General features: G+C 30.3%; 64 protein-coding genes and 3 tRNA genes (1 of these 67 running past the window's edge). 3 read left to right on the top strand and 64 right to left on the bottom strand.

The window, feature by feature from the left end; genetic code table 11:
* Positions 1-71 precede the first annotated feature (71 nt).
* From I6E15_RS00655 to I6E15_RS00630, 6 genes are all read right to left on the bottom strand, one after another.
* On the bottom strand, positions 72-1,712 hold the full coding sequence (locus I6E15_RS00655; protein WP_235243423.1) for a DEAD/DEAH box helicase: 1,641 nt from the start codon (positions 1,710-1,712) through the stop codon (positions 72-74).
* A 118-nt stretch (positions 1,713-1,830) separates the two neighbouring features.
* Positions 1,831-2,301, bottom strand: a complete 471-nt coding sequence (moaC, locus tag I6E15_RS00650) for a cyclic pyranopterin monophosphate synthase MoaC (RefSeq protein ID WP_235243422.1) — start codon at positions 2,299-2,301, stop codon at positions 1,831-1,833.
* A gap of 10 nt (positions 2,302-2,311) precedes the next feature.
* Positions 2,312-2,743 carry an MOSC domain-containing protein gene (locus tag I6E15_RS00645; protein WP_235243419.1) on the bottom strand — a complete coding sequence of 144 codons (432 nt, stop codon included), beginning with the start codon at positions 2,741-2,743 and terminating at the stop codon, positions 2,312-2,314.
* Between the two features lies 1 nt (position 2,744).
* Positions 2,745-3,677: a GTP 3',8-cyclase MoaA gene (moaA, locus tag I6E15_RS00640; protein WP_235243416.1), complete on the bottom strand. Its 933-nt coding sequence runs from the start codon at positions 3,675-3,677 to the stop codon at positions 2,745-2,747.
* Positions 3,670-4,305 carry a DedA family protein gene (locus I6E15_RS00635; RefSeq protein WP_235243414.1) on the bottom strand — a complete coding sequence of 212 codons (636 nt, stop codon included), beginning with the start codon at positions 4,303-4,305 and terminating at the stop codon, positions 3,670-3,672. Before I6E15_RS00635 ends, moaA begins: the two co-directional genes overlap by 8 nt.
* Positions 4,306-4,352: 47 nt before the next feature.
* Positions 4,353-4,844: a MogA/MoaB family molybdenum cofactor biosynthesis protein gene (locus tag I6E15_RS00630; RefSeq protein ID WP_235243412.1), complete on the bottom strand. Its 492-nt coding sequence runs from the start codon at positions 4,842-4,844 to the stop codon at positions 4,353-4,355.
* Positions 4,845-4,976: 132 nt separating this feature from the next.
* Here I6E15_RS00630 and modA point away from each other — a divergent pair, with 132 nt between their 5' ends.
* The 3 genes from modA to I6E15_RS00615 are packed head-to-tail and all read left to right on the top strand — an operon-like array spanning position 4,977 to position 7,413.
* Positions 4,977-5,720, top strand: coding sequence for a molybdate ABC transporter substrate-binding protein (gene modA / locus I6E15_RS00625; protein ID WP_235243410.1), 744 nt, complete (start codon positions 4,977-4,979; stop codon positions 5,718-5,720).
* Positions 5,721-5,722: 2 nt separating this feature from the next.
* Positions 5,723-6,397: a molybdate ABC transporter permease subunit gene (gene modB / locus I6E15_RS00620; RefSeq protein WP_235243409.1), complete on the top strand. Its 675-nt coding sequence runs from the start codon at positions 5,723-5,725 to the stop codon at positions 6,395-6,397.
* Positions 6,394-7,413: a molybdopterin-binding protein gene (locus I6E15_RS00615; protein ID WP_235243407.1), complete on the top strand. Its 1,020-nt coding sequence runs from the start codon at positions 6,394-6,396 to the stop codon at positions 7,411-7,413. The genes modB and I6E15_RS00615 overlap by 4 nt, the downstream gene beginning before the upstream one ends.
* A gap of 37 nt (positions 7,414-7,450) precedes the next feature.
* Here the strand turns inward: I6E15_RS00615 and I6E15_RS00610 are convergent, their stop codons facing one another.
* The 58 genes from I6E15_RS00610 to I6E15_RS00325 form a co-directional block, all read right to left on the bottom strand.
* The gene (locus I6E15_RS00610) at positions 7,451-8,536 is read right to left on the bottom strand and encodes a YibE/F family protein (RefSeq protein WP_235243405.1); all 1,086 of its coding nucleotides are present in this window, start codon (positions 8,534-8,536) and stop codon (positions 7,451-7,453) included.
* A 28-nt stretch (positions 8,537-8,564) separates the two neighbouring features.
* Positions 8,565-9,944 (bottom strand): alkaline phosphatase, encoded by a 1,380-nt coding sequence (locus I6E15_RS00605; RefSeq protein WP_235243404.1) that lies wholly within the window; start codon positions 9,942-9,944, stop codon positions 8,565-8,567.
* A 137-nt stretch (positions 9,945-10,081) separates the two neighbouring features.
* Entirely contained in the window at positions 10,082-10,840 is a 759-nt protein-coding gene (pstB, locus tag I6E15_RS00600) for a phosphate ABC transporter ATP-binding protein PstB (RefSeq protein ID WP_235243402.1), read from the bottom strand.
* Complete coding sequence (locus I6E15_RS00595) at positions 10,833-11,657, bottom strand: PstA family ABC transporter permease (RefSeq protein WP_235243400.1); 825 nt, start codon at positions 11,655-11,657, stop codon at positions 10,833-10,835. The genes pstB and I6E15_RS00595 overlap by 8 nt, the downstream gene beginning before the upstream one ends.
* The gene (gene pstC / locus I6E15_RS00590; protein ID WP_235243398.1) at positions 11,654-12,529 is read right to left on the bottom strand and encodes a phosphate ABC transporter permease subunit PstC; all 876 of its coding nucleotides are present in this window, start codon (positions 12,527-12,529) and stop codon (positions 11,654-11,656) included. The genes I6E15_RS00595 and pstC overlap by 4 nt, the downstream gene beginning before the upstream one ends.
* 57 nt (positions 12,530-12,586) lie before the next feature.
* Positions 12,587-13,462 (bottom strand): phosphate ABC transporter substrate-binding protein, encoded by an 876-nt coding sequence (locus tag I6E15_RS00585; protein WP_235243397.1) that lies wholly within the window; start codon positions 13,460-13,462, stop codon positions 12,587-12,589.
* Between the two features lie 105 nt (positions 13,463-13,567).
* A tRNA-Arg gene (locus tag I6E15_RS00580) sits at positions 13,568-13,644 on the bottom strand.
* 42 nt (positions 13,645-13,686) lie between these two features.
* Positions 13,687-13,781: transfer RNA gene (locus tag I6E15_RS00575), tRNA-Ser, on the bottom strand.
* Between the two features lie 2 nt (positions 13,782-13,783).
* Positions 13,784-13,867, bottom strand: a tRNA-Ser gene (locus I6E15_RS00570).
* Positions 13,868-13,969: 102 nt separating this feature from the next.
* Positions 13,970-15,070 carry a 2-aminoethylphosphonate--pyruvate transaminase gene (locus I6E15_RS00565; RefSeq protein WP_235243395.1) on the bottom strand — a complete coding sequence of 367 codons (1,101 nt, stop codon included), beginning with the start codon at positions 15,068-15,070 and terminating at the stop codon, positions 13,970-13,972.
* A 120-nt stretch (positions 15,071-15,190) separates the two neighbouring features.
* Complete coding sequence (gene mnmA / locus I6E15_RS00560; RefSeq protein ID WP_235243393.1) at positions 15,191-16,282, bottom strand: tRNA 2-thiouridine(34) synthase MnmA; 1,092 nt, start codon at positions 16,280-16,282, stop codon at positions 15,191-15,193.
* A 106-nt stretch (positions 16,283-16,388) separates the two neighbouring features.
* Positions 16,389-17,669: a preprotein translocase subunit SecY gene (secY, locus tag I6E15_RS00555; protein ID WP_177160417.1), complete on the bottom strand. Its 1,281-nt coding sequence runs from the start codon at positions 17,667-17,669 to the stop codon at positions 16,389-16,391.
* 29 nt (positions 17,670-17,698) lie between these two features.
* Entirely contained in the window at positions 17,699-18,178 is a 480-nt protein-coding gene (gene rplO / locus I6E15_RS00550; protein ID WP_177160418.1) for a 50S ribosomal protein L15, read from the bottom strand.
* A 3-nt stretch (positions 18,179-18,181) separates the two neighbouring features.
* Positions 18,182-18,364 carry a 50S ribosomal protein L30 gene (rpmD, locus tag I6E15_RS00545; RefSeq protein WP_177160419.1) on the bottom strand — a complete coding sequence of 61 codons (183 nt, stop codon included), beginning with the start codon at positions 18,362-18,364 and terminating at the stop codon, positions 18,182-18,184.
* A 15-nt stretch (positions 18,365-18,379) separates the two neighbouring features.
* Positions 18,380-18,886, bottom strand: coding sequence for a 30S ribosomal protein S5 (rpsE, locus tag I6E15_RS00540; RefSeq protein ID WP_177160420.1), 507 nt, complete (start codon positions 18,884-18,886; stop codon positions 18,380-18,382).
* A gap of 24 nt (positions 18,887-18,910) precedes the next feature.
* Positions 18,911-19,279, bottom strand: a complete 369-nt coding sequence (gene rplR, locus I6E15_RS00535) for a 50S ribosomal protein L18 (RefSeq protein ID WP_177160421.1) — start codon at positions 19,277-19,279, stop codon at positions 18,911-18,913.
* A 28-nt stretch (positions 19,280-19,307) separates the two neighbouring features.
* Positions 19,308-19,841, bottom strand: a complete 534-nt coding sequence (gene rplF, locus I6E15_RS00530) for a 50S ribosomal protein L6 (RefSeq protein WP_177160422.1) — start codon at positions 19,839-19,841, stop codon at positions 19,308-19,310.
* Between the two features lie 22 nt (positions 19,842-19,863).
* Positions 19,864-20,259 (bottom strand): 30S ribosomal protein S8, encoded by a 396-nt coding sequence (rpsH, locus tag I6E15_RS00525; protein WP_177160423.1) that lies wholly within the window; start codon positions 20,257-20,259, stop codon positions 19,864-19,866.
* A gap of 36 nt (positions 20,260-20,295) precedes the next feature.
* Positions 20,296-20,583, bottom strand: a complete 288-nt coding sequence (gene rpsN / locus I6E15_RS00520; protein WP_027128121.1) for a 30S ribosomal protein S14 — start codon at positions 20,581-20,583, stop codon at positions 20,296-20,298.
* A 19-nt stretch (positions 20,584-20,602) separates the two neighbouring features.
* Positions 20,603-21,154 carry a 50S ribosomal protein L5 gene (gene rplE, locus I6E15_RS00515; RefSeq protein ID WP_177160424.1) on the bottom strand — a complete coding sequence of 184 codons (552 nt, stop codon included), beginning with the start codon at positions 21,152-21,154 and terminating at the stop codon, positions 20,603-20,605.
* Positions 21,155-21,172: 18 nt separating this feature from the next.
* Positions 21,173-21,514 (bottom strand): 50S ribosomal protein L24, encoded by a 342-nt coding sequence (gene rplX / locus I6E15_RS00510; protein WP_177160425.1) that lies wholly within the window; start codon positions 21,512-21,514, stop codon positions 21,173-21,175.
* Between the two features lie 16 nt (positions 21,515-21,530).
* Positions 21,531-21,899, bottom strand: coding sequence for a 50S ribosomal protein L14 (gene rplN / locus I6E15_RS00505; protein ID WP_177160426.1), 369 nt, complete (start codon positions 21,897-21,899; stop codon positions 21,531-21,533).
* A gap of 29 nt (positions 21,900-21,928) precedes the next feature.
* On the bottom strand, positions 21,929-22,180 hold the full coding sequence (gene rpsQ, locus I6E15_RS00500) for a 30S ribosomal protein S17 (RefSeq protein ID WP_177160427.1): 252 nt from the start codon (positions 22,178-22,180) through the stop codon (positions 21,929-21,931).
* A gap of 42 nt (positions 22,181-22,222) precedes the next feature.
* On the bottom strand, positions 22,223-22,405 hold the full coding sequence (rpmC, locus tag I6E15_RS00495; RefSeq protein ID WP_177160428.1) for a 50S ribosomal protein L29: 183 nt from the start codon (positions 22,403-22,405) through the stop codon (positions 22,223-22,225).
* The gene (gene rplP, locus I6E15_RS00490; protein ID WP_177160429.1) at positions 22,405-22,827 is read right to left on the bottom strand and encodes a 50S ribosomal protein L16; all 423 of its coding nucleotides are present in this window, start codon (positions 22,825-22,827) and stop codon (positions 22,405-22,407) included. The genes rpmC and rplP overlap by 1 nt, the downstream gene beginning before the upstream one ends.
* A 2-nt stretch (positions 22,828-22,829) precedes the next feature.
* Entirely contained in the window at positions 22,830-23,486 is a 657-nt protein-coding gene (gene rpsC / locus I6E15_RS00485; RefSeq protein WP_177160430.1) for a 30S ribosomal protein S3, read from the bottom strand.
* 21 nt (positions 23,487-23,507) lie between these two features.
* Complete coding sequence (rplV, locus tag I6E15_RS00480) at positions 23,508-23,840, bottom strand: 50S ribosomal protein L22 (protein WP_177160431.1); 333 nt, start codon at positions 23,838-23,840, stop codon at positions 23,508-23,510.
* Between the two features lie 62 nt (positions 23,841-23,902).
* Positions 23,903-24,169 carry a 30S ribosomal protein S19 gene (gene rpsS / locus I6E15_RS00475; RefSeq protein ID WP_177160432.1) on the bottom strand — a complete coding sequence of 89 codons (267 nt, stop codon included), beginning with the start codon at positions 24,167-24,169 and terminating at the stop codon, positions 23,903-23,905.
* Between the two features lie 24 nt (positions 24,170-24,193).
* Complete coding sequence (gene rplB / locus I6E15_RS00470; RefSeq protein ID WP_177160433.1) at positions 24,194-25,024, bottom strand: 50S ribosomal protein L2; 831 nt, start codon at positions 25,022-25,024, stop codon at positions 24,194-24,196.
* A 52-nt stretch (positions 25,025-25,076) separates the two neighbouring features.
* On the bottom strand, positions 25,077-25,361 hold the full coding sequence (rplW, locus tag I6E15_RS00465) for a 50S ribosomal protein L23 (protein WP_027128132.1): 285 nt from the start codon (positions 25,359-25,361) through the stop codon (positions 25,077-25,079).
* Complete coding sequence (gene rplD / locus I6E15_RS00460; RefSeq protein ID WP_177160435.1) at positions 25,362-25,994, bottom strand: 50S ribosomal protein L4; 633 nt, start codon at positions 25,992-25,994, stop codon at positions 25,362-25,364. It lies immediately after the preceding gene.
* 27 nt (positions 25,995-26,021) lie between these two features.
* Complete coding sequence (rplC, locus tag I6E15_RS00455; protein WP_177160468.1) at positions 26,022-26,648, bottom strand: 50S ribosomal protein L3; 627 nt, start codon at positions 26,646-26,648, stop codon at positions 26,022-26,024.
* Positions 26,649-26,815: 167 nt separating this feature from the next.
* A complete protein-coding gene (gene rpsJ / locus I6E15_RS00450) occupies positions 26,816-27,127 on the bottom strand; it encodes a 30S ribosomal protein S10 (protein WP_177160469.1) in 312 nt (103 codons plus the stop codon).
* Between the two features lie 383 nt (positions 27,128-27,510).
* Positions 27,511-28,425 carry an RnfABCDGE type electron transport complex subunit B gene (locus I6E15_RS00445; protein ID WP_235243391.1) on the bottom strand — a complete coding sequence of 305 codons (915 nt, stop codon included), beginning with the start codon at positions 28,423-28,425 and terminating at the stop codon, positions 27,511-27,513.
* Between the two features lie 16 nt (positions 28,426-28,441).
* Entirely contained in the window at positions 28,442-29,026 is a 585-nt protein-coding gene (rsxA, locus tag I6E15_RS00440; protein ID WP_177160437.1) for an electron transport complex subunit RsxA, read from the bottom strand.
* A gap of 3 nt (positions 29,027-29,029) precedes the next feature.
* The gene (gene rsxE / locus I6E15_RS00435; protein WP_177160438.1) at positions 29,030-29,632 is read right to left on the bottom strand and encodes an electron transport complex subunit RsxE; all 603 of its coding nucleotides are present in this window, start codon (positions 29,630-29,632) and stop codon (positions 29,030-29,032) included.
* Positions 29,632-30,165, bottom strand: coding sequence for an RnfABCDGE type electron transport complex subunit G (locus tag I6E15_RS00430; RefSeq protein WP_235243390.1), 534 nt, complete (start codon positions 30,163-30,165; stop codon positions 29,632-29,634). Before I6E15_RS00430 ends, rsxE begins: the two co-directional genes overlap by 1 nt.
* Complete coding sequence (locus I6E15_RS00425) at positions 30,152-31,084, bottom strand: RnfABCDGE type electron transport complex subunit D (RefSeq protein WP_235243425.1); 933 nt, start codon at positions 31,082-31,084, stop codon at positions 30,152-30,154. Before I6E15_RS00425 ends, I6E15_RS00430 begins: the two co-directional genes overlap by 14 nt.
* A 32-nt stretch (positions 31,085-31,116) precedes the next feature.
* Positions 31,117-32,427 carry an electron transport complex subunit RsxC gene (gene rsxC, locus I6E15_RS00420; RefSeq protein ID WP_235243388.1) on the bottom strand — a complete coding sequence of 437 codons (1,311 nt, stop codon included), beginning with the start codon at positions 32,425-32,427 and terminating at the stop codon, positions 31,117-31,119.
* Between the two features lie 119 nt (positions 32,428-32,546).
* Positions 32,547-33,113, bottom strand: coding sequence for an aminoacyl-tRNA hydrolase (gene pth, locus I6E15_RS00415; protein ID WP_177160441.1), 567 nt, complete (start codon positions 33,111-33,113; stop codon positions 32,547-32,549).
* Between the two features lie 103 nt (positions 33,114-33,216).
* On the bottom strand, positions 33,217-34,425 hold the full coding sequence (locus I6E15_RS00410) for an L-serine ammonia-lyase (RefSeq protein ID WP_177160442.1): 1,209 nt from the start codon (positions 34,423-34,425) through the stop codon (positions 33,217-33,219).
* A 25-nt stretch (positions 34,426-34,450) separates the two neighbouring features.
* Positions 34,451-36,835 carry a phenylalanine--tRNA ligase subunit beta gene (gene pheT / locus I6E15_RS00405; RefSeq protein WP_235243385.1) on the bottom strand — a complete coding sequence of 795 codons (2,385 nt, stop codon included), beginning with the start codon at positions 36,833-36,835 and terminating at the stop codon, positions 34,451-34,453.
* 15 nt (positions 36,836-36,850) lie between these two features.
* Positions 36,851-37,870 carry a phenylalanine--tRNA ligase subunit alpha gene (pheS, locus tag I6E15_RS00400; RefSeq protein WP_235243383.1) on the bottom strand — a complete coding sequence of 340 codons (1,020 nt, stop codon included), beginning with the start codon at positions 37,868-37,870 and terminating at the stop codon, positions 36,851-36,853.
* Positions 37,871-37,887: 17 nt separating this feature from the next.
* Positions 37,888-38,349, bottom strand: coding sequence for a YfcE family phosphodiesterase (locus I6E15_RS00395; RefSeq protein ID WP_177160445.1), 462 nt, complete (start codon positions 38,347-38,349; stop codon positions 37,888-37,890).
* 18 nt (positions 38,350-38,367) lie between these two features.
* The gene (locus I6E15_RS00390) at positions 38,368-39,162 is read right to left on the bottom strand and encodes a hypothetical protein (protein ID WP_177160446.1); all 795 of its coding nucleotides are present in this window, start codon (positions 39,160-39,162) and stop codon (positions 38,368-38,370) included.
* A 40-nt stretch (positions 39,163-39,202) separates the two neighbouring features.
* On the bottom strand, positions 39,203-41,761 hold the full coding sequence (gene gyrA, locus I6E15_RS00385; RefSeq protein WP_235243381.1) for a DNA gyrase subunit A: 2,559 nt from the start codon (positions 41,759-41,761) through the stop codon (positions 39,203-39,205).
* 30 nt (positions 41,762-41,791) lie between these two features.
* Positions 41,792-43,699: a DNA topoisomerase (ATP-hydrolyzing) subunit B gene (gyrB, locus tag I6E15_RS00380; RefSeq protein ID WP_177160448.1), complete on the bottom strand. Its 1,908-nt coding sequence runs from the start codon at positions 43,697-43,699 to the stop codon at positions 41,792-41,794.
* Between the two features lie 28 nt (positions 43,700-43,727).
* Complete coding sequence (locus tag I6E15_RS00375) at positions 43,728-44,282, bottom strand: DUF721 domain-containing protein (RefSeq protein ID WP_235243380.1); 555 nt, start codon at positions 44,280-44,282, stop codon at positions 43,728-43,730.
* Positions 44,269-45,357: a DNA replication/repair protein RecF gene (recF, locus tag I6E15_RS00370; RefSeq protein ID WP_235243378.1), complete on the bottom strand. Its 1,089-nt coding sequence runs from the start codon at positions 45,355-45,357 to the stop codon at positions 44,269-44,271. The genes I6E15_RS00375 and recF overlap by 14 nt, the downstream gene beginning before the upstream one ends.
* A 9-nt stretch (positions 45,358-45,366) precedes the next feature.
* Complete coding sequence (gene yaaA / locus I6E15_RS00365) at positions 45,367-45,573, bottom strand: S4 domain-containing protein YaaA (protein WP_235243376.1); 207 nt, start codon at positions 45,571-45,573, stop codon at positions 45,367-45,369.
* 124 nt (positions 45,574-45,697) lie between these two features.
* Entirely contained in the window at positions 45,698-46,408 is a 711-nt protein-coding gene (locus I6E15_RS00360) for a biotin--[acetyl-CoA-carboxylase] ligase (RefSeq protein ID WP_235243374.1), read from the bottom strand.
* Positions 46,389-47,183: a nitroreductase family protein gene (locus I6E15_RS00355; RefSeq protein ID WP_235243373.1), complete on the bottom strand. Its 795-nt coding sequence runs from the start codon at positions 47,181-47,183 to the stop codon at positions 46,389-46,391. The genes I6E15_RS00360 and I6E15_RS00355 overlap by 20 nt, the downstream gene beginning before the upstream one ends.
* 16 nt (positions 47,184-47,199) lie before the next feature.
* A complete protein-coding gene (locus tag I6E15_RS00350) occupies positions 47,200-48,480 on the bottom strand; it encodes an ArsB/NhaD family transporter (protein ID WP_235243372.1) in 1,281 nt (426 codons plus the stop codon).
* Between the two features lie 22 nt (positions 48,481-48,502).
* Complete coding sequence (locus I6E15_RS00345) at positions 48,503-49,432, bottom strand: PTS sugar transporter subunit IIA (protein ID WP_235243370.1); 930 nt, start codon at positions 49,430-49,432, stop codon at positions 48,503-48,505.
* A gap of 12 nt (positions 49,433-49,444) precedes the next feature.
* Positions 49,445-50,722, bottom strand: a complete 1,278-nt coding sequence (locus I6E15_RS00340) for an ArsB/NhaD family transporter (protein WP_235243368.1) — start codon at positions 50,720-50,722, stop codon at positions 49,445-49,447.
* 109 nt (positions 50,723-50,831) lie between these two features.
* Complete coding sequence (locus I6E15_RS00335; protein WP_235243367.1) at positions 50,832-53,348, bottom strand: DegV family EDD domain-containing protein; 2,517 nt, start codon at positions 53,346-53,348, stop codon at positions 50,832-50,834.
* A gap of 29 nt (positions 53,349-53,377) precedes the next feature.
* Positions 53,378-53,923 (bottom strand): helix-turn-helix domain-containing protein, encoded by a 546-nt coding sequence (locus tag I6E15_RS00330; RefSeq protein ID WP_177160458.1) that lies wholly within the window; start codon positions 53,921-53,923, stop codon positions 53,378-53,380.
* Positions 53,923-54,442, bottom strand: the end of a protein-coding gene (locus tag I6E15_RS00325; RefSeq protein WP_235243365.1) for a CinA family nicotinamide mononucleotide deamidase-related protein. The gene runs 686 nt beyond the window's last position; the window shows 520 of its 1,206 coding nt (coding positions 687-1,206); its start codon lies beyond the right edge, outside the window; its stop codon occupies positions 53,923-53,925. The genes I6E15_RS00330 and I6E15_RS00325 overlap by 1 nt, the downstream gene beginning before the upstream one ends.

Raw genomic sequence — 54,442 nt, 5'->3', positions numbered from 1 at the left:
ATTAGACATACATTACCAACTTTCTTATATTTTTTAATTTGTTGATAATATATATGTGTCCTTTATGGGTATCATATCACTTTTTTATTTTTTGCTATTTTTTCCTTTATACGTTCTCTTACTTTTTCTTCTTTTAAAAAATTATAAGAACCTTCTTCTGGTTTAAAATCCTTTATATCAAATAAAATATTATCTTTTCTAACTTCTCCTATATGAATAATATTAGAGTCTAATTTTAAAGAATTTAATATTTCGTGAACAGTATCATTATCTCCACCATAAATAGCTGTTGCTGTTAAAGATAAAATTGGAAACTTATATTTTTTTTGTTGAATTATTTTTTCTACATAATTCCCAATCAGTAAATAGTCTATTCTAAAATTTTTTCCCCATGTACTTACTGTATGTGCTTCATCTATTACTATAAGTCCTATTTCTCTTTCCCCTATTATCGTAGCAATATCAGAATTTATTTGTAATAGTTCAGGAGATAAATAAATTATAGATTTTTCTCCTCTTTTAATTTCTTCTATACGAGCATTTCTTTCTATAAAAGATAAATCAGAATTTAGATAACAAGCACTTTTTATTCCTTTTTCTTTTAAACTTTCTATTTGGTCTTTCATTAATGCCTTTAGAGGAGAAATTATAATTGTAACTAAATTATATTTTTCTTCTAAATATAAAGCAGGTATTTGGAAAAATATTGATTTTCCTGAACCTGTTGAAGCTGTTATAAAAATATTACTAAAATCTTTCATTGATTTTGAGTTTTCTACTTCTTGAATCACTTCCTCTATTATATCTCCTTGAGATATTAAAGACTTATCAAATGAAATATCAGGATTAGTATAAAATTTTAGATTTCTAAACTCATTACTTTTCCAATATCTAGACAAAAGCTTCAAAACTTCTTTCCTATAATAATTTTTAAACTCTTTAATTTTAGAATAAAAATTTATTTTTATAAAACATAAGTCACAAATATACTTTAAACTTCCTAAATCATATTGAAATTTATTACTTTTTATAACTTCTTTATCTATTACTATGTTAATGCTATTTTTTATTTTTTGATTTAATACATCATATTTTAATTCTTCATTTTTTACTGGACCAATAGATGAATATTTATATACTTCTATATTTTCAGTTAAATTTTTTATTTCTTTTTCTAAAGGAATATATTTTTGATAAGAAAAAACTTTTATATTTTCTATTTCTATGTCTTCCATATCTTGATTTTCTTCTATATTTTTATACTTTACATAAATTTTATCGTTACTCAAAATCAAATCTGAATAAAAGTAATCATATTTTATTTTTTCATCTTTTAAAATAATTTCATTATTCCTTATTTTAATATACTCTGAAATTTCATCTTTATCTTCAAAATCATATAAATAATAAGAAAAAAGATTATTTTCTAAAATATAAATTTTTCCTTCATACAAATTCAAATTATTTTTAGCTATTAGTATTTCTTCATAACGAGATATATAAATACCCTCTTCTAAAATTATTAGTTTTTTTTGCAACTTTTTTTTATTTTCTAACAATTCTTTTAAAGAATAAATTTCTTCAAAAAATGCAGGAGTTATTTCTTTAGTTAATTCTCCAAATATTTCTTTGTCAAATCCTTTTAAAACTATTAAACAATTTTCTTCTTTTAATCTTATATCTTCTATCGCATTTTTTAATATTCCTATCATATAAATTTTCCCCCTTAATTTATAATAATATGATAATATTAAAACTTTGAGTAATCTAATTTATGTAATTTTTTAATATCATATTTTTATTTTTTACTTTCATAATATTCTAACTTTATTAAAATTTAAAATCTCCACTTTTTCCACCAGTTTTTGTTAAAAGATGAATATCAGAAATAACCATTCTTTTATCTACACTTTTACACATATCATAAATTGTAAGAGCCGCTGTAGTTACTCCTGTCAAAGCCTCCATCTCTATTCCTGTTTCTCCAACAGTTTTTGCTGTAGAATAAATATGTATCTCTCCTAACTCTTCTTTTATTTCAAAATTTATTTCACAACCACTCATAAAAATAGGGTGACACATTGGAATAATATCACTTGTTTTTTTCATTCCCATTATTCCTGCAACTCTTGCTACCCCTAAAACTTCCCCTTTTTTCATCTGATGATTAGTTAATTTTTCAATAACCTCTTTTGAAACTTTTATCTTTCCAAAAGCCTTTGCCTCTCTCTTAGTTTTATTTTTTTCACTGACATCTACCATATATGCTTTTCCGTCTTTATTAAAATGTGAAAATTCCATTTTTCCTCCATTATTCTACTACTTGAATTATATCTCCCTCTTCTATAAATCCACCAACTAAAACTCTTGCAAAAATTCCCTCTCTTGGCATTATACAATCTCCCACTTTTTTAAATATTTCACAATGAGAGTGACACTCTTTTCCAATCTGTGTAACTTCCAAAACAACATCATTTATTTTTAATTTTGTTCCTATTGGAAGTGTTGTAAGTTCTATCTCTGTAACAATAAGATTTTCTCCAAAAGAGCCATCAACAACATCTCCACCTCTTTTTTTAAACTCCTCAATTTTTTCAAAAGATATAAGGCTTACTTGTCTATGCCAATCTCCTCCGTGAGCATCATTTTTTAGACCAAAACCTTTAATCACTTCACATTTATGTATATTTTTTTTATCAGTTCCTCTTTTTTCACTAATACAAACTGCTTTTATTATTCCCATTTTATCCACCAATCTCATTCATATTTTTTTCTTCTTTATCATCTTTTCTCTCACCAAAAAGATGTTTTTCTGGTTTACTCATTATTTCATTTTTCAATATTTCTTTTATTTCAATTTCATCAACATTTTTTATATTAAATCTTCCTTTTTCGTTTAGACATCTTTTTATTTCACCAGAAGATGTAATTCTTATTTTATTGCAAGTTTCACAGAAACAGTTATGAATAGGACTTATAAATCCAACTCTTCCCTTAAAATTTTTTATTCTGAAATATCTCGTTACACCATTTATTTCAAAATTTTCTTCATTTATTTCAAAAGATTTTTTTAAACTTTCCAAAATTTCTTGATTGTCTATCCCTTGATAATTTTTTCCCTCACCTATTGGCATAAGCTCAATAAATCTTACATCAATATTTTTATTTTCTGTTAATCTTACTAAATCTTCAAATTTTTCATTTATTCCTTTTATTATTACAGAATTTATTTTAACTTTTAATCCAAGCTCTAAAGATTTTTCTATTCCTCTCAAAACTTTTTGGATATCTCCACCTCTAGTTATTTTCCTAAAAATTTCTCCATCTAATGTATCAAGACTTATATTAACTCCACAAAGTCCAACCTCTTTTAGTTCTTCAATTTTTTCTTCCAATAAAATTCCATTTGTTGTAAGATATATTTCATTTATTCCAGTATCTTTTATTTTTGAAATAATTTTATTCAAATCATTTCTAAGGAGAGGCTCGCCACCTGTTAACCTTATTTTTTTTATTCCTAATTCTTTTGCCACTCCAATAATTTTTGAAATATCTTCAAAAGAAAGAATATTATTTTTATGAATCAGATTTGGAGTACAATAAATACATCTTAAATTACAATTATCTGTTAAAGAAATTCTAAGATAGTTTATCTCTCTTCCAAACTGATCATTCATCTTTTCCCTCTTCTGATTTTTTTCTTTTTTTCAAAAATCTCTTTACTAAAAATTTTATAACAAAAGCCAAAATTATTAAACCTAAAATTCTATTTGAATATCTTTCTAAAATTAAAAGTCCCTCTTTCCATTTATCTTGAGTAACCCTACCTATATATATTAAAAGGGTATTCCAAATTCCACTTCCAATTGTTGTATAGATTAAAAATTTTCTTAAACTCATATTTTGCATTCCTGCAGGAATAGAGATAAGACTTCTGACAACAGGAATACATCTTCCAAAAAATACTGCAAAGGTACTATATTTCTCAAAATATTTCAAACTTTTCTTTATATCTCCTGGTTTAAATCCAAGTCTTTTTACCCATTTTTTCTCAAGAAAACTCTCCATTTTTTCAAGAGGAATTTTTTTCCCAGCATAGTATAGAATTATTGCCCCTGTACTAGATCCTAAAGTTGCAAAAATTACCAATAATAAAAAATTCAAATTCAAACTTTTTGAAATAAATCCTCCAAAAACTAAAATAAGTTCTGATGGAATTGGTGGAAATACATTTTCTATAAATATTAAGAAAAATATCCCAAGATAACTAAATTTTGATAAAACATTTAATATATAATCTTCCATTTTACTTCCTTATAAAATTATTTTCATTCATATTATTATATCACATTTTACTTTCTAGCACAATCAAAAGCCTTGCCTGTTAAAATCTCCAATCCGTGCCAAAGTTCAGTGATAATATATTCTAAAGATTCTCTTACAGCTTTTGGACTTCCCGGAAGATTTATTATTAAAGTTTCTTTTCTTATTCCTGAAACTCCCCTTGATAGCATAGCTCTTTTTGTAATTGTCATGGAATAATTTCTTATTGCCTCAGAAATTCCCGGAACTTTTCTTTCAATTACTGACTCAGTTGCCTCTGGAGTTATATCTCTTTTTGCAAATCCTGTTCCTCCAGTTGTAATTATTAAGTCTGCTTGATTGTTATCACAGATTTCTATTAAATTTTTTTGAATTTCTTCATATTCATCTGGGATAAGAATTTTTTTTACAACTTCATAGCCATTTTTTATTACTATTTCTTCTATAACTTTTGTTGAAATATCCTCTCTTTCACCTTTTGAACCTTTATCACTCATACAAATTATAGCCACTCTAAACATTTTTCACCTCGTTATTTTTCTTTCAATAAATTATAATATTTTTTTAGCTTTTTTTCAATTAAATACCCTTGATATATTCTGATAAATTTGTTAGAATCAGTAGAAGGCTCATTCATTTGATGGAGGTATTTTATGAAAAATATTTTTAAAATTTTATTAGTTAGTTTAACAATTTTACTTATCGGTTGTGGCAAAGAAAAGGAAAAAGAGATCACTATAAGTGCTGCTGCAAGTCTTAAAGAAGTCATATATAAATTATCTTCAGAATTTCAAAAAGAAAATAAAAATATTAAAATAAATATTAATCTTGGTGGTTCTGGAGCTTTAAAAAATCAAATTATTGGTGGAGCTCCTGTGGATATAGTTTTCTTTGCATCAAAATCTGATTTAGACGATTTAAATAAAAAAGGATTGATTGAAGAAAATAATCATCAAGATATTTTAAAAAATAGAATGGTTATTGCTGGAAAAGAAAAAATTGATGATCTTTCAAAAATTTTAAAACATAAAATCGCTATTGGAACTCCTGAAACTGTTCCTGCCGGTAGATATGCTAAACAAATTTTAGAAAATTCTAATCTTTGGAATGAGATAAAATCCAATATTATTTTTTCAAAAGATGTAAGAAGTGCTATGCAATATGTTGAAATTGGTGAGATAGATTATGCTTTTATCTATAAAACTGATGCTAAACTTATGAAAAATTCAATAATCTCCTATATTATTCCAGAAGATTTACACAAACCAATAATTTATAGTTATGGAATAATAAAAGATAAAAATTCTAAAGAGGTTGTTAAGTTTTATGAATTTTTAAAATCTTCAAAAGCTAAAGATTATTATGAAAAATATAATTTTGAAATGATTGGTAAATAATTATGAACTCTTTAAATTTAGGCATTATAGCACTAACACTAAAAATTTCAATTATTTCAGTTATTGTAGTTACTTTTATTTCAATTTTATTGGTTTATTTCTTAAATAAAACCAGTGAAAAAATAAAAAATATTGTAGAGATGTTTATTAATATCTCTCTTTTTATCTCCCCAACAGTTCTTGGATATATTTTAATTCTGATTCTTGGAAAAAATGGAGTAATTGGAAGTTTCTTATATAAAAATTTCAATATCACTATTATTTTTTCTTGGTGGGCTGGAATAATCACAACTTCTATCGTTTCTCTTCCACTTATGTATAATAGTGTAAAAACTGGAATATCTTCCCTAGACCCAATTTATAGTGAAGTAGCAAAACAATTAGGAGCTACTGATTTTCAAATTTTAAAAAAAATAACTATTCCTCTTATAAAAAGAAATATTTTAGCAGGAATGGTTTTATCTTTTGGAAGAGCTATGGGAGAGTTTGGAGCAACACTAATGCTTGTTGGTAATATTCCCGGAAAAACTCAAACAATTTCAATGGCAATATACTCAGCTGTTGAAAGTGGAGATTCTCAAACTGCTAATTTTTTCTTAGGTGTAATTTTAGTAGTTAGTTTTTTAGTTATGGTATTATATAATTATTTATTCTCAAAGGAGGGAAAAAATAGATGATGAAAAAAATAAAAACAACTGAGGCAGTTGGCCATGTTTTACAACACGATATAACAGAAATTATTCCTGGAGAGTTTAAGGGAAGAGCTTTTAAAAAAGGACATATAATTACTGAAGAAGATATTCCTCATCTTTTAAGACTTGGAAAAGACCATATTTTTGTATTTGAACTTGGAGAAGATAAGATCCACGAAAATGAGGGAGCAATGATTCTTGGAAAACTTGGACAAGGAGAAAATATTTCTTTAGGCGATGAAGTAAAAGAGGGAAAAATAAATTTTAATTCTTCTATTGATGGAGTTTTAAAAGTTAATAGCGAAAAACTTTTTGAACTAAATATGCTTGGAGAAATTTCTTTTGCCACTCTTCCTAATAATATTCCTGTAAAAAAAGGAGAGCTTGTTGGAGGAGCTAGAATTATTCCTTTAGTTATTGAAAAAGAAAAAATGGATAAAGCAAAGAATTTAATAAAAGAGCCTATTCTAAATATCAGACCATATAAAAAATATAAAGTGGGAATTATTACTACTGGAAATGAAGTTTTTTATGGAAGAATCGAAGATAAATTTGGTCCTGTCATTTTAGAAAAACTTAAACCATATAACCCAGAAATAATTGGACAAGCTCTTTGTCCAGACGATAAAGAAGTTATAAAAGAAAAAGCAAGAGAGTTTTTAGATAAGGGAGCCACTATGATTATTTTTACAGGAGGAATGTCTGTTGACCCTGATGATATGACTCCTACATCTATTATTGAACTTGGTGGAGAACTTATAAGTTACGGAGCTCCAGTTTTACCTGGTTCAATGTTTCTTTTATCATATCTTGGAGATATTCCAATGATGGGACTTCCAGGTTGTGTAATGTTTGCTAAAAAAACTGTTTTTGATTTAGTTCTTGGAAGAGTTATGACTGGAGAAAGATTAACAAAAGCTGATATTATGAGATATGCTACTGGTGGACTTTGTCAAAGTTGTGAAGTTTGTCACTATCCAAATTGTACTTTTGGAAAATAATATATAAAAAAATAAGGTAGTGGTCGCTACCTTATTTTTAATTTAAAGAGTATATATAAGAACCTATATAAGTTGTCATTGGTGCCACAACTGTAAGTCCAATACTACCAATTATTATTTTTATAATTTCAGAAGTAACTATTTTCATATTAAGTATCTGAAGTAATGTTGTATCTCTTTCCAAAAATAAAATCATCAAAGTTAAAAATCCACCAGAATATGCAAGAAGTAAAGTTGTTGTCATTGTTCCTATAACTGATCTTCCAACATTAAAACCAGATTTTATAAGTTGTCTTCTAGTTAATGTTAGATTATGATATTTCAGTTCCTCTATTGTAGCTGCCATATCCATTGCAATATCCATCGCTGCCCCACTTGCTCCTATGACAATAGCTGAGTAGAAAATATCTAAAATATTTATTCTCATTGAACTTGCAAACAAAACACTCTGAGCAAAGGGCTGATTCATTCCATCTATTTTAAAAGTTCCACCGAATAAAAAAGTCAAAAGAGCTGTTACAAAAAGTCCCGACATTGTCCCGAGAAAAGCTGTGAAACCTTTTTTAGTAAATCCAGCTACCAAAAATATTATTAATCCCGATAAAAATATCAAAGTCGCCACAGTGATTAAAAATACATTTTCTCCATTTTTTAGAGCTGGTATAAGAAAATTCCAAATTATTGCAACACTTCCAATAAATGATAAAAGTGATTTTAGTCCTATACTTCTAGCATAAACAAGCAAAAGTGAAATAAAAATAAATCCCAGAATTATTATTTTATCCAATCTTAAAAGTGATAAAACTTTTCCAACTAATTTTCCATCATCTTCAAAAGTTGTCATAAGAACTTTATCCCCAGTTTCATAAAATTCATCATACTCCATACTTCCACTTAAAAGATTATTTCTCTCTAAAACTTTTCCTTTTTGCTCTCCAGTCAAAATTTTAACTTCTATTCTTTGACTTCCTATTTTTGATATTCCTTGTACTATTGTATTTTCATTATCTACACTCAAAACTTTTCCTATAACTTCTTTATTAAAAATATGCCCTTTTAATTCTGCATGGCAAACTAAAAGGGCAAGGAAGATAGTTATGAGGATTATTACTATCTTTTTCAAAATTTTTCTCCTAAATCCTATAAAATATCTATTTTATTTTTGCTCCCATACTTTCAGCAATAAGTTTTGCAACTTCTGTATTATCTTTAAATCCTACAAATTTGTCTGCTCCCTCTCCAATAGTTGCTAAAGGTACTTGAACTGCTGTATGAGCATAAGATGTCCATTGCATTCCAGCTCTTTCAGAAATTATATGAGCCACTGCTATAGAAGTTGGGCTATATCCACCAAAGTTTTTACTTGCATCTTTGTCTTTATCTTCTAAATCCATTGCTTGTTCTATTTTTTGTTTTTCATCAGAAGTTAAAGTTGTAAGTCCCATATTTTCAGCTATATATTTAAAGTATTCATCTCTGTTTCCAGTATATGCTTTTTGAAGAGTATCTTCGATAGAAACTTTTACATTTTTTAATTCATCTAATTTTAAGAAATAGTTATTTCCAAATCCAAGTCCCATTCCACCTGTTTCATGGTCAGCTGCTACTACTATTAATGTATCTTGAGGGTGTTTTTCATAAAATTCATAAGCTGTTTTTATAGCATCATCAAAAGCTAATGTATCATAAATAGTTCCAACAGCGTCTTGAGCATGAGATGCGTGGTCTATTCTTCCTCCCTCTACCATCATAAAGAATCCATCTTTATCTTGAGATAATAAATCAATTCCTTTTGCTGTCATTTCTTTTAAAGTAGGTAAAGTTTCTTGAATATCATCTACTGTGTATGGCATATGAGATGCTTTAAATGCTGCAAAAGCTTTTTCTCCAGCTTTTGGAGCCCATTTTTCAAAATCTTGTGTTGATTTTTCTCCTATAAAAGTTTTATATCCTTTATCTTGAAATTCTTTTATTAAATCTCTTCCATCTTTTCTTTTACTAGAAAGTTCTCCACCTTTAGCTGCAAAGTGTCTATATCCTCCACCAGCAAAATAATCTACGTTACTTTTTACATAATCTTCTGCTATTCCATTTTCATCATCTCTGTCTATATTATGAGATGCAAAAACAGCTGGAGTTGCGTGAGTTATTCTTGTAGTTGTTACAAGCCCTGTTGACATTCCTTTATCTTGAGCTATTTCAAGTAAAGTTTTTAAATTATTTCCTTTTGTATCTTTTGCAATATATCCGTTGTTTGTTTTATGTCCTGTTGCTAAAGCTGTACCTGCTGCTGCTGAGTCTGTGATTAATGTATCTGCTGAGTATGTTGTTGTTATTGCTGTTGCTGGTAAAGAGTTTAATAAAAGTTTTCCATCTTTTTTCAAAACATTTTTCTTGTACTCTTCTGAAATTTGTCTTTGACCAGCTCCCATTCCGTCACCTATAAAGTAAAATACATATTTTGCTTGTGCAAAACTTGAAACTGCCATTAATGACATTGCCATTAACATTATTTTTTTTCTGCTTATCATAAATCTCCTCCTTAAACTTTTACTTTCGAGCAAATTATATAAAACAGATGTTAATTTATTATTTATATTCTGTAAAATCTAAGTAAATAAAAAATTGCTACGATTATTTCATTTCAATAATCACAGCAACTTTTATTTTATCCAAATATTCCATTTATATATTTTTTAGTTTTTTCATCTCTAGGATTTGAAAATATTTTTTCTGTATCTTCATATTCTACCAACTCTCCATCAAAGAAAAAAGCTGTCTTATCTGCTATTCTTTTGGCTTGTGCTAGATTGTGAGTTACTATTATAATAGTATAGTTTTTAGATAAATTCTTTAGCATCTCTTCAATCTTTATTGTATTTTGAATATCGAGAGCTGAACAAGGCTCATCTAAAAGTAAAACTTCTGGTTCAACTGTAAGTTCCCTTGCTATACAAAGTCTTTGTTGTTGTCCTCCGCTTAATGAGAGAGCTGATTTATTTATTTCATCTTTTATTTCATCATAAAGTCCAGCAAGTTTTAGTTTTTCTTTTACCAAATTATCCAATTGATTTTTATTTTTTATTCCATAATATATAGGAGCATAAGTCATATTTTTATAAATAGAAAATGGAAATGGTGTAGGAGTTTGAAAAACTAACCCAATATTTTTTCTTAAATTTTCAACTTCAAAATCTTTTATATTTTTTCCCTCAAAAAATATATCTCCAAAAGTTTTAGCTCCTTTTTCTTCGGTTATCATCAGATTCAAACTCTTTAAAAAAGTTGATTTTCCACAACCACTTGGACCTATTATTGCAGTTATTTTATTTCTATCTATATACATATTAATATTTTTAAGAATTTTTTTATCATCATAACTTACTGAAAAATTTTTCACTTCCAAAATTTTATCCATTTTATTCATCTCTCTTCCTTAATAAAATTTGAAATATTATTGTTACTACTACAATCAAAGCTAATAAAATAAAAGCTGTTCCATATGCCATCTTCATAGAAATTCCTTGGGTCATAAGAGTATAAAGATGATATGACAAGGACATTGCAGGTTTTTTTATATCAAAAGCTATTGGAGAATTTATAACAGCCATACAAAACATTATAGGAGCCGTTGCCCCAATAGCATAATTATATCCAAGTAGAATGCTTGCCATTATCTCTTTCAGACAATATGGGATTCCTATTTTATAAATTGTATAAAATTTTGAAACTCCCATTGAATAAGATGCCTTTAAAATATTTTCATCTATCTCCCTTAGAGATTTTTCAATTCTTATCTCCACAACTGGAAATATCATTACTCCCAAAGTTAAGCCTCCAGAAATAATAGATTTCCCAAATCCAAAATAAATAGTAAAAAGAGTATAACCAAATAATCCAAAAACTATTGATGGAATTCCTCCAATACATTTTATAATACTTTGAATAATTTTTATTTTCTTTTGATTTTTTTCATAAAAAACCAGATATATACTTGTAAAAATTCCAAAAAATCCAGCTACTCCACAAGCTATAAAAGTTGATAAAAAACTTCCTATTATTGCAGGGGCAATTCCACCCTCTTGTCCTAAAACCATTCCTTGAGGAACATCTAATAAAAAATTTAGATTTATAACTTTGTAACCTTTGAAAAAAATATATAAAAATAAAAATCCAACAAGAAAAAATACTAAAGCTCCGCTTATATAAGTTAAACCTCTATAAAATGTCTCTTTTTTTCTCATACTTCATCACCTAAATATCTATTTTTAATAAACTCCACTGAAAAATTTATTAAAAGTATCATTATCATAAGACAAAGACCTGATGCAAATAAACCACTGTAATGAACACTTCCTACCTCAGCCATTCCCATTTCAAGAGCTATAAGAGATGAAATTGTCTGAGCCTTACCAAAAAGTTTTGGAAATATTGGAGCATTTCCTATCACCATCATAACAGCCATAGTTTCGCCTAAAGCACGACCAAGCCCTAAAATTATACTTACAATCATCGCTTTTTTAGATGCAGGGACTATCAATTCACTTATCATATACCATCTTGAAATCCCCAAACTTTTTGACGAATTTTCATATTTTTTTCTTATTCTTGTCATAGTTTCTTGACAAACATCTATCATAAAAGGTAAAACCATTATACTCAAAACTATTCCTCCTGATAAAACACTTTCTCCAGAAGGACGTCCCAATATTTCAAAAAATTTAACAACTATAATAAGTCCCAAAAATCCATAAATAACTGACGGTATTCCTGCTAAAATATCTATATAGGGCTTTAAAATATTTTTTGTTTTTTCTTTGAGCACACAAGACAAAAATATACTGCAACCTAAACCTACTGGAAAAGCAATCACTATACTTAAGATTGAAATATAAATTGTTGCTAAAATTATATTAAATATTCCCATAGCTGGATTGCTATATGATGAAGGATACCATCTTTTTCCAAAAATAAAATCAATAACTCCAATCTCTTTAAAAAGTGACAAACTCTCTTTTACTATAAAGATTATTATAAAACTCAAAATAAAAAATGAAAAAAAAGTAACTCCCTTTGTAAAACATTCAAAAAATTTATCTAATTTTTTCCAATCCAAAAATAATCACCTTATCTTAAAAAAGGGCTGATAACTCAGCCCTAAAAAATTATCTAACTATTTAACTGGAATATATCCACTTTTACTTACTGCTTCCATTCCTTTTTCTGAGAATACATAATCAACAAAAGCTTTTTCTTGTGGTGTTAATTCTCCACTCTTCATAAATAAAAGAGGTCTTTGAATTTTATAAGCATTAGATAAAATATTTTCAACAGTTGGTTCTACTCCATCAACTGCAAAAGCTTCTATTTTATCTTTATTTTGATTATACATTCCAAATGAAGCATAACCAATAGCATATTTATTTTCAACTATTTTAGTTGCTAAAGCTCCCATTGATGGTGCTTGAATAGCATCGGCTTTAACATCTGTTTTTCCCATTACAGATTTTTGGAAAACCTCATGAGCTCCTCCACCAAAATCTCTAGTAACTACAACAATTTCTTTTTTATCAAGTCTTGAGTCTACATCACTCCAATATTTATATTCTCCAGAGAATATTTTTTTAAGAGTTTCACTAGATATATCTTTTTGATATTTTAATATAGGGTTTTCTCTGTTAACTGAAATTGTAAGAGCATCTGATGCTACAACAAATTCTTTGTAATCTTTTATTTTAGCTTTTTCGCTATCCTTTACAAGTCTAGCAACCATACCAAAATCACTTACACCCTCTATTACACTTTTAACTCCTGCTCCAGAACCACCAGCAGACACATATATAGCTATATTTTTTTTAGGAAATTCTGGATTTACCTCATCCCAAGTTACATATCCCTCTATAAAATCTGTAGATATTTTTGAAATAACTGGAGCTAATGATGATGATCCATTAAACATTATCTGTCCTTTAAACTCCTCAGCACTTGCTGTGATAAAAGTAAGTGAGAACATAGCAAAACCTAAAAACTTTTTAATAATCTTTTTCATTTTCCCTCCTTAAAAATTTTGTTATTTAAATTGCTTTTGCAATATTAAAAATACCTAAGAATAAATAAAAAAGGTTGCATTTCTACAACCTTTGATATCTAAAAATGGCGTACTCGAGAGGAATCGAACCCCCAACACCCTGATCCGTAGTCAAGTGCTCTATCCAATTGAGCTACGAGTACTTATAATAAAAAAAGGTAGTATCACTACCCTTGATATCAAAATGGCGGTGAAAGAGAGATTTGAACTCTCGGTACCAGTTTTAGCTGGTACACTCCCTTAGCAGGGGAGCGCATTCGGCCAGCTCTGCCATTTCACCACTGGCGGAGAACTAGAGACTCGAACTCTAAAGCCTTACGGCGTCGGTTTTCAAGACCGATTCCTTACCAATTAGGATAGCTCTCCACTTCAGAGATTTTACCATATTATATCAATTTTGTCAACAATTTTTTATAAATCAAAAAAAACTATTCATTTTCAAAGAAAACAAATAATTTTTCTAAAAGACTAAACTATTTTTTTTAAATTTTTTAGAAATTTTTCTATAGATTCTGAATCTATATCTCCCACTACACCGATTCTAAAAATATGATTTTCTATAAGTTCATCTCTATCTATTATAAATCCATCTTCTTTTAATTCTTTATATAATTTTTCAAAATTATAATCTATTTTTTTAGGAAGTGTAAATGATAATAAAAACGGTGATTGACTTTCTTCTGGAACTAAAAAGTCAAAACCTAATTTTTTCATTCCATTCTTTAAAGTATTATAATTTCTATTGTATCTTTTTTCTCTTACTTTTATTCCACCCTCTTTTTCTAGTTTGTCCAAAGCCACTGAAAAAGCTTTTACTGCTTGAACAGGAGGAGTGAATCTCCATAAACCGTTTGTTTTTTCTATATATTCCCATTGATCATACATATCTAATGAATAAGAATGTGCTTTCTCTTTTCTTTTCATTAATAATTCAACTCTTGCTACAACAAAAGCAAAGCCTGCTATCCCCTCTAAACATTCATTAGGAGTGGCTATTAGAAAATCTACTCTATATTTTGCAACATCAAATTCCATTCCTCCAAATGTTGCTGTTGCATCTAGGATTAAAGACTTTTTATATTTTCTAGCTAGTTCACTTATAGCTTCCAATGAATTTAATATCCCTGATGAAGTTTCACAATGAGCCATTGCTATATGAGTTATATCTTCATTATTTTTTAAAATATTTTCTATGCTTTCTAAGTCAATAGCTCTTTCTTTACTTCCTCTATACATTGTATAATTTACTTTTAATCTTCCACAGATTTTTCCTATTCTATCTCCGTTTAACCCGTTGGAAATTACAAAAACTTTCTCATCTTCCCCTATCATTGTCCCTATAACTGATTCAACTGCATAAGTTCCACTTCCTTGTATAGGAATCATTGTATATTCTTCATCAGCCATTGTAGCGATTTTTACAACTCTATCTCTTATATCTTGAGTCATATTTTTAAATTTTTTTTCAAAGGGAGAAATCTCCTCCATTAAACTTTCTCTTACTTTTTTATTTACACTATGTATTCTTGTTGTTAATAAAATTTTTTCCTCTTTTAAATCCTCTTTCATATCTACCTCCATTTTCTTTACATTTTAATACACAATTGTTAAAACAATTATACTTTTATGTAAAAATTATGTAAAATAAAAAAGAGAGTGTAATAATACACTCCCAAATTTATTTCAATATTAATTTTTTATAAATCCACTTACAATAACTCTATGCTCATTATCATAAAGAGCCACTATCTGACCTGGAGTTATTGCTCTTACTTTCTCATCAATAAAATTAACTTTTATTTCATCATTTGATAAAACATCTACTTTACATAGATGAAACTTATCTCTTGATCTTGTCTTTGCAAAAAATTCCATTCCATCAATTTCTTTTAAACTATTATATTTAAAAAGATTTATTTCATTTGCAATAAGATATTCTCTAAATAAATCTTCATTGCTTCCCAAAATAATCTCATTTTTTTCTTTGTTAAAATTAATTACATAATATGGAGCTGTACCTGATATTCCAAGCCCTTTTCTCTGACCTACAGTATAAAATCCAAGTCCCATATGTTGCCCCAAAATTTTTCCATTCTTATCAACAAAGTTTCCTTTTTTAGCTATTTTTCCTTTTGTTGCTTCAAATAGAAATTCTTCTAATTTTCCATCTTCTACGAAACATATCTCTTGTGAATCCTTTTTCTCATAAACTCTTACACCAAGATATTTTCCTAACTCTCTTACCTCTGATTTTGGTAATTTTCCTAATGGAAACATCAATTTTTTTACTCTCTCTTTATTTGCTTGAGATAAAAAATATACTTGATCTTTTGATAAATCCTCTCCTATTTTTAGAAGTCCGTCTTCTACATTAGAATAATGACCTGTTGCCATAAAATCAGCACCTTTTTCAATAGCAAAATCTATCAATTCTCCCATTTTTATGTATTTATTACATACTACACACGGATTAGGAGTTCTTCCTTTCAGATATTCATCTACAAAATAATCTACTACTTTATTTTTAAATTCCTTTGAAATATCTAATATATAATGTTCTATCCCTAAATCATCACATACTTTTCTAGCATCTTCATCAATACCTTCTTCAGTAGTTTTCATTGTTACACCAAAAATTTTATATCCTTGCTTTTGAAGTAGATAAGCTGTTACTGAACTATCAACTCCACCACTCATTGCTACTGCCACAGTTATATTTTTATTTTTTTCATCATACTTAAGCATCTCATCAAATTTTGCTTTTAATTCTAAATTCTCCATTAATTCCTCCATAAATAATATATTTATATATAAACATACTTTCAAAGAGTAGCCATATATTTTTTGTCATAAATAAAAATAACACAGGAAAGCTGTGTTATCTTTATTATAGAAATCCTTTATATTCTTTCATAACTAAATGAGCATCGATTTGTTGTACAGTGTCTAAAGCAACTCCAACAACGATTATTATTCCTGTTCCTCCGAAGAAAACTGGAAGTCCTAATGCTGTAAATATTGCCATCGGTAAGATAGCGATAGCTGCTAGGAAGATTGCTCCTCCCCAAGTTATTCTTGTAACAACACCTTCTAAATACTCAACTGTTTCTTCTCCAGGTCTTATTCCAGGGATTGTTCCCCCACCTTGTTTTAAGTTATCTGCAACTCTCTCTGGATCAAACATTATAGCAGTATAGAAGAATGAGAAGAAAATTATTATTCCTGCATAAAGAACCATATAAACAGGGTGCTTTTGATCAAATAATAACATCATATAATCTCTATAAGGGAATGTTGCTGGTAACGATCTGATTAGTAATGAAGGTATCATCATCATTACTGATGCAAAGATTACTGGCATAACCCCTGAAGTATTTAGTTTTAAAGGAATATATGAGTTTTGAGCAACTCCTCCTCTAACACCAAATCCTTTTCCAACATAGTGAACTGGTATTTTTCTTTGTCCCAATTGGAATAATACAATTCCTGCAACTGATAATACAGCTGCTATTGCTACTGCAGCAAGAACAGGTATTATAAATTTACTTCCCTTCATTAATTGTATTGTTTGAACAACACTTGAAGGTCCTCTTGAGATAATATTTAAAAATATTAATAAAGAAACTCCATTTCCTATTCCATTAACTGATATTTGTTCTCCAACCCACATCAAGAACACAGTTCCTGCTGTAAGTATTGTGATAGTTACAAGCATAAATCTAAAACCAGGTTCTATAACTAGTCCTGCAGATGTAAGCCATACACAAACTCCTATTCCCTGCATAACAGCAATAAGTATTGTTACATATCTAGTCCATTGATTTATTCTATTTCTTCCTGATTCTCCCTCTTTTTGAATCTCTTCAATCTTAGGAATAATAACAGCAAGTAAACTAAATACTATGGAAGCATTGATATATGGAACAATACCTAAGGCAAAAATAGAAATTCTTTGAAAAGCTCCACCCGAAAACATATTGATAAAACCTAAAAGATCATTTTGAGCTGTCATTGCTGATAATCTATCAATGTCAATTCCCGGAGCAGGGATAAAAGTCCCCACTCTAGCAACTAAGAACATTAACAAGGTAAAAACAATTCTTGATTTTAGCTCAGGAATTTTCATAATTCCTCTTAACTTTGTGTTAAAGCTTTCCATTAAAGTCAAAGTTTTTCACCTCGCTTTTATTTAAACAACTATTTATTGTTTTTTGCTACATCAGCAAAAGTTTTAACTTCGATGATTTCTACTGTTCCACCTTTTTCTTCAATAGCTTTTTGAGCAGATTTAGAAACTTTGTGAGCTTCTACAGATACTTTTTTATCTAAAGCTCCGTTTCCTAAAACTTTAACTCCGTCATATAATTTTTTAACTAATCCAGTTTCTAATAAGATTTCAGGAGTTACTACTGTTCCTTCTTCAAATCTATTTAATGTATCTAAATTAATGATAGCATATTCTTTTTTGAATGGATAGTTACTGAATCCTCTTTTTGGAGTTCTTCTGATGATAGGCATTTGCCCACCTTCAAAACCAGGTTTTAATCCAGCTCCAGATCTTGATTTTTGTCCGTTGCTTCCTTTACCACAAGTTTTTCCCCATCCTGAAGATTCTCCTCTTCCAACTCTTTTTCTAGCTTTTCTAGGTACAGAAGGTTGTAATTCGTTTAATTTCATTGATTATTGCACCTCCTCTACATCTAGTAAGTAAGAAACTAATGCTATTTTCCCTTTAATTTCAGGAGTAAGTTCGTGTTCTACTACACTATTCATTTTCTTAAGCCCTAGCGACTTTACAGTTGCTATATGGTTAGGCTTTCTCCCTATTATACTTTTTGCAAGTCTTATTCTAACCTTTGCCATTCTTCTCTAAACCTCCTAGCTTAAGATTTCCTTAACAGTTTTTCCTCTTAAAGCTGCTACTTCTTCAGCAGTTCTTAATAATCTTAAACCTTCAATAGTTGCTCTAGCAACGTTATGTTTATTTTTAGAACCTTTGATTTTTGTTAATATGTTATGAACTCCAACTAATTCAAGGATTTCTCTACAAGAAGATCCAGAAATAACTCCAGTTCCTTCATATGCAGGTGACATCCATATAGTTGTTGCTCCCCATCTTCCTTCTATTTCATGAGGTATAGTTCTACCTTTAAGAGAAACATTTATCATATTTTTCTTAGCAGCAGCTACAGCCTTTCTTATAGCATCTGGTACACCATTTGCTTTTCCTAATCCAATTCCTATTTTTCCTTCTTTGTTTCCAACAGCAGCTAGAACTGAGAAAGATATTGTTCTTCCCCCTTTAGTTGTCTTAGAAACTCTAGAAATTTTTAATAGTTTTTCTTCAAATTCTTTTTCTTCTCTATTTTCTATAACCTTAGACAAGTGAAGTCCTCCTCTCTAATAAAATTAGAAGCTTAATCCGTTTTCTCTTGCTGCTTCAGCAAGTGCAGATACTCTTCCTGTATATACATATCCTGATCTATCGAATACGATTTCTTTTATATTTTTTGCTACAGCTCTTTCAGCTAATAATTTTCCTACTGCTTTAGCTGCTTCTATGTTTCCACCGTTTGCTAATGTTCCTTTTAATTCTTTATCTATAGTTGATGCAGAAACTAAAGTTACTCCATTAACGTCATCTACTAATTGAGCAAACATGTTAGTGTTTGATCTATATATAGAAAGTCTTGGTCTTTCTGCTGTACCAGAAATTTTGTTTCTGATTGATAAGTGTTTTCTTTCTCTAACAGCTTGTCTATCTACTTTCTTAAACAACTCACTTACCTCCTTTTTGAGCTATATCCTATGATTTCTTACCTTCTTTTCTTCTGATAACTTCATCAGCATATTTAACTCCTTTTCCTTTATAAGGCTCTGGAGCTCTTTTTGATCTGATGTTAGCTGCTACTTGTCCAACTACATCTTTTTCAATTCCTTCAACTATTATAGTTGTATTTTTTTCTACTGCGAAAGTTATATTTTCAACTGGATCTATTTTAACTGGATGTGAATATCCTAAAGATAATTCTAATCCTTTTCCTTGAACTGCTGCTCTATATCCAACCCCTACTAGATTTAAAACTTTTTTAAATCCTTCGCTTACTCCAACAACCATGTTGTGTAGTAAAGCTCTTGTAGTTCCGTGTAAAGCTCTCATTTCAATTTCATCGTTTGGTCTTTCAACGATGATTTCGTTTCCTTCTAATCTAATTGTTATATCTTTATTGAATTCTTTTACTAAAGTACCTTTAGGTCCTTTTACAGTAGCTTTGTTTCCTTCTACTGTAACTGTAACCCCAGCAGGTACCACTATAGGTTTCTTACCTATTCTTGACATTAATGGACACCTCCTAGTTTAATTACCATACGAATGCAAGGATTTCTCCACCTACATTCTCTTTTCTTGCTACTCTATCAGTAACAATTCCTTTTGAAGTAGATACGATTGCAATTCCTAAACCTGAAAGAACTCTAGGTAATTCATCTACTTGAGCGTATACTCTTCTACCTGGTTTAGATATTCTTTTTAATCCTTTAATTACTCTTTCTTTTCCTTCGTATTTTAAGTATATTCTTATATTTTTTATATTTTCATCAGTTATAACTTTGTAGTTTGCGATATATCCTTCGTCTTTTAAAATCTTAGCTAATGTAAGTTTTAAGTTAGAGTATGGAACATCAACTTTTTCGTGCATAACTGAGTTAGCATTTCTGATTCTTGTTAACATATCTGCGATTGGATCTGTTAAAAACATTTAGTTAATCCTCCTTCCTTATCAATGGTCTAAATTTTACCAAGATGATTTTTTAACACCAGGAATTAATCCTGCACCTGCTAATTGTCTAAATTTAACTCTTGAAATTCCGAATTCTCTCATGAATCCTCTTGGTCTTCCATCGATTTGACATCTATTTTTTTGTCTAACAGCTGAAGAGTTTACTGGTAATTTGTTTAATTCAAACATTGCTTCAGTATCTCCTTCTAGCACTCTTTTCTTTAATTCAGCTCTTTTAGCTGCGTATTTATCACATAGTGCCGCTCTTTTAACATCTCTAGCGATCATTGACTTTTTAGCCATTCCTTATCCTCCTTACCAATTACTTTTTAAAAGGCATTCCGAAAGCCTTAAGTAAAGCTCTTCCTTCTTCATCAGTTTTAGCAGAAGATACTATTGTGATAGACATACCTTGTAATTTATCAACTTTATCAAATTCGATTTCAGGGAAAACTAATTGATCTCTTAATCCTAAAGAGTAATTTCCTCTTCCGTCAAAAGAATTTGTAGGAACTCCTTCAAAGTCTCTAACTCTTGGAAGTACAACGTTTATTAATCTATCAAGGAAGTCATACATTCTTTCCTTTCTTAAAGTAACTTTTGCACCGATTGCTTGGTTTTCTCTTAATTTAAATCCAGCTTCTGATTTTTTAGCTCTTCTTTCAACTGGTTTTTGTCCAGTTATGATTGCTAAATCATTCATTGCTGCGTCCATTAATTTAGCGTTTTGAGTTGCTTCTCCAACTCCCATATTTACTACTATTTTCTCTAGAGTAGGGCATTCCATTATGTTTTGTAATGCTAACTCTTTCATTAAATTTTCTTTGATTACTTCATCAAATAATTTATGATATCTAGAAACATATTTAGACACTTACGATATCCTCCCTTCTTATAGAACTTCACCAGACACTTTTGAGTATCTAACTTTTTTTCCATCTACAACTTTATATCCAACTCTTGTTGGTTTTCCTGCTTTCGCATCAAATAACATAACTTTTGATGAGAATAATGGAGCAGGTTTAGTTACAACTCCACCTTGTGGGTTTACTTGAGATGGTTTTAAGTTCTTAGTAACTATATTTACTCCCTCAACTACTACTTTTCCTTTTTTAGGGAATACTTTTAACACTTTTCCTGTTTTTCCTTTATCTTTACCAGATATTACATAAACTGTATCTCCAGTTTTTACGTGTAATGATGCTGGAACAAATTTCACTTTAGGTTTAGCCACAGTATTAGCCTCCTCTCTATATTACTTCTGGAGCAAGAGATACTATTTTCATAAAGTTTTTAGCTCTTAATTCTCTTGCAACAGGTCCGAAAATTCTTGTTGCTTTTGGTTCATTGTTGTTGTTGATTATAACTCCTGCGTTATCATCAAATTTTATATATGATCCGTCTTCTCTTCTTGATTCTTTTCTTGTTCTAACGATGACAGCTTTAACTACGTCACCTTTTTTAACGTTACCACCAGGTATTGCTTCCTTTACTGATGCTACAACTATGTCTCCGATTCTTCCAAATCTTTTTTTAGTTCCACCAAGTACTCTGATAACCATTATCTTTTTAGCACCTGAGTTGTCTGCAACATTAAGGATAGTTTGTTGTTGTACCATTAAAATATCCTCCTTCCAAAATTATTGGATTATTTTGCTCTTTCTAAAACTTCAACTAATCTCCATCTTTTATCTCTAGATAATGGTCTAGTTTCCATTATTCTTACTCTATCACCAACTTGAGCTACATTGTTCTCATCGTGAGCTTTAAATTTTGTTGTTTTCTTAACTCTTTTTTTGTATATTGGGTGTAAAACCATAGTAGCTATTGAAACAACTATTGTTTTGTCCATTTTGTCAGAAACAACTACACCTTCTCTTACTTTTCTATCGTTTCTCAAGGTTTTGACCTCCTATTTCCAAGAATTATCTATTTAAAAATCTTATCTTTCATTTAAAATTGTATTCATTCTAGCAATTTCTCTTCTAACTTCTCTGATTCTAGCAGTGTTAGTTAATTGTCCTAATGAAAGTTGAAATTTTAGATTGAATAATTCTTCTTTAAGTTCTTTACACTTAACTACTAAGTCTTCGCTAGACATTTCTCTTAGATCTTTAGCTTTCATTAATTCTCACCGCCATTCTCTTTCTTAACTATTTTACATCTAATAGGTAATTTCATAGAAGCTTTTCTTAAAGCTGCTAATGCTAATTCTTCTGATACTCCAGAAACTTCAAACATTACTCTTCCAGGTTTAACAACGCAAACCCAACCTTCAACTGCTCCTTTACCTTTTCCCATTCTCACTCCAGCTGGTCTAGATGTGATTGGTTTATCTGGGAATATTCTTATAAATGTTTTTCCTTCTCTTTTGAATGTTCTGTTGATTCCAACTCTACATGCTTCGATTTGTCTGTTTGTTATCCAAGCAGGTTCTAAAGCTTGTAATCCGTAATCTCCAAATGCTACAGTGTTTCCTCTTTGAGCAGAACCTTTCATTCTTCCTCTAAACATTTTTCTATGTTTTGTTCTTTTAGGCATTAACATAATTACGCTTCCCCTCCTTCTTTCTTAGTAGGAAGTACTTCTCCGTTAAATATCCATACTTTTATTCCTAATGCTCCGTATGTAGTATGAGCTGTTGCAGTTGCATAATCGATGTCAGCTCTTAATGTATGTAAAGGAACTTTTCCTTCAACCATCCATTCAGCTCTGGCGATTTCTGCACCATTTAATCTTCCAGAAATCATAACTTTGATTCCTTTTGCTCCAGATTTCATAGCTCTCATTACAGCTTGGTTAGCAGCTCTTTTGTAAGCTACCCTTCTTTCGATTGATCCAGCTATATTTTCTGCTACTAATACAGCATCTCTATTGAAGTTTTTAACTTCTAATACTTTAACTAATACTTTTTTACCAGTTAAAGCTTCTAATTTTACTCTTAATTCTTCTATTTCAGCACCTTTTCTTCCGATAACAATTCCTGCTTTTGCAGCGTGGATTATTACTACAACTTGTGAAGGTGATGTTCTTTCTATATTAACTTTTGATATCCCAGCATGGAAATAATTTTTCTTTACGAACTCTCTGATTTTTACATCTTCGTGGAAATATTTAACATATTCCTTTTTATCTGCATACCAGTTAGAGTCCCAAGATCTTGTTATTCCAAGTCTTAATCCTCTAGGGTCTACTTTTTGTCCCACAGTGTTAACCTCCTTAATAAACTACTTCTCAGATACACCAACGATAACGTGTGCTGTTGGTTTTCTTATTATATCTGCTCTTCCCATTGCTCTAGGACTCATTCTCTTAAGAGCTGGTCCATCATTGATCATTATTGTAGATATAACTAATTTTTCATCATCTAGTTTTGCATTGTGTGTTGCATTAGCTATTGCTGATTGTAAAGTTTTCTTTATAATTCTAGCTGCTTTTTTATTTGTAAATTCTAATATATCTAGTGCTTCTAGAGCTGATTTTCCTCTCACTAAGTCAGCTACTAATCTAGCTTTTCTTGGAGACATTCTCACGAATCTAGTACTTGCTTTTACTTCCACTAGTTTCTCCTCCTCTTTTTTATAATCTATAAATCTATAATTTCATACCCACTAAGTTATTCTTATTTACCTTTTGTATGTCCGTGGTAAGTTCTTGTAGGTGCAAATTCTCCTAATTTATGTCCAACCATTTGTTCTGTTACATATACTGGTATATGTTTTTTTCCGTTATAAACTCCAAATGTTAATCCTATGAAGTTAGGGAATATTGTTGATCTTCTTGACCAAGTTTTTATAACTGCTTTTAAGTTATTAGTTGCCTTAGCGTCTTCAACCTTTTTCATTAAGTGATGATCACAAAAAGGTCCTTTTCTAAGTGATCTTGCCATAACCTATGTTACCTCCTCTCGAAATTACTTCTCGTTTCTTCTTCTTACGATAAACTTATCAGATACTTTTTTACCTCTTGTTTTAACACCAAGTGCTGGTTTTCCCCAAGGAGTTAATGGTGATTTTCTACCTACAGTAGCTTTTCCTTCTCCTCCTCCGTGAGGGTGATCACAAGGGTTCATTGCAGATCCTCTAACGTGAGGTCTTCTTCCCATAAGTCTATTTCTTCCTGCTTTTCCGATTGAAACTAGGTTGTGCTCAGCATTTCCTACTTCACCAATAGTAGCTGTACATTCACCGTGTACTAATCTAAGTTCTCCTGAAGGTAATTCGATGTGACAGTAAGTTCCTTCTTTTGCAACAAGTCTTGCAGCTGTTCCAGCAGATCTAACTAATTGTCCTCCTCTTCCTACTTGTAACTCGATGTTGTGAATTTGTGCTCCAACTGGCATATCTTTTAATTTTAACGCATTTCCTGGTTTTATTTCAGCGTTAGCTCCGTTCATTACAACGTCTCCAACTTTTAAACCTTTAGGTGCTAATATGTATGCTTTAGCTCCATCTGCGTAGTATAATAATGCGATGTTTGCAGTTCTGTTTGGATCGTATTCAATTGATTTAACAGTTGCTGGTACATCTAATTTATTTCTTTTGAAATCTATTATTCTATATAATCTTTTGTGACCTTTTTGTCTATTAACGTTTGTTCTGTGTCCATAGTTATCTAATCCATATGCAGATTTTAAAGGCACAGTTAAAGACTTTTCAGGTCTTGCTTTACTTAATTCAGGCACAACAAGTCTTGACATGTGTCTAACTCCGTCACTTGTTGGTTTCATTTTTTTAATAGCCATTACTTCAACCCTCCGAATATTTTATGAGACCTATAACTATCTTTAGCCGTTATTATGCTTCTTTAAAGTAAGAAATTGTTCCTGAAGCTAATTTAACTATTGCTTTCTTTTTAGCTTGAGTTTTGTATAATTTCATACCATGTCTTTTTGTTACAGGTTTGATATTTACTGTAGCTACTTCTGCAACTTTAACGTTGAATATTTCTTCTACAGCTTTTTTTATTTCAATTTTGTTTGCTTTTCTATTCACTTCAAAAGTATATTTGTTGTGCTCTCTTCTTAGAAGCTCAGTTTTTTCAGTGATTAGAGGTTTTCTTATGATATCATAAGCTGTCATCTATCCAAGCACCTCCTCAATTGTAGCTAATGCTTCTTTAGTGATGATTACTTTATTTTGTTTTAATAACCAGTAAATTCCTAATTCACTTGGTTGGAAAACAACTGCGTTTTCTAAGTTTCTTGCAGCTAAGAATAAGTTGTAATCGTTTGCTGTTGTTAAGTCGTTTACTACGAACATTTGTTTTGTTGTTGCGTTTAATTCTTTTGTTAATGCAACTATTGTTTTAGTTTTTGGAGTTTCTACTACACCATCTAATACAACGATGTCTCCGTTTGCACATTTAACTGAAAGTGCTGATTTAAGAGCTAAAACTCTAACTTTTTTGTTAACTTTTTTCTCATAGCTTCTAGGCATAGGTCCAAAAGTAACTCCTCCACCTACCATATGTGGAGCTCTTATTGATCCTTGTCTTGCTCTACCAGTACCTTTTTGTTTAAATGGCTTTCTTCCTCCTCCTCTAACCATAGCTCTTGTCTTAGTACAAGCACTTCCTTGTCTAGCCGCTGCTAGTTCTGCAGTAAGAACTTCGTGAAGAACTACTTGGTTTGGTTCGATACCAAATATAGAGTCCTTAACTTCAACAGTTCCAGTTTGTGCTCCTGCTAAGTTATATATGTTTAAAACTGCCATTTTTTCCTCCTTTCACTTCTACTAACCTTATTTCTTTATAGCTGGTCTTACTACAAGGTAACCATTTTTAGCACCTGGTACAGCACCTTTTATTAAGATTACATTGTTTTCTACATCTAATTTAACTACTTTTAAGTTTTGAACTGTTACAGTAGTGTTTCCGTATTGTCCAGCCATTCTTAATCCTTTAAGAACTTTTCCAGGCCAAGATGATTGTCCTATAGATCCTCCTAGTCTGTGGTTTCTTGAAACCCCGTGAGATGCTCTGTTTCCACCGAAACCGTGTCTTTTCATAACCCCAGAAGTTCCTTTACCTTTTGATGTTCCAGTGATGTCTACATATTCAACACCATTTAATACATCAACTTTAATTTCTTGTCCTAATTCGTAACCGTCTACAGCGTCAACTTTAACTTCTTTTACGAATCTTAATGGTTTAACTCCAACTTTATTGAAGATTCCCATCATAGGTTTAGTAGAATTTTTTTCTTTCTTCTCATCGAAACCAAGTTGTAATGCAGTATATCCGTCATTTTCAACTGTTTTCTTTTGTAGAACAAAGTTTGGTCCAGCTTCTACAACTGTTACTGGAACGAACTTTCCATCTTCAAAGATTTGAGTCATTCCGATTTTTTTTCCTAAAATTCCTGACATTTGTTTCATACCTCCATCAAATAATATATTGGTTGACAACTTGACCTCGTGGTTCCACGATCTTGCTTTAAAAAAAGCGTCAACTTGTATTATTCTGTAAGGATAATTTGAGTTCAATCTTATCTTATTTTCAAATTACCCGAGAATCAGCCATTTGTGTTTTTTAATTACGCTTGTTTAATTTCAATTCCAACACCAGCTGGTAAGTTAACCGCTGTTAATGATGATATTGTTTTTTGAGTAGAGTTTTTGATTTCAACCATTCTTCTATGGATTCTCATCTCAAACTGTTCTCTTGAATCTTTGTTTACATGTACTGATCTTAATACAGTGTATTTTTTAATCTTTGTTGGTAGTGGCATTGGTCCAGCTATTTCAGCTCCTGATTTTTCTGCAACTTCCGCTATTTTTTTAGCTGATTGATCTAATAACATATGATCGTAAGCTTTTAAATAGATTCTTAACTTGTTAGCCATTATACACCTCCTTTAATTTTTAAAATTTAAAAGATGATCTCTTTTGTACACCTGAAGAATTATATCATATTTTCCATAATTTGCAAAGCTTTTTTTTAATTTTTTTCAATTTTTTTTGCTTTTTTTTATAGTTTTTTTTTACTAATAAAATAAAAATATTTATTGAAAGTTTTTAGAAATTTATGTAAGATTTTTTTTCACTTTTTTGAATACTATTTTTTAAAGTATTTTCCACCAATCTTTTTATTTATTTTAGTAACTTCTCTATACTTTCCCTCTAGTAATTTAAAATTAATCTTTTTTCTAAACTCTTTTCAAAAAAATATTAGAAATTTTAAGTACTATACTTTATATAAAAAGAGCAACCAAGTAGGTTGCTCTAAATATTATTTAGTTTCTACTTTTTCTTCAGCTTTAACTTCAGGAGCTTTTGGAGCTTCTACTGGTTTTTTAGCTGCTGGAGCTGGATTTGGTTTTCTAACTCCATGTCCACTTGGATGTCTTAAATTAACAATTGCAAGAGTTGGACATTTTAATTCACATAGACCACAGTTTACACATTTAGCTGGATCTATTTTTGCAAGATTGTTTTCAACTGTGATAGCTCCTTTAGGACAAGCTTTAGCACACATTCCACAACCTATACAAGCAACTTTACAATTTTTCTTAGCATCTACACCTTTGTCTTTAGAAGAGCAAGTTACTGTTACTATATTTTTTTCAGGTAACATAGCTATTACATTCTTAGGACAAGCTGTTTGACACGCACCACAAGCTACACATATTTTTGGATCTATTTGAGCTACTCCGTTAACTACTTTAATAGCATTAACAGGACATACTTTTACACAATCTCCTAATCCAAGACAAGCATATTGACAAGATTTTTCTCCACCAGCATAAATGTTAGCTGATGCACAAGTTTTAATACTTCCTCTGAAATTATATTTTTTATTTACATTCTCATGATTTCCTTGACATAAAACTTTAGCTACAATCTTATCTCCAGCAGATGCTTCTACTTTAACACCCATTATTTCTCCTATTTTCTCAGCTACTGCTGGTCCTCCAGGAGCACACATATTAAGTTTAGCACCTTTATTAACTACTGCATCTGCATATCCTCCACAACCAGGGAATCCACATCCTCCACAGTTTGCTCCAGGTAAGCAAGCAGTTATTTTTTCTACCCTTTCATCAACTTTAACCTCAAATTTTTTAGAGGCAAAAGCTAAGAATAATCCCATAATTAGCCCTGTAACTCCTAGAATTACAATAGCTAGTAATATTTCGCTACTCATAATAACCTCCAAAAAATTATATTTTCATTCCACTGAATCCCATAAATGCCATTGCTAAACAGCTAGCTGTTAAGAAAGCAATTGGTACTCCTTTAAATGGAGCTGGGATATCAGAATATTCTATTCTTTCTCTTATTCCTGCTAACAATACTAGAGCTAATGTAAATCCTACTGCTGCTCCAAATCCGTTTACAACTGTTTCTATAAAGTTATATCCTTCTTGAATATTTAAGATAGCAACTCCAAGAACAACACAGTTAGTAGTGATTAATGGTAGATAAACTCCAAGAGCATTATATAGGTTTGGTGATAATTTTTGGATAGCCATTTCAACAAATTGAACTAGAGATGCAATAATTAATATAAACATTATTGTTTGTAGATATTCAAGTCCAAAAGGTTTTAATAAAAATTCATATGCTGTCCAAGTAACTCCAGAAGATATTGTTATAACGAATATTATTGCCATTCCCATTCCAATAGAAGATTCTACTTTTTTAGAAACTCCCATGTATGGACAAATTCCTAATACTTTACCGAAAACATAGTTTTGGATAAAGATAGATGTTATGATTATACTAAATAATTTTCCAAAATCCATTCACTATGCCTCCTTCTTTTGTTTTAAATAGTTTTGATAAGCTATAACACAAGCTATTGTCATAAATCCTCCAGGAGGTAATATGTATATTAAAGCTGGTTGCCAGAATTCTGGAACTATAGTTATATTAAATACTGTACCATTTCCTAAAATTTCTCTAATAACTCCTAGTATTGTTAAAGCTAATGTAAATCCTAAACCTGATCCTAATCCGTCACATGCAGAATCTATTACACTATTTTTAGAGGCAAAACTTTCTGCTCTTCCAAGAACTATACAGTTAACAACGATTAATGGAATATAAAGTCCTAATACTTTATAGATATCTGGAACATAAGCTTCCATTAACATTTGAACAACTGTAACTAGAGATGCTATAACCATGATGAAAGCTGGTATTCTTACTTTATCTGGTATAGCTTTTTTAATCATTGATATAATTATATTTGAGAATATCAAAACTGCTGTTGTAGCAAGTCCCATTGACATACCGTTTATTGCAGAAGTAGATGTTCCAAGTGTTGGACATAATCCTAATAATAACACAAGTACAGGGTTTTCTTTGATTATTCCATTTATTACTATTCCTATTTTACTTTTTGCCATTATTTAGTCACCTCCGCATAAGCTGATAAAGTTCTTATAATTCCTGAATAAACTGCATTTGGAGATACTGTTGCTCCCGCAAAAGCGTCTACACTCTTATCGAATTTATATTCTTTATCTCTTCCTATCCAAAGTTTTTGCCATTCTTCACCAGTTATTTTAGCTCCTAATCCTGGAGTTTCTTGGTGATTCATTACTTTTAATCCTGTTACTTTTCCTGCTAAATCAATTCCTAAAGAGAAATTAATATTTCCTCCATATCCACCTTGATTTACTGAAACTACATATCCTACAACTTTTTTATTTCCATCAAACCCAGGAATAAATAAGAAGTCATCTTTTTGTATAGCTTGAGATTCATCAAAAGATTGAGCTTGTGGAAGAACTAATGTTCTTGCATTATTAGCAGCTGTTATATTATTTTGTGCAATAACACCTTTTGTTATTGCGTTTACTCCTGCCAAAGTTCCAGCAGAGATGGCAGCTATAATTAATAGAACAGATCCATAATGTATAAATCTATTTTTTTCCATCAGCTTTCACCTCCCCAAATTTCTTAGGCATAGTGTATCTATTGATTAGAGGTACAACACCGTTCATTATTAATATTGAGAATGCTGTTCCTTCTGGATATCCACCTTTCATTCTTATCATAGAGATTAAGAACCCTATTCCGAAAGCATAGATTAATTTTCCTTTTGTTGATACTGGACTTGTTACCATATCAGTTGCCATAAAAAAAGCTCCTAATAAAAGTCCTCCAGATATAATTTGCATTATTGGATCTTTTGCTCCTAATAATGTAGTAAATACTGCTACTGTACCGATTATTACTAATGGCATTTTCCAATCTATTTGTTTTTTATAGATTAGATAAGCTCCACCTAATAATATAGCTATAGCAGAAGTTTCTCCAAGACATCCTCCCATTTTTCCTATTAGAGCTTGAACATACATACTTCCTTCTCCAATTAGTACTTCTGACATTGGAAGTCCTCTTTTCATAGCATCTAGCATTGTAGGTCCTGCTACTCCATCTAATGAGAAAGTAGTAATTGCTACTGGCCAAGATGCTTGAACAAATGCTCTTCCTACTAATGCAGGGTTAAATATATTACAACCTAATCCACCAAAGAACATTTTTCCTAAAGCGATAGAAACTATTGCTCCAATTGCTACGAATGGTAAAGACATATCAACTGGTATAACAAATGCAAATAAAAGTCCTGTTACAATAGCACTTTTATCATGTAAAGTACATTCTTTTTTTCTTATTTTATTAAATACAAATTCTGTTAACATACAGAATATAACTGAAACAGCAGTAACTATTAATGCTTTTGTTTTAAATACATAAACTGCCATTAAAAGTGCTGGCACTAATGCAATTATAACGTCTAACATTACTTTGTCAACTGTTTCTGAAGTTCTTATGTGAGGCGAAGGCCCCATATTATATGCGTTCACTTTATTTCCCTCCTTGCTTATTTCTTAATTGCTCTTAATTTAGCTTTTCCTATTTTTATAGCTTCAGTTAATGGTCTATTTGCTGGACAAATATAAGCACAAGAACCACATTCGATACAGTCCATTAAGTTATATTGTCCTAAGTTTTCCCATTCACCTTTTACAGCTAATCTAGCATACATAAATGGTACTAGATGCATTGGACAAACGTCCACACATTTTCCGCAACTAATACAAGCTTGAGGTTTAGTATAGTTTGTTTCTTCTTTTGTTAATGCTAAAAGACCTCCAGTACCTTTTATTACTGGAACTTCTTCTGTAAATTGTGCCATACCCATCATAGGTCCACCCATAACAAGTTTGTCAATTTTTTCTCTTTCTACTCCACAGTAATCTAATAATTCACTGAATGGAGTTCCTATTACTACTTTTAAGTTTTTAGGCTCTTTAATAGCTTTTCCAGAAACTGTAACTATTTTTTCAATTAAAGGTTGTCCTAAAACAACTCCTCTATAAATAGCTGCTGCTGTTCCTGTATTTTGTACTACAACTCCTACTGAAGCAGGTAATTTTCCAGATGGAACTTCTCTATCTAGAACTGCTTTTATAAGTTGTTTTTCTCCTCCTTGAGGATATTTTGTGTGAAGAGGTAATACTTCGATACCTGTTCCTTCACAAGCTTTTTTCATACTAGTAATAGCAAGAGGTTTATTTTCTTCTATTCCAATAACTGCATTATCAATTCCTAGTATTTTTTTAATAATTTTTATTCCTTCTACAATAGCCATAGGATCTTCAAGCATAAGTCTATTATCTGAGTTTAGATAAGGTTCACACTCTGCTCCGTTTAATACTAATGTATCAATTGGACAATCCTTTGGTGGATTTAATTTAATATGAGTAGGGAAGCTTGCTCCTCCTATACCTACTATACCTTTTTCTCTAATAAGTTTTAGTAAGTCCTCTTTTGATGCTTCTTGCCAATTTTCGATTTTTTCAAGTTCGCACCATTCATCTCTTCCATCATTTTCAATAACGATTGTATTAGCTTTTCCCATTAATGGGAATACACGTTGCTCAATTTTCTTTACTGTTCCACTAACTGGTGAGTGGATAGTAGTAGACATAAATGCTGTTGAGTCAGCTATTTTTTGTCCCTTAAGAACAGTATCTCCAACTTTTACAAGTGGATCTAAAGGAGCCCCTATGTGTTGTTGTAATGGTATGTATACCATTTTTGGTGATGCCATTTTCTCTGTTGCTTTTGTTGCTGTTTGAACTTTGTTATCAGGTGGATGTACCCCACCTCTAAATCCAAAAAACTTCATACAAATTCTCCTTCCTTAAACTTATATAAAATTTATTTTGTAAAAAACATTGCACATTAAGTTTACCATAATTTAACTAATTTAACAATGTTTTTTTGTTTTTTTTTCGTTCTAAATTTCTATTTTTTATTACAATTTTGCATAATTCTATCTATTGAAACCCCATCTAGCACACTTATAACCACGTCACTTGCGTGAATTAATACTTTACTTATTTCCTCTTCTTCCTCTTTCGAAAATCTTCCGATTACAAAATCAACTATTTTATCTTTGTCTTTACTTTGACCAATTCCAAATTTTATTCTTAAAAATTTATCTCCTAAATGTGAAATAATAGATTTTATTCCATTATGTCCTCCAGCACTTCCTTTTTCTCTCATTCTAAGTTTTCCTAAAGGAAGAGCCATATCATCATACACAACTATCAGATCTTCTTCTACATTTAATTTATAAAAATTAATAACTTGTACTATTGAGTTTCCACTTAAGTTCATATATGTCTGTGGTTTTAAAAGAAGTACCTTCTCTCCTTTATAATTTGCTTCCCCTAAAAGTCCACTGAATTTTTCTTTAAAATCGTAAACTTTTAATTTTTCAGCGACCTTATCTAAAACCATAAAACCTACATTATGTCTTGTTTTTTCATATTCTTTCCCTGGATTTCCCAGTCCTACTACTAATTTCATTACTATCCTCTCTTGTTTTCAATTATACTACTTAATTTTAAAAATTCAAGTTTTTTTATAAAAAAAGCTGATTAAATCAGCTTTCTTTACTTTTAATTATTCATTAACAACATCCCTTACAATAATATTTTGCAAGTCCTCCTAGAGATGTTTCCTTGTATTCATCTTTTAAATCTCTTCCAGTTTCTTTCATTGTGATAACTACTTCATCAAATGAAACAGAGTGAACTCCATCTGTATAAATAGAATAATTTGATGTATCTAAAGCTCTTGCTGCTGCTGAAGCGTTTCTTTCTATACAAGGGATTTGAACATAACCTCCTACTGGGTCACAAGTAAGCCCAAGACTATGTTCCAAAGCCATTTCTGCTGCATATTCGATTTGATCCACAGAACCTCCCATTAAGAAAGCTCCCATTCCAGCTGCCATTGAACAAGCTGTTCCAACTTCTGCTTGACAACCAGCCTCTGCTCCAGAAATACTTGCATTTTCTTTTACTATATTTCCTATTAAACCTGCTATAGCTAAAGCTTTTACTATCTCATCATCTTTTAATTCATATGCTTCTGCTAAAGTATATAAAGCTCCAGGAATTACCCCTGCAGCTCCACAAGTAGGTGCTGTAACAACTCTTCCTCCACTTGCATTTTCTTCAGACACAGCTAAAGTATAAGCAAAAAGTTTTCCTCTAAAAGCTCTTACTTTTCCCTCTCCTCTTGATTTTTTATAAAAAGTAGCTGCTCTTCTTTTTAATTGTATACTTCCAGGAAGAATTCCCTCTGTATTTATTCCTCTTTCTACTGCCTCTTCCATAGCTTTCCAGATTTCTAATAAATATTCTTTGATACTTTCTCCCTCACACTCAAAAACATATTCCCAAAGCTCTTTTTTATTTCTTTTACACCAATCTACTATATCAGTCATTTTTGTTAATGGATATATTTTTTCTCCACTATTTCTCTCTTGTCCCTCTTCAACAATAGTTCCTCCACCAACTGAGAAAACTAACCAAGATTTTAATTCTTTTCCATCTTTATCATAGGCAAAAAATTTCATTCCATTTGTATGGAAAGGATAGACTATTTCTGGCTTCCAACGTACTTCCACTTTTTTAGGAGCTAACGTTTTTTCTATTATCCAATCTGTCAGATGTCCCTTACCTGTAAGAGCTAAAGAACCATACAATTCCACTTTAAAATGATCTGCTTCTTTATTCTCCTCTTTAAATCTTCTAGCTGCTCTCTCTGGTCCCATTGTATGAGAGCTTGAAGGTCCATTTCCTATTTTAAATAATTCTCTTAAAGAATCCATATTATCCCTCCATACTTATGTTGTATTATTGTCTTATTTCTCCTGAATATTTAGTTCTTATGATATTTAAAATTTTATTTTGTACTTTTGTGATATCTTCTTCATTTAAAGTACCATTTTTATTTCTCATTACAATACTTATTGCAACTGATTTTTTACCAGCTTCTATGTGTTCACCTCTGTAAATATCAAATAGACCAACTGATTCTACAAAATCTGAACTTTTCTTAATAGCCTCTATCATATCTCCAACTAAAACTTTTTCATCAAGAACAATAGCAAAATCTCTTGTTACTTCTGGATATTTTACTACTTTTTCATATTTTATTTTTTTGCTCATATATTGTTTTAATAAAGAAACATTCATTTCAGCTATATAAGCTCTTTCTCTTGTGATATCCATTTTTTCAGCTATTTCTGGGTGAATTTCTCCAAAACTTCCTACACAAAGTCTACCAATCATAATATCAGCAGCTCTTCCTGGGTGGAAGTTAGGATTTGTAGTTCTAACTATTTTATATCCTTTTATTCCGATTTCTTCTAAATATTCTTCTACATATCCTTTTAATGTATAGAAATCATAAGCTTCTGGTTTTGGATTCCATAAAGATTTTTCATCTCTTCCACAAACTCCAATAGCCATATGAATATCTTCAATAGCTAATAAATCATTTGTTTTTTCAAATACTTTAGCTACTTCAAATATTTTTATAGAATCTTGATTTCTATTTAAGTTTTCTTTAATATTATTTAAAATACTATATATTAAAGTTGGTCTCATCATAGACATTGTTTCTACGATAGGGTTAAGAATCATTATTTCTTCTCTATCTATATGTAACATGTCCTTTACTTCTTTTGGAATGAAACTATAGTTGATAACTTCTTGAAGTCCTATTTTTGCAAGAGCATCTTTTGATTCGTCCATAAGTTTTATAACTTCATTTTTTACTCCAGCAGATATATCTTCAACTGGCATTTTATCTTCTATATTTTCAAATCCATACATTCTGATAACTTCTTCATATAAGTCAGCAGGTCTTACTAAATCTCCTCTATAACTTGGAGGAACAACTTTTAAAGTTTCTCCTAAATCTGTTACTTGAAGATTTAAGTTAGTTAATATTTCTATTATTCTTTCTTTTTCTATATCTTTTCCAGCAAATCTTCTTAATTTTGCTATATCTAAAATAATTTCACAAGACTCATATTTAGCAGGATATACATCAACCATTTTTCCTACTGATTGAGGATCAGCAAGTTGTAATACTAAATCTGTTACTCTATCAAGTACAGTTGGAACATTTTCCATGTCAGTTCCTCTTTCGTTTCTGTAACCAGCATCACTTACTATTCCAAATTTTCTTCCAGCTTTTCTTATAAATTCAGGAACGAAATAAGCTACTTCAATAAATATATCTTGAGTATCATCTTTTATTCCACTTCCAAGTCCTCCCATAATTCCAGCAAGACCAGATGGTTTTTCTCCGTCAGCGATTACTAATTCATCGTTAACATCAATTTCTTGTTCCATAAGAGTAACTAATTTTTCTCCTGCTTTTCCTCTTCTAGCAACAATTTTTCCACCAGCTATCTCTTTTAAATCATATATATGGATTGGTTGGTTGTATTCAAACATTACAAAGTTTGAAATATCTACTATATTATTGATTGGGTTTAATCCCATAGCCATTATTCTTTTCTTTAACCATTCTGGAGATTCCCCAACTTTTACTCCACGGATAATTCTTCCAGCAAATCTTTTACATCTTTCAGTATCTTCAATAGCAATATCTAAAGTATCATCAGTTAAAGTTACATCTTGTAATTTTTCTATTTTTGGATATTTTACTTCCCTTCCATAATAAGCAGCTATCTCTCTCGCAATACCTATATGAGAAAGACAGTCAGGTCTATTTGGAGTGATTTCTAATTCAAATACTGTATCATTTAATCCGGCATATTCTCTATACTCCATTCCTACTGGTGCATCTTCTGGTAAAATGATTATTCCTGAGTGGTCTTTTCCTAAACCTAACTCAGCTTTTGAACAACACATTCCAAAAGATTCTACTCCTCTTATTTTACTTTTTTTAATTTTGAAATCTCCTGGTAATACTGCACCTATTCTTGCAACTACTACCTTATCTCCCTCTTTGTGATTTGGTGCTCCACAAACTATTTGGATAGGTTCTTCTTCTCCAACATTTATTTTTAATAATGATAGTTTATCAGCTTCTGGGTGTCTTCCATATTCAACTATATGTCCAATAACAACATTATCAAGATATTTACCTTGAACTTCTATTGCTTCTACCTCTTGTCCTATCATTGTTAAAGCTCTATCAAGCTCTTCTATATTTTCATTTACGTCTACATATTGTTTAAGCCATTCTAATGAAATTAACATTTACTCCTCACTCTCCTACTTAAATTGTTTTAAAAATCTTGTGTCATTTTCAAAGAATGCTCTTAAATCATCAATTCCATGTCTAAGCATAGTTATTCTTTCTATACCCATACCAAATGCAAACCCTGAAACTTCATCTGGATTATATCCTACTGATTTTAAAACTTCTGGGTCTACCATTCCACAACCCATAATTTCTAGCCAACCACTGTTTTTACAAACTCTACAACCTTTACCTTTACAGATAACACATTCTACGTCCATTTCTGCACTTGGTTCTGTAAATGGGAAGAAATGAGGTCTAAATCTTACTTTTGTATTTTCTCCAAAAACTTTTTCCATAAAAGTAGTAAGTATTGCTTTTAAGTTAGCAAAAGAAACATCTTTTCCTACCATTAATCCTTCGATTTGATGGAACATTGGTGTATGAGAAACATCATAGTCTGGTCTATAAACTTTTCCTACACAAACCATTCTAAAAGGTGGTTTCTTTTCTAGCATATATCTTACTTGAACTGGTGATGTTTGAGTTCTTAGACATACTTCATCAGAAATATAGAAAGTATCTGTTATATCTCTTGATGGGTGAGATTCTGGTATATTTAAAGCATCAAAGTTATATTTTACAAGTTCTATCTCTGGTCCATCAGCAACGTCAAATCCCATATCCATAGCGATTTTTTTAAGTAAATTTGCTGTTTCTGTCAATGGATGTAATCTTCCAGGTACTGCTTTTTTTCCAGCAAGAGTTATATCGATTACTTCTTCTTCTAATTGTTTAGCTTTTAACTCTTTTGTAATCTCCTCTTTTTTACTTTCGATAAATTCTGTTATCTCTTGTCTAATTTCATTTAAAAGTTGTCCAATAACAGGTCTTTCTTCAGCAGAAAGATTTTTCATTCCTTTAGAAATCTCTGTTACAAGCCCTTTCTTTCCTAAATATTTAACTCTAAAATCTTCTACTTCTTGCAAAGTAACAAGTTTTAAAATTTCTTCTTTTGCTTGAGATTTAAGCAAAGATAATTTTTCTTTCATTTTCCCTCCCGTAAAGATTATTGAATCTCTTTATGAATCAATTCAATTTTTTTGTTTTCTTCTATGTTGATAACCCCGTAGCTGCCACAAAGAACAGCTCCAGGGTTAAATAAAATTATATTTTCTTTTTTGCTTAGGTATGGAGAATGAGTGTGACCAAATATTGCAACATCAGCCCCCTCTTCTCTCCCTTTTATCTCTATATTATGGTAGTTTCTTTTTACACCATAGATATGTCCATGAGTGATAAAAATCTTTCTTCCTAGTATCTCCACAAGCTCTTCATCTTTAAAATCACTATCATAGTCACAATTTCCTCTAACTGTTACAAATTTTATATCAGGAAATACAAATTGCATGTGTTCTATATCTTCATTTCCATCTCCTGAAAACATTACCATTTGAGGATTTTCTTTTTTTATAATTCTATATAGACGTTCAAAACAACCATGAACATCTGATACTACTACTATTCTCATTTTATCCCTTTTCTATCATTAAGCTATAAATAAAGTTGTTTCTGCTTGTTCCATTATTTTTATTCCAACTTTCTTAGTTAGTTTTTCATATAAATATGAGTTACTTAAGTTACCCATTATTAATACATCTTCTTCTTTACAGATTTGTAAAAAAGCATCTGAATCAGATTTCAAAAGTTTTACAGATTCTACTTTTAATCCTTTACCTTCCATAAAAGCGTTTAAGTAATTTTCTTTATTTTCTTCTTCATCATCTACTTCTAATGAATCAACTAGCTCAAAAGATTTTATCTCTTTTATATGAGTAAAAATATTTGCAAATCTTTGGAAACTTTTATTAACTTTTGTTCCGTCGTCATTAGCAATAGCTATTTTTTCTAATCTAAGAGGTTTATCTCTTACAACTATTATTGGTTTATAGAATCTTTTCATCAATACAATTAAATCTTCTGTAAATCTTTCCTCTTTTTCTATAAGAAGCATATCAGATTTTTTTAGCTCTTGTATAACTACTTCTGGAGTTATTCCAAAACTTACTTCTAGCTCAGCATCTATCCCATTTTCTTTAAGTTCAGCTTTTATTTTTTCAATCTCTTTTTCTTCAAAAGCATTCCACTCTTTATTTATTCCAGCTAACATTGGTTCTAGCATAATTCCATCTACTGCATTTGGTAAAAACTCTTTCTTTCTAACATCTCTTACATGAAAAGGTCTTATTCTAAATCCAAAATTATCCCTCAAATAAATAGCACTATCTATAAGATTTTTTCTATTGTAACCATTCCCTAAAACTAAAAGTACATTTCTTTCCATAAAAAAACCTCCTTTTTCATTGTAAAGCATTATGATAAATCTATATTTCTTCGTCTTCCTCGCTATCAAAAGTTTGGAATAAATTATCTTCTTCTATCTCTTTAGATATTTCATCTTTTGTTGCTTTTTCAAGTTCTAAAGTTTCTTCTTCATCTTCTGAAAGAATTCTTTCTTCATCTTTTTCATTTTTTATTTTTACAACAGCAACAACTTTTGAATTGTCATCTGTTTTCATTATTGTAACTCCTGAAGTAGCTCTTCCATGAACTGCTATTGAGTCAACAGAAGTTCTTATTACTACACCTTGAGAATTTATTGCAATTATTTCTTCATCTTCTATAACTGGTTTTACTCCAATTATATCTCCTGTTTTTGGAGTAAGTTTGAAGTTTATAATTCCCATTCCACCTCTTTTTTGAGTAGTATATTCTATTACTCTAGTTCTTTTTCCAAATCCATTAGAAGTTACTGTTAGAATTGTTTCATTTTCTGGATCTGTTATTAAAAGAGCTGATACAACGCTATCTCCAGGTCTTAACGTAATTCCTTTTACTCCAATAGCTGTTCTTGAAATACTTCTTACTTCATTTAAGTCCATTCTTACAGAGTATCCAAGTTTTGTTGCAATAAATAATTGATCGCTTTCTCTTCTGATAAGTCCTGCAAATACTAAAGCATCTCCATCTCTAAAGTTTATTGCAATTTTTCCATTGCTATTTATATTAGCATATTCCATAAGATTTGTTTTCTTGATTGTTCCATCTTTTGTAACAAATATTACTTCTTTATTATCTGTAAATTCTCTTACTTTTATAATAAATGTTGGCTTTTCATCTTCTTGGAAATTAATTATATTACTTATTAATTTTCCTCTTGATTGTTTTGAAGTTTCTGGGACTTCATAAGCTTTCATCTTATATACTCTACCTTTATCTGTGAATATTAGTACAGTATCAAGGTTAAGCATTACAAACATATCAGATACAAAATCATCTTCTATTGTATTTTGGCTAGAAACTCCTCTTCCACCTCTTTTTTGGGCTTTATAGTTATCTATACCAATTCTTTTTACATAACCTTTATTTGTAATAGTAAGTATAACTTTTTCATCTTTGATAAGATCTTCCACATCAATATCTTTTCTTTCATCTTCTATTAATGTTCTTCTATCGTCGTTATACTTTTCTTTTACTTCTACTAACTCTTGTTTCATTATATCATATATTTTTTGGTCATCTGCAAGAATTTCCTTAAATTCTTTTATTTTTCTTTCAAGTTCTTGGAATTCTTGTTCTATTTTTTCTCTTTCAAGACCTGTTAATCTTTGAAGTTTCATATCCATAATAGATCTTGCTTGAATTTCTGAGAAAGCATATTTTTCTATTAATAAATCTTTAGCTGTTGTTGAATCTTTTGAATTTTTAATAAGAGAAATTATTCTGTCGATATTTTCTAAAGCTATTCTAAATCCTTGTAAAATATGATCTCTTTTTTCTGCTTTATCAAGTTCAAATCTAGTTCTTCTTGTGATAACTTCAAATCTATGTTTTACATATTCTTCTAAAACTTCCTTTAAGCTTAAAACTTTTGGTACATTATTTACTAGGGCTAACATAATAACCCCAAAAGAAGTTTGAAGATCTGTATATTTATAAAGTTTATTTAAAACTATTTCTGGTTCTTCACCTTTTTTTAATTCTATTACTATTCTTATACCGTCTCTATCTGACTCGTCTCTTAAATCAGATATTCCTGTAAGCTTTTTCTCTTTTACTAAAAGAGCGATTCTTTCAATAAGAGCTGCTTTGTTTACTTGATAAGGAATTTCATTTACTATAAGAGCTTGTTTTCCATTAGAAGCATCTTCTACTTTAATTTTCGCTCTAACTTGGATTTTTCCTCTTCCTTTTGTATAAGCATCTTGAATTCCTTTTCTACCATTTATAATTCCACCTGTTGGGAAATCTGGTCCGGGGATATACTCAATTAGTTCTTGAGAAGTTATATCTCTATTATCTATAAGAGCTAAAGTCCCGTCAACAAGTTCTCCTAAATTATGTGGCGGAATATTTGTTGCCATACCAACAGCTATACCAACAGTTCCATTAAGTAAAAGACTAGGAATTTTTGCAGGTAATACAACTGGTTCATCTAATGAATCGTCAAAGTTTTTTCTGAAATCTATTGTATCTTTATCTATATCAGCTAGAATTTCATCAGTTATTTTTGCCATTCTAGCCTCAGTATATCTCATTGCTGCTGCTCCGTCTCCGTCTATAGATCCAAAGTTTCCATGTCCCTCTACAAACTCATATCTATAGTTGAAGTCTTGAGCCATTCTTACCATAGCTCCATACACAGCACTATCACCATGTGGGTGATATTTACCTAGAACTTCCCCAACGATTCTGGCACATTTTTTAAATGGCTTATCGTGAGTCATTCCAAGCTCATTCATAGCATATAAAATTCTTCTATGAACAGGTTTAAGTCCATCTCTAACATCTGGTATCGCTCTACTTACAATAACACTCATTGAGTAATCTAAGTAGCATTGTTTCATTTCCTCTTCTACATATTTATCTATTATATTAGACATTCCTATCTATTTCCTCCTAAATTAATTACACTAGATATCTAAATTTTTAACAAACTCTGCGTGAGCTTCAATAAATTCTCTTCTTGGTTCTACCTTATCTCCCATAAGTTTATCAAATATTAAGTCAGCCTCTCTCGCATCATCAACTCTTACTTGATAGAAAGTTCTAACATCTGGATCCATTGTAGTTTCCCATAGTTGTTCAGGATTCATCTCTCCTAATCCTTTATATCTTTGTAGTGTATATTTTTTATTTTCAGAATCCATTTTTAATTGAATATCTTTTAATTGTTTATCTGAATAAGCATATTGTACAGATTTTCCAGAAGATATTTTATAAAGTGGTGGTTGAGCTATATAGATATTTCCATTATGTAATAGATCAACTAAATATCTATAGAAGAATGTTAAAAGTAAAGTTCTAATATGAGCTCCGTCAACATCGGCGTCTGTCATTATAACTATCTTTCCATATCTTAATTTTTCTATATTAAAATTATCTCCTATTCCTGTACCAAAAGCTGTGATCATAGATCTGATTTCAGCATTTTCTAAAGCTTTATGAAGTCCAGCTTTCTCAACGTTTAGTATTTTTCCTCTAAGTGGAAGTATAGCTTGGAATCTTCTATCTCTTCCTTGCTTTGCTGATCCTCCTGCTGAATCTCCTTCGACTATATAGATTTCACATTCTTGAGGATCTTTTGAAGAACAGTCTGCTAATTTTCCAGGAAGTGAACCTACTTCAAGAGCTGATTTTCTAAGAACTAACTCTCTTGCTTTTTGAGCTGCTTCCCTTGCTTTTTTAGAGTTTAAAACTTTATCTATTATAACTTTCATATCACTTGGGTTATCTTCTAGGTACATTTTAAGTTGTGCACTAACTAAAGAAGATACAACTCCAGTAACTTCTGAGTTTCCTAATTTTGTTTTTGTTTGTCCTTCAAATTGTGGTTGAGGAATTTTTACAGAAATTATAGCTGTAAGTCCCTCTCTTATATCACTACCTTGAAGTTTTCCATCTTTATCTTTTAGGTATCCCATAGATTTTCCTAAATCATTAATAACTCTTGTAAGAGCTACTTTATATCCACTAACGTGAGTTCCTCCTTCATGAGTATGAATATTATTTACAAAAGAATAAATAGTTTCTCTTTGATTTGTATTGTAAAGCATTACTGCTTCAAAAATTATTCCATCAGCTTCACCTGACATATATATAGGTTCTTTTATAAGTTTTACGCTATCTTTTTCAACCTCTTTTATATAATCAATTATTCCACCTTGGAAATGAAGTGCTATTGATTTTACTGGTTCTTTTCTTGAATCATTCAATTCAATTTGTAACCCTTTATTAAGGTAAGATAACTCTTTTAATCTTGTTTCAAGAGTTTCATAGCTATAAACTAAAGTTTCAAAAATTTCTCCATCTGCTTTAAATCTTACTTTAGTTCCTGTTTCATCAGCTTCACCAATAATTTTTACATCTTCTTCTGGTTTACCTCTATCATATCTTTGAAACCATATTTTTCCATCTCTTTTTACTTCTACTTCAAGCCACTCTGATAAGGCATTTACAACAGAAATTCCAACTCCGTGAAGTCCTCCTGATACCTTATAGTTATCATTTTCAAATTTTCCTCCAGCATGAAGTACTGTAAGAACTATTTCTAAAGCTGATTTTCCATATTTAGGGTGTAATCCTGTAGGAATACCTCTTCCATTATCAATAACTTCTATTATATTGTTTGGAAGAACGTTAACTATAATTTTATTACAGTATCCTGCCAACGCTTCGTCTATTGAGTTATCTACAACCTCCCATACCAAGTGATGCAATCCTCTCTCAGAAGTTGTCCCTATGTACATTCCAGGTCTTTTTCTAACTGCTTCCAACCCTTCAAGAACCGTAATATCTCCTGCTTGATAATTATTACTCATCTTTTCCTCCAATTCTATTTTAAAACTTTTAATTTTTATTAATTACTGTCTGTATAGGTATCCCCATACACTTATCACAAAAATCTCTCTTACCTAAAAATATACTTCCACACTCTTTACATTTTGAATATCCCTCTTCTAAAAGATACTCCTCTCTTTTTTTAGAAAGTTTAGACAGATATTTTATACTTTCTTCCAAACTCATTTTCTCTGTTTTATATTCTTTAGGTATTACTCTTTTATCTTTTATCTTTTTTTCATATTCATTTTTTAATTTTTCTATTTCAAATTTATTTTCTATATTAATTTTTCCAGTTCTAAAAACTATATTATTTACATAATCCCCTTGAAGATACCCATTTATCTTTTGGATATATTCATATTTTTTCATATTCATAAAGTGAAGATATGTTGAACTTTCAACTCTAACATACAGAACTTTTTCTCTTATTCCTATAACTTCAGAAATCTTATGAACCTTGCCAACTATCTCTTCCCATTTTCCAACAAGCATAGCAGTTCTCAAAGTATTACTTTTTTTCATAGCTTCCAAAATCATACTATCCATTTCAACAATCTTCATAAATCTCACCTGATTTTACAAAAAATATCTTGGCTCCAATTTCCATTTTCTCTGTTGAAGTTATTATCACTTGAATATCTCTTTTTTTTAAATAATCTAAAATATTCTCTTTTCTTATAGAATCAAAATAAGAAGAAACATCATCTATCAAAAATACTGGATTTTCTCTTTTTTCTTTTAATATCATATCTATCTCAGACAACTTCAATGAAAAAATTATTGATTTTTTCTCCCCCTGAGAGGAGAAAGATTTTGCCTCTTTTTCATCTAACAAAAACAAAAAATCATCTTTTTGTGGTCCCACATTGGAATATCCATACCTTATCTCTTTTGAAAACTCTGTTTTTATTTTTTGCCTAAAAAGTTCTTCTAAATGATTTATATCTATATTTTTTATCTCTCCTAAAAAAGAGTTATATTTTAGGGATAACTCTTTTTTATTATCAAAAAGTTTTCTATAATTTAGATTAAGAATTATAGAAATATTTTTTACATATTCTATTCTTTTCTTAATAAGTTTAGCACCATATTTTATAAACTCATCTTGGTAAATCTGAAACATCTCATCTCGATAATTTCCATCTTTTAAATATTTATTTCTTATTTTTAAAAGCTTTGTGTACTCTTTTAAATTTTTAAAATACTCTTCATTTCCTTGAGCTATCTCTCCATCAAAAAATTTTCTTCTCACAGATGGACTACCTACAATAAGTTCAATATCTTCAGGAATAAATGAGATAACATTTACCTTTCCATAAAATTCATCATATGGAATTTTTTTTCTATTAAAGGAATACTCTTTTTTTTGGCTATCTATTTTTACACTTAAATTTTTTTCACTTATCCTATCTTCATACTCTATAAAACAGCCAACTTTATTTTTTCCATATTTTATCATATCTGGATTTTTAGAAGTTCTAAAACTTTTTCCAGTGGCTCCAAAATATACTGCCTCAATAACAGAGGTTTTTCCCTGTCCATTTTTTCCTAGAAATAAATTTATCTTTGGAGAAAACTTTAAATTTCTATCTATTAGATTTCTAAAATTTACATAATTTATCTCTAGTATTTTCAAAACACACCTCTACTCTATAACAAATTCTTTTCCAAAAGCTTCTACCTTATCCCCTGAACGAAGTTTTTTTCCTCTTCTTGTTTCAACTTCTCCATTTACTTTAATTTCATTATTTAAAATCATATCTTTAGCGTCAACTCCGCTTTCTGCAATTCCAACCCATTTTAAGAATTGGTCTAGTTTTATAAACTCTGTATCTATTTTAATTCTTTCCATTTTTCCTCCTTAAAAAACTTTTGTTTACTATATATTTTAACATAAATTGCTTTATTTTTCAATTTTTTATCCTTTGTGTACAATAAAAAATCGCCTAATAAACCCACTAGGCGACTTCATTTTTTTATTTGTGAATGTGGATTTCTCCAACAGAAAATGTTTCTCTTTTTCCGTCTATCTCTATGATTATTTCTCCACTTTTTGCTATTTCCTTAGCAACTCCATTTTTTTGATTTCCCTCTCTAAAATCTATTATGATATTTTTATCCAGAAGATAATTTTTACTGTTAAGATAGTTTAAAATCTCCTCCCAGTTACCATTTAAGTAATAGTTTATATTTTTCTTAAAATCCTCTATAACTTGAAAAATTACTTTTTCAATATCATAATTTTTTTTAGTTAATTCTTTCAAAGAGATCCCTTTTCCAATAGCTTCACCTTTTATCTGATTGTTTAGGTTTATACCTATACCAATGATAAAATCTTCTCTTTTTTTCTCAACTAAAATTCCACTAATTTTTTTATCGTTGGCGTATACATCATTTGTCCATTTGAATTGAAATTTTATATCTTTTTCCATCTCTTCAAATGTTCTAAGCAAAGAATATCCAACTACAAGAGGTAATTTTACATATTCACTAATAGCCACATCTTTTTTTTCTTTTAAGATAAAACTAAAATAAGCTCCTCCCTCTTCAGATGACCAGTTATTTCCTCTACGTCCTCTACCTGAACTTTGAGATTTAGCAATAGCAACTTCAAATTCCTCTTTTTCTTCCAAATTTTTTAAAAAATTATTCGTAGAATCTATTGTTTTAAATCTGTGTATCTTCATTTTCCTCTCCTACTAAGAATTTCCAAACCCCATTTCTTCTTTTCCATTCACCCTCACAATTAGCATTTCTTGCCCCTTGTTCAAAGTGAAACATAGCTATTCCCATATCTATTTTTTCATATCCACCATTTTCTTTAGAAGTGATAGTAATATTTCCATCATTTTCTCTAAAAATCCAAGGTTGTCTGTTCATAGCTGATGGAGCTTTTTGTACAAACTCCATTCCTCTCACTGCCCAATCTTTTTTAGTTTCATCGATTTTATCTATGTTTGGAAATAAATCTCCTATGCTTTTTCTTTTTCTTCCTATTACAGATATAAGTTTTTCAAATCCATCTTTTTCTTGTGATTCTACTTTTCCAAAAGCTATAAGACAATAGATTTTTTCTCCATAATCAAGACTTATCTCTTCAAAAATCTCTTTGTGATCGTAAGTAGCTCCTATCCAACAAGTTCCAAACCCCATTTGAACCAATTTTAAAACAAGATATTCCCCGTAGTATCCTATTTTTTCTTCTATTTTTTTCTCTTTGGTTTCTCCAATAAGAGCTATATATGAATTGCACCCTCTAATCAATCCATAAGAACCAAAACCACTAAAAATTTCTCCACCATAATTTGCTACTGCTTTAAAAGAAAGACCTCTCACTTCGTTGATTCTGTCTAAAATCTCTACTATTTTTACTTCTTCTTCTACTGTTATTTCTTCGTCTGTAAACTTTCTTCTTGAGGTTCTACACATTATCTCACTCGTCAGATTTTCTTCTACTTTCATTAAATTCATTTCCTCCCTAATTATATCTAACCAATAAATAAATTGTCGCTACCAATAATGTTTGAATAGATATTGATGCTCCAAATTTTAAAAATTTTACAAAATCTATTTTACAACCAGCTTTTTTAGAAGCTGCTACTGCTACAACATTTGTTGCTGAAGCTAATATTGTAAGATTTCCACCTAAACAAGATCCAAAAGATAATGCCCACCACAAAGCATTTAAGTTGTCTTGTCCTTGGAAAGTTGGTAACATTACATTGACTATTTTTGAAACTGTAGCTGCGTTGGCTACGTTTCCTATTACAGAAGTAAACATTCCAGAAAGCCAAGTTATTGAAATAAGAGCTAACTTAAAGTTTCCTTTTGTAAAATCTGCCAATTTATTTCCTATAAAGTCTATTATATGAAGATTTTCAATCCCTGTTATCATCATAAAAAGACCTATGAAGAAAAATAAAGTTTCCCACTCTACATTAACAAGTATCTCTTTTGGTTCTTTTTTAGTAAGTACTACTAAAAATATCGCCCCTGAAAGAGCTATTATTGCAAGTCCTTTATTAATAAAATTATTTAGTACAAATCCTATAAGTACCATTGAAAAAATTATCATTGATACTTTTAAAACTTCTATATCTTTTAGAGAACGACTAGAGTCTATCTCCATAATTCTTATTTTCAAATCTCTTGATATGTGCATTTTTCTGCAATAAAAGAAATAAACATTTCCTAAAAGTATTATCATTGAAATAATTGCCATAGGCGCTGTATTTGCTAAAAATGCATTAAATCCTAATTCTCCTTCTGACCCTATAATAAGTTGTGTTGGATCCCCTATAAGAGTTGCAAGTCCACCGATATTTGCTGACATAATCTCTGTCATAACAAATGGGAAAGGATCTATTCTTAACTCATTTGCTAGTAATATTGATATAGGTGCCATCAATAGAATTGTTGTCACATTATCTAAAAAAGCTGAACATAAAGCGGTTATAAGTGAAAGCATAACAATCAGTCTAAAGGGTTCTCCCTTTGTAAATTGAGCCACTTTAATAGCAAACCATTGGAACACTCCTGTTTCTGAAATAATGTGAACCATCATCATCATTCCTATAAGTAAAAGCAATATTTCAAGTCTTTCATATATCGCCTTAAGAGCTTGCTCCTCATTTAAAATGCCTATCAATGCCATTATAAGTCCTCCTAGCATTGTCGCCCAAGCACTAGAAATTTTTTCTGTAATTATAAAATAAAATATTACGATAAATATTAGTACCCCGATTGTTAAGTAAAACATTCTGCCTCCTATTATTCAATTGTTAAATGTGAAGAACTTTTTTAATTATATCATATCTTCTGATAACTCCACGGAATTTTCCTTCATCAACTACATAAAGTCTTGTGTATCCTTTGTTGACCATTACAAAACATATTTCCATTATTGGAGTTTTTCTATCTAAAATATGTAAATCTTCTTTCTTTCTATAAATATCTTTTATTGTTGCTGTTTCCTCTTTCAAAAGATATTCTTCAAAAGGTTCTCCTATTGTTAAAAAGTCTAAATCTCTCATCAATGACAAGTATTTAGGCATACCATAGCTTATAAGCTCTTTTTCTGTTATCTCTCCTAAAAAGTTATTTTCTTTATCAACTACTGGAATTCCTCCAATTTTTTCACTGATTAATCTTTTTGCTACTTCTTCCAAAGTTGTATCTTCATACACTGGTGTAATATTAGGGCTTAAAACATCATCTGCTATTATTTTATGATCAAATTCTATATTAGCCTCTTCAATAGCTTTTAATACCTCTTTGGCAGATTTTCCAGATTTTATTTTTTCTAAATATTCTGGCTTTTTCATAGCAATTTTTGAAATTCCACCCATAATTTTTAACATATTTTTATTTTTCAATATATCAGAAATTACTAGAAATACTACTTTTACATGGTCTTTCTCATCTAAACCTTCCACTTTTATTTCAAAAGGCTCCTTTAAAATCCCAACTGCTACTATAAAATCATTGAAATTTGCTATTCTAGCATGAGGAACTGCTACTCCCATTCCTATTGCTGTTGAAATCTCTCTTTCTCTTTTTATTACTGCCTTTTTTATTTCTTCTTTCTTGTCAGCTACTACTTTATCTTCACTGGCAATTTTTTCTACTAATTTTTCTATTATTTCTTCCTGTGTATTTCCCTCAATGTCTATAAAAATCAGTTTCTTATCAAAATAGTTAGAAAGTTTCATAATTATCCTCCGTTAATATCTAATATAAATATATGCCAAGCTCAACACAACTGATTGAGCAACAACCACTGTTCCCCATTTAAAAAATTCTTTAAAAGTAATCTCTATTCCTACTTTTTTTGATACTGATGCTCCTACCATATTAGCAGCTGCACCAACTATTGTCATATTTCCACCAAGACAAGCTCCTAGTGACAAAGCCCACCATAATACATCTGTATTTCCAGAATAATTTGGTATAATCTCTAATACTATCTTTCCAAAAGAAAGTGTATGTGGGATTGAACCTATTATTGGAGATAATCCTGCTGATACTAAAAGCATCAAAGCTGAAGTAAATTCCAAATTTCCAGATGTAAGAGATACTACATATTCTCCCAGTCTTTTTATTATTCCAAGTTCTTCTATCCCTTGAATAACTACAAATAATCCTCCGAAGAAAAATAAAGTATCCCACTCTACCTTAGCTAACACATCTTCTGGTTTTCTCCCACTGAAAATAACCAATATACAAGCACCTAAAATGGCTATTATTGCAAGTCCTATCTCTGTAAAAGTGTTAGTTAAAAATCCTAAAATCACACCTACAAAAACAACTATTGATTGAGTTAAAAGTTTTTTATTTTTTATAGTTCTTGATAGATCAAGTTCCATAATAGCTGCTCTTAACTCTCTTGAAACATGCATTTTTGGCTTTAGGTAAAGACTAGCAGACACTATTAAAACAACAGTATTAATTGCTACAATAGGTCCAAGATGAATAATAAAATCATTAAAGCCAATATTCCCAAGACTTCCAATAATTAAGTTTGGCGGGTCACCTATCATTGTAGCTGTTCCACCTATGTTTGACATAAATATTTGCATCAACACAAAAGGTTTGGGATCTAGCTCCAATCTTTTTGCCAAAAATATAGTAACAGGTACTATCAAAAGTATTGTAGTAACATTATCTAAAAAAGCTGAGAATGTAGCAGTCACAACTGAAAGAAGAGCCAATATCTTTATCGGATCCCCTTTAACACTTTGAGCAATCTTTATTGCTACCCACTGAAACACTCCTGTTTCTGACATAATCTCTACAATAACCATCATTCCGATAAGAAGTATCAAAATTTCTAAATTGTATCCTACAACTTCAAGAGCTTGCTCTTCATTTAGAATTCTGATTACAACCATCAGAGCACCACCAATTACAGATACTAAAGATTTTGGATATTTTTCAGTGATTATAAAATAGAACGTCACCAAAAAAATCAGTATTCCTGCAATCATCAACACATTTTCCATTTGTCCTCCTAAAATCTATATAAATCTTTGAATAACTAAATTAAATGCAGAAAGGACTCTTTATGAGTCCTTATGCTTCAAAAATTTTTGATTTTAAGGAAATAGTAAACTATCTGATCTTATCCATTATTCCCATTCCGTAAACAGAACCTACATGAGAACCAATAACCGCTCCTATTTCCACTCTTCCTCTATAATCTACTTTTTTAAATCTCTCTGCTATGCTCTTTAGAGTATCCGCATTAGTAAGTCCACTTTGGCTTCCTCCCCAAGCTGTATATAAAATAATAGAAGTTTTTGCAGCTTTTATTAATTTTTCCATATGAAGAAGCGCACCTTTTTCTCCAAGTACTTTAGTTTCAACTGAAACTTCTCCATTTTCCACTTTTAATACTGGTTTTACTCTAAAAATTCCACCAATAAAAGCTGAAGCTTTTCCTATTCTTCCACCTCTTTGTAGGTAATCTAAATCTTTAACTACAAAGTAAACTTTCATCGCTTCTTTTGTTTCTTCTATCCATTTAATAATTTCTGGTAATTCTTTTCTTTCTTGAGCCATTTTAGCAGCCTCTGTTGCTAAGTGACCTAAAGCAAATGTAACTGTTTTTGAATCTACTATGATTATATCATCTTCTCTACTTGACATACCTCTTCCAACTCTAGCAGCTTGTTGAGTTCCACTTAGTTTTCCTGAAAGATGTATTGAGATGATTTTTTTGTAACCTTTAGCAAATAATCTCTCATATAGAGCTTTAAACTCTGCTGGAGATGGTTGAGAAGTTTTTGGAAGTTGTCCCTCTTCTATTATTTTTCTCCAGAACTCTTGTTTTGAAATATCTACTCCATCTCTATAATAATTATCTCCATCTAATTTAACTTTTAGAGGTATTATCTCCAAGTTATTTAGATCTCTAATCATCTCTTCTGATAAGTCTGATGTAGAGTCTGTTACTATTGCTATTTCTGGTAGTTTTGGATCTCTATTTTCTACATAGATATAGTAGTGATAGTGATCTTGACCACAGTTTATCTCTTCATATTTAGCAGTAGATGAAATTTTTCTTAAATTAGCACTAGCATTTTCTTCTGCCTCTTTTCCAAGAGAAACTAATACATTTAAAGTATCTTTAACAAAATACTTATCTGCTAATTTTTTAGTCATCTCCTCTAAAGTATCAGCTGTTTCTTTTATTTTTCCATTGACTATAGCAATATAATTTCCTTCTTTTATTTCTAATTCGTCAACTCTTGTATTTCTTACAGCTTTTGTTACTTCAATAGATGTATTTACACCAAGATGGTCAATAACACTTTCTATTTTTAAATCCTTATTTTTTATGATATAGTGTCCTTCTAACATACTCTTAGTTTCTAATACAGTAACCTCTTTTGTTGTAGCTCTTTCTGCTGCAATTTTAGCTGCTGATATGATATTTTTATTATTTGGTAACACTATTACTTTTTCAGAGTCTATTTTTTTAATTCCCTCTTCTATATCTGCTACACTTGGATTGTTTGTTTGCCCTCCAATAAGAACTGCAGCAGCTCCAGTATTTAGGAATATCTCTCCCATCTCTTTATTATCAACAATAGCAAAATATCCAATAGGTCTTGCATTTTCATTTCTTACTATTATATTACTTTCTTCTATATCATAACTTCCATCTTTAAATAACTTGTTGTTATGATGTTGAATTTCCATATTTTCTATTTTCATATTAGAAAGATTTCCTAAAGCACAAGCAATCTCCAATACAAGCCCTGGATTATTTGTATGAATATGAGTTTTTGTTTTTTTAGAAGTTTGAGCACACACTAAAGAATCTCCATAAACTTCTATTTTTTTCTTATACTCTTCTAAATCAAAGCTTCCATTTTCTATGATAAATTCTGTACAATACTTAAATTTGATGTCTTCCATGGCAATAGCTGTGGCATCTAACATCTCTTTTCTTTTTGATTGAGATTGGATAATTCTTTCAAGTTCTTCTAACATTTGAGGGTCAGTAATAGATTTTTCAAATCCCTCTAGTATATAGAATATTCCTTTTCCTCCAGCATCTACAACCCCAGCTTCTTTTAATTTTGGTAAAAGTTCTGGTGTTTCTTCTACAGCTTCTGCTGAAACATTTTTTAAATGCACTAAAAATGGGATAAAGTCTTCCCTATCTCCCTCATAAACTTTTGCAGCTTCTGATACTTTTCTTATTACTGTAAGGATAGTTCCTTCAACAGGATTACTTACAGCGTTATAAGCTTTCTCTTTCGCTTTTTCAAAAGCTCTTATTACATCTTCAACAGTTGCCTCTTCTTTATCTTGGATTCCCATTAAAAATCCTTGAATAATTTGAGATAAAATTGTTCCCGAATTTCCTCTTGCACCTAAAAGTATTGCTTCTGATACTATTTCACAAAGCTCTGCCATCTTAGGTTCATAATTAAGTTTTACAAGTTGGTTTTCAACAGCTTGTAATGTCATTGACATATTTGTTCCTGTATCCCCATCTGGTACAGGATAAACGTTTAAATCATTTAACACATCGGCGTGTCTTGATAACCATCTACTTGCTGCAATAAGAAGTTTTGTAAGTCTCATTGCATTTAATACTTGTATTTTTATTTCCATTCTTCCTCCAAATTTTATTATACTAAAAATTAGAATGTTGGTGGGCTAACTACCCATATTGCTCTTGTTAATTTTTTACCATTATTTTTAAATCTATGGCTTAAAGTGGATTTAAAGTAAAAACTATCCCCTTCGTTTAATGTAGTAACTTGATTTTCTATATAAATATCAAGACTTCCCTCTATTATATATATAAACTCTTCTCCAGGGTGGTTGAAGAAACCTCTTCCACTTTCTCCTCCCGGTTTTATTTCATATATAATTGGCTCCATATCTTTTTCTAACTTTGAAGAAGTTAAAAGTCCTATGGAAGTTTTTGAATCTATACTTTCAACATATTTAATTTCATCTTTTTTTACAAGAAAAGTTTCTAATTTTTCATCTTCCTCTATAAGATAGCTCACCCTTACTTCTAAGTTATTGGCTATTTTTTTTAGATTTTCTATTGATGGTGATGCTTTTCCTTGTTCAATTTGAGACAAGAAACTTGCTGATAAATCTACTCTTTTAGCAAGTTCTCTCAATGAAAACCCTCTTTCTGTTCTATGCTTTTTTATTTTCTCTCCTATAGTCATTAGTACATTCCTTTCAACATTTTGTTCAAATAAAACAAGCTTTGTAATGTTGCTCTTTCCCTAATTTTATTTCTTGTTCCTACAAAAACTTTTTTCTCAACTATAATCTTATCTTTTACTCTAATTCCCATATAAACCAATCCAACCGGCTTTTCTTCTGTCCCTCCTAAAGGACCTGCTATTCCTGTTGTTGATATTGCCACATCAGTTGTTAAACCTTGTACCATTTCTCTAGCAGTTTCTTCACTGACTGCACCATATTTATCTAATGTTTCTTGTTTTACTCCTAGTCTTTTTACTTTCGCTTCATTACTATAAGTCGTTAGCCCCTCTTTATAGATTTCTGAAGCACCAGATACTCCTACTATCTTGGCTGAAAGCATACCACCAGTACAAGATTCTGCAACAGAAAGTGTTAGATTATTTTTTTTAAGTTTTTCAATAACTAGATTTTCTAATCTATCTTCTCCCTCTCCAAAAATATTTGCACCTACTATATTATATATCTTTTCAGCAATT

This window comes from Fusobacterium perfoetens, assembly GCF_021531475.1.
In the GTDB taxonomy this organism is placed as follows: domain Bacteria; phylum Fusobacteriota; class Fusobacteriia; order Fusobacteriales; family Fusobacteriaceae; genus Fusobacterium_B.
This window is presented reverse-complemented; position numbering and strand designations above follow the sequence as displayed.

Bases quoted from the DNA above. Each gene is read 5' to 3' on its own strand.
- rplO (WP_177160418.1), bottom strand. From the start codon at position 18,178: ATGAAATTAAACGAATTACAACCTTCTGTACCTAGAAAAGCTAGAAAA.
- mnmA (WP_235243393.1), bottom strand. From the start codon at position 16,282: ATGGAGAATTTAGAATTAAAAGCAAAATTTGATGAGATGCTTAAGTAT.
- rplP (WP_177160429.1), bottom strand. From the start codon at position 22,827: ATGTTAATGCCTAAAAGAACAAAACATAGAAAAATGTTTAGAGGAAGA.
- rsxE (WP_177160438.1), bottom strand. From the start codon at position 29,632: ATGGCAAAAAGTAAAATAGGAATAGTAATAAATGGAATAATCAAAGAA.
- I6E15_RS00350 (WP_235243372.1), bottom strand. From the start codon at position 48,480: ATGTTTTACTTAACAATCGGGGTACTAATATTTATCGTAATATTTTAT.
- I6E15_RS00355 (WP_235243373.1), bottom strand. From the start codon at position 47,183: ATGAAAGTAGAAGAAAATCTGACGAGTGAGATAATGTGTAGAACCTCA.
- I6E15_RS00645 (WP_235243419.1), bottom strand. From the start codon at position 2,743: ATGGGAATAATAAAAGCAGTTTGTATTAGTGAAAAAAGAGGAACTGAT.
- rsxC (WP_235243388.1), bottom strand. From the start codon at position 32,427: ATGAAGTTTTTTGGATTTAGAGGTGGGGTACATCCACCTGATAACAAA.
- I6E15_RS00330 (WP_177160458.1), bottom strand. From the start codon at position 53,923: ATGACTATAGGAGAGAAAATAAAAAAGCATAGAACAGAAAGAGGGTTT.
- pheT (WP_235243385.1), bottom strand. From the start codon at position 36,835: ATGTTAATTTCATTAGAATGGCTTAAACAATATGTAGACGTAAATGAA.
- rplF (WP_177160422.1), bottom strand. From the start codon at position 19,841: ATGTCAAGAATAGGTAAGAAACCTATAGTGGTACCTGCTGGGGTTACA.
- pheS (WP_235243383.1), bottom strand. From the start codon at position 37,870: ATGAAAGAAAAATTATCTTTGCTTAAATCTCAAGCAAAAGAAGAAATT.
- pth (WP_177160441.1), bottom strand. From the start codon at position 33,113: ATGAAATTAGTAGTAGGACTGGGAAATCCAGGGAAAGAATATGAAAAA.
- rplN (WP_177160426.1), bottom strand. From the start codon at position 21,899: ATGGTACAACAACAAACTATCCTTAATGTTGCAGACAACTCAGGTGCT.
- rpmD (WP_177160419.1), bottom strand. From the start codon at position 18,364: ATGGCAAAGGTTAGAATAAGACTTGCAAAAAGTATAATAGGGAGAAAG.
- I6E15_RS00425 (WP_235243425.1), bottom strand. From the start codon at position 31,084: ATGGGGCCTTCGCCTCACATAAGAACTTCAGAAACAGTTGACAAAGTA.
- I6E15_RS00635 (WP_235243414.1), bottom strand. From the start codon at position 4,305: ATGGAAGATTATATATTAAATGTTTTATCAAAATTTAGTTATCTTGGG.
- I6E15_RS00630 (WP_235243412.1), bottom strand. From the start codon at position 4,844: ATGTTTAGAGTGGCTATAATTTGTATGAGTGATAAAGGTTCAAAAGGT.
- rpsS (WP_177160432.1), bottom strand. From the start codon at position 24,169: ATGGCAAGATCACTTAGAAAAGGACCTTTTTGTGATCATCACTTAATG.
- I6E15_RS00390 (WP_177160446.1), bottom strand. From the start codon at position 39,162: ATGGAAAGAAATGTACTTTTAGTTTTAGGGAATGGTTACAATAGAAAA.
- I6E15_RS00585 (WP_235243397.1), bottom strand. From the start codon at position 13,462: ATGAAAAAGATTATTAAAAAGTTTTTAGGTTTTGCTATGTTCTCACTT.
- I6E15_RS00410 (WP_177160442.1), bottom strand. From the start codon at position 34,425: ATGGATTCTTTAAGAGAATTATTTAAAATAGGAAATGGACCTTCAAGC.
- I6E15_RS00340 (WP_235243368.1), bottom strand. From the start codon at position 50,722: ATGGAAAATGTGTTGATGATTGCAGGAATACTGATTTTTTTGGTGACG.
- rplB (WP_177160433.1), bottom strand. From the start codon at position 25,024: ATGGCTATTAAAAAAATGAAACCAACAAGTGACGGAGTTAGACACATG.
- I6E15_RS00615 (WP_235243407.1), top strand. From the start codon at position 6,394: ATGATGAAAAAAATAAAAACAACTGAGGCAGTTGGCCATGTTTTACAA.
- I6E15_RS00605 (WP_235243404.1), bottom strand. From the start codon at position 9,944: ATGATAAGCAGAAAAAAAATAATGTTAATGGCAATGTCATTAATGGCA.
- I6E15_RS00565 (WP_235243395.1), bottom strand. From the start codon at position 15,070: ATGAAAGAGGATTTAAAAGAGGAAAAAATTTTATTAACAACAAGAATA.
- pstB (WP_235243402.1), bottom strand. From the start codon at position 10,840: ATGAATAAAATGGATAAAATTTTGGAAGTGAAAAATTTTTCAGTAAGT.
- I6E15_RS00335 (WP_235243367.1), bottom strand. From the start codon at position 53,348: ATGGAAATAAAAATACAAGTATTAAATGCAATGAGACTTACAAAACTT.
- yaaA (WP_235243376.1), bottom strand. From the start codon at position 45,573: ATGGAAAGAATTAAAATAGATACAGAGTTTATAAAACTAGACCAATTC.
- modA (WP_235243410.1), top strand. From the start codon at position 4,977: ATGAAAAATATTTTTAAAATTTTATTAGTTAGTTTAACAATTTTACTT.
- rpmC (WP_177160428.1), bottom strand. From the start codon at position 22,405: ATGAAAGCTAAAGATCTAAGAGAAATGTCTAGCGAAGACTTAGTAGTT.
- rpsH (WP_177160423.1), bottom strand. From the start codon at position 20,259: ATGTTTTTAACAGATCCAATCGCAGATATGTTAACAAGAATCAGAAAT.
- rpsN (WP_027128121.1), bottom strand. From the start codon at position 20,583: ATGGCTAAAAAGTCAATGATCGCTAGAGATGTTAAAAGAGCGGCACTA.
- I6E15_RS00430 (WP_235243390.1), bottom strand. From the start codon at position 30,165: ATGGAAAAAAATAGATTTATACATTATGGATCTGTTCTATTAATTATA.
- I6E15_RS00360 (WP_235243374.1), bottom strand. From the start codon at position 46,408: ATGAAGATACACAGATTTAAAACAATAGATTCTACGAATAATTTTTTA.
- modB (WP_235243409.1), top strand. From the start codon at position 5,723: ATGAACTCTTTAAATTTAGGCATTATAGCACTAACACTAAAAATTTCA.
- moaA (WP_235243416.1), bottom strand. From the start codon at position 3,677: ATGAATGATCAGTTTGGAAGAGAGATAAACTATCTTAGAATTTCTTTA.
- rplC (WP_177160468.1), bottom strand. From the start codon at position 26,648: ATGTCAGGAATTTTAGGAAAAAAAATCGGAATGACTCAAATCTTTGAA.
- I6E15_RS00395 (WP_177160445.1), bottom strand. From the start codon at position 38,349: ATGAGAATAGTAGTAGTATCAGATGTTCATGGTTGTTTTGAACGTCTA.
- moaC (WP_235243422.1), bottom strand. From the start codon at position 2,301: ATGGAATTTTCACATTTTAATAAAGACGGAAAAGCATATATGGTAGAT.
- rsxA (WP_177160437.1), bottom strand. From the start codon at position 29,026: ATGGATTTTGGAAAATTATTTAGTATAATCATAACATCTATCTTTATC.
- I6E15_RS00445 (WP_235243391.1), bottom strand. From the start codon at position 28,425: ATGAGTAGCGAAATATTACTAGCTATTGTAATTCTAGGAGTTACAGGG.
- I6E15_RS00345 (WP_235243370.1), bottom strand. From the start codon at position 49,432: ATGAAACTTTCTAACTATTTTGATAAGAAACTGATTTTTATAGACATT.
- rplW (WP_027128132.1), bottom strand. From the start codon at position 25,361: ATGACAGCTTATGATATCATAAGAAAACCTCTAATCACTGAAAAAACT.
- I6E15_RS00655 (WP_235243423.1), bottom strand. From the start codon at position 1,712: ATGATAGGAATATTAAAAAATGCGATAGAAGATATAAGATTAAAAGAA.
- gyrB (WP_177160448.1), bottom strand. From the start codon at position 43,699: ATGAGTAATAATTATCAAGCAGGAGATATTACGGTTCTTGAAGGGTTG.
- I6E15_RS00375 (WP_235243380.1), bottom strand. From the start codon at position 44,282: ATGAAGATTGTTGAAATGGATAGTATGATTTTGGAAGCTATGAAAAAA.
- gyrA (WP_235243381.1), bottom strand. From the start codon at position 41,761: ATGTCTAATATAATAGATAAATATGTAGAAGAGGAAATGAAACAATGC.
- I6E15_RS00595 (WP_235243400.1), bottom strand. From the start codon at position 11,657: ATGAGAAAAAAAGAGACATTTTATAGAGGTTTAACTTATATAAGCGGA.
- rplD (WP_177160435.1), bottom strand. From the start codon at position 25,994: ATGGCAGTTTTAAACATATATAACTTAGCAGGAGCACAAACTGGAACT.